Source organism: Flavobacterium sp. 1, assembly GCF_002797935.1.
Classification (GTDB): Bacteria; Bacteroidota; Bacteroidia; order Flavobacteriales; family Flavobacteriaceae; genus Flavobacterium.
Window position 1 is genome coordinate 3863980 of record NZ_PGER01000001.1, and the last position, 57671, is coordinate 3921650.

At 37.4% G+C, this 57671-nt stretch carries 26 protein-coding genes (2 of these 26 only partly in view); 18 read left to right on the forward strand and 8 right to left on the reverse strand.

Translation table 11 applies throughout. The features are described 5' to 3' along the window. The 14 genes from CLU83_RS15645 to CLU83_RS15710 form a co-directional block, all read left to right on the forward strand. Positions 1-908 carry the 3' portion of a TonB-dependent receptor gene (locus CLU83_RS15645; protein WP_157802114.1) on the forward strand. 2065 nt of this gene lie to the left of the window's left edge, so the window shows 908 of its 2973 coding nt (coding positions 2066-2973); its start codon lies beyond the left edge, outside the window; the stop codon is at positions 906-908. 29 nt (positions 909-937) lie between these two features. Next, positions 938-2515 (forward strand): RagB/SusD family nutrient uptake outer membrane protein, encoded by a 1578-nt coding sequence (locus CLU83_RS15650; protein WP_100432466.1) that lies wholly within the window; start codon positions 938-940, stop codon positions 2513-2515. A gap of 148 nt (positions 2516-2663) precedes the next feature. Continuing rightward, entirely contained in the window at positions 2664-3680 is a 1017-nt protein-coding gene (locus CLU83_RS15655; RefSeq protein ID WP_100432467.1) for an arabinan endo-1,5-alpha-L-arabinosidase, read from the forward strand. Positions 3681-3760: 80 nt separating this feature from the next. Further along, on the forward strand, positions 3761-5308 hold the full coding sequence (locus CLU83_RS15660) for an alpha-N-arabinofuranosidase (protein ID WP_100432468.1): 1548 nt from the start codon (positions 3761-3763) through the stop codon (positions 5306-5308). Between the two features lie 11 nt (positions 5309-5319). After that, positions 5320-6936, forward strand: coding sequence for an arabinan endo-1,5-alpha-L-arabinosidase (locus CLU83_RS15665; protein WP_100432469.1), 1617 nt, complete (start codon positions 5320-5322; stop codon positions 6934-6936). 85 nt (positions 6937-7021) lie between these two features. Next, positions 7022-8011, forward strand: coding sequence for a glycoside hydrolase family 43 protein (locus CLU83_RS15670; RefSeq protein WP_100432470.1), 990 nt, complete (start codon positions 7022-7024; stop codon positions 8009-8011). A gap of 121 nt (positions 8012-8132) precedes the next feature. Next, the gene (locus tag CLU83_RS15675; RefSeq protein ID WP_100433772.1) at positions 8133-9110 is read left to right on the forward strand and encodes an arabinan endo-1,5-alpha-L-arabinosidase; all 978 of its coding nucleotides are present in this window, start codon (positions 8133-8135) and stop codon (positions 9108-9110) included. Between the two features lie 224 nt (positions 9111-9334). Beyond that, positions 9335-11320 (forward strand): alpha-L-arabinofuranosidase C-terminal domain-containing protein, encoded by a 1986-nt coding sequence (locus CLU83_RS15680; protein ID WP_100432471.1) that lies wholly within the window; start codon positions 9335-9337, stop codon positions 11318-11320. Between the two features lie 164 nt (positions 11321-11484). After that, on the forward strand, positions 11485-13176 hold the full coding sequence (locus CLU83_RS15685) for a ribulokinase (protein ID WP_100432472.1): 1692 nt from the start codon (positions 11485-11487) through the stop codon (positions 13174-13176). Next, complete coding sequence (locus CLU83_RS15690) at positions 13160-13861, forward strand: L-ribulose-5-phosphate 4-epimerase (protein ID WP_100433773.1); 702 nt, start codon at positions 13160-13162, stop codon at positions 13859-13861. Before CLU83_RS15685 ends, CLU83_RS15690 begins: the two co-directional genes overlap by 17 nt. 179 nt (positions 13862-14040) lie before the next feature. Next, a complete protein-coding gene (araA, locus tag CLU83_RS15695) occupies positions 14041-15549 on the forward strand; it encodes an L-arabinose isomerase (RefSeq protein ID WP_100432473.1) in 1509 nt (502 codons plus the stop codon). A 529-nt stretch (positions 15550-16078) separates the two neighbouring features. Further along, positions 16079-17263 (forward strand): aldose epimerase family protein, encoded by a 1185-nt coding sequence (locus CLU83_RS15700; protein WP_100432474.1) that lies wholly within the window; start codon positions 16079-16081, stop codon positions 17261-17263. A 777-nt stretch (positions 17264-18040) separates the two neighbouring features. Then, positions 18041-19201, forward strand: coding sequence for a hypothetical protein (locus CLU83_RS15705; RefSeq protein WP_157802115.1), 1161 nt, complete (start codon positions 18041-18043; stop codon positions 19199-19201). Between the two features lie 2 nt (positions 19202-19203). After that, positions 19204-19785: a hypothetical protein gene (locus CLU83_RS15710; protein ID WP_100432476.1), complete on the forward strand. Its 582-nt coding sequence runs from the start codon at positions 19204-19206 to the stop codon at positions 19783-19785. Positions 19786-20206: 421 nt separating this feature from the next. On the opposite strand, the gene CLU83_RS15715 is transcribed toward CLU83_RS15710, so the two are convergent. Further along, positions 20207-22126, reverse strand: a complete 1920-nt coding sequence (locus CLU83_RS15715) for a glycoside hydrolase family 97 protein (RefSeq protein ID WP_100432477.1) — start codon at positions 22124-22126, stop codon at positions 20207-20209. Between the two features lie 129 nt (positions 22127-22255). Then, a complete protein-coding gene (locus tag CLU83_RS15720; protein WP_100432478.1) occupies positions 22256-24976 on the reverse strand; it encodes a reprolysin-like metallopeptidase in 2721 nt (906 codons plus the stop codon). A gap of 239 nt (positions 24977-25215) precedes the next feature. Here CLU83_RS15720 and CLU83_RS15725 point away from each other — a divergent pair, with 239 nt between their 5' ends. From CLU83_RS15725 to bioB, 3 genes are all read left to right on the forward strand, one after another. Continuing rightward, positions 25216-26160 carry a bifunctional riboflavin kinase/FAD synthetase gene (locus CLU83_RS15725; RefSeq protein WP_100432479.1) on the forward strand — a complete coding sequence of 315 codons (945 nt, stop codon included), beginning with the start codon at positions 25216-25218 and terminating at the stop codon, positions 26158-26160. Between the two features lie 511 nt (positions 26161-26671). After that, the gene (locus CLU83_RS15730; protein ID WP_369828777.1) at positions 26672-27040 is read left to right on the forward strand and encodes a hypothetical protein; all 369 of its coding nucleotides are present in this window, start codon (positions 26672-26674) and stop codon (positions 27038-27040) included. Positions 27041-27136: 96 nt separating this feature from the next. Continuing rightward, complete coding sequence (bioB, locus tag CLU83_RS15735; RefSeq protein WP_100432481.1) at positions 27137-28222, forward strand: biotin synthase BioB; 1086 nt, start codon at positions 27137-27139, stop codon at positions 28220-28222. Positions 28223-28422: 200 nt separating this feature from the next. On the opposite strand, the gene CLU83_RS15740 is transcribed toward bioB, so the two are convergent. The 5 genes from CLU83_RS15740 to CLU83_RS15760 all read right to left on the reverse strand — a co-directional run bounded on the left by CLU83_RS15740 (position 28423) and on the right by CLU83_RS15760 (position 56405). Beyond that, positions 28423-33294 (reverse strand): LamG-like jellyroll fold domain-containing protein, encoded by a 4872-nt coding sequence (locus CLU83_RS15740; RefSeq protein ID WP_100432482.1) that lies wholly within the window; start codon positions 33292-33294, stop codon positions 28423-28425. A 596-nt stretch (positions 33295-33890) separates the two neighbouring features. Beyond that, entirely contained in the window at positions 33891-38360 is a 4470-nt protein-coding gene (locus tag CLU83_RS15745; RefSeq protein WP_100432483.1) for a hypothetical protein, read from the reverse strand. A gap of 876 nt (positions 38361-39236) precedes the next feature. Beyond that, positions 39237-43733, reverse strand: a complete 4497-nt coding sequence (locus CLU83_RS15750; RefSeq protein WP_100432484.1) for an immunoglobulin domain-containing protein — start codon at positions 43731-43733, stop codon at positions 39237-39239. Positions 43734-44334: 601 nt separating this feature from the next. Further along, entirely contained in the window at positions 44335-54366 is a 10032-nt protein-coding gene (locus tag CLU83_RS15755; RefSeq protein ID WP_157802116.1) for a hypothetical protein, read from the reverse strand. Positions 54367-54971: 605 nt separating this feature from the next. Then, entirely contained in the window at positions 54972-56405 is a 1434-nt protein-coding gene (locus CLU83_RS15760; RefSeq protein WP_100432486.1) for a hypothetical protein, read from the reverse strand. 475 nt (positions 56406-56880) lie between these two features. Between CLU83_RS15760 and CLU83_RS15765 the strand changes: the two genes are divergently transcribed. Beyond that, positions 56881-57357 (forward strand): regulatory protein RecX, encoded by a 477-nt coding sequence (locus CLU83_RS15765; RefSeq protein WP_100432487.1) that lies wholly within the window; start codon positions 56881-56883, stop codon positions 57355-57357. Between the two features lie 114 nt (positions 57358-57471). Here CLU83_RS15765 and CLU83_RS15770 read toward each other — a convergent pair whose 3' ends face one another. Continuing rightward, positions 57472-57671 carry the 3' portion of a beta-ketoacyl synthase N-terminal-like domain-containing protein gene (locus CLU83_RS15770; RefSeq protein WP_100432488.1) on the reverse strand. The gene runs 955 nt beyond the window's last position, so only the last 200 of its 1155 coding nucleotides appear in the window; the start codon falls outside the window, past its right edge — the gene reads right to left on this strand; the stop codon is at positions 57472-57474.

The window sequence follows — 57671 nt, forward strand, 5'->3', positions numbered from 1 at the left end:
CTGACGATCTTTTAATTGGCGTTCCTTTACCATATTCTACAGGTGCATTTCCTGCCTCTATAACCACTAATGGAGGAGCTATGAACAACAGCGGTTTTGAATTTTCAGCAACATACAACAATTCACATCATGAGTTCAAATATGGTTTTTCGGCTAATATAGGTACTTTAAAGAATGAAGTTACAAAAATTGGTATTAATGAGAATAATCCAATTTATGGTCTTGTGGCAAAAACTGCAGTTGGAAGATCAGCAGGTGAAATTTATGCCTATCAAACAGACGGTATTTTCCAAAATGCAGCCGAAATCGCAGCGGCTCCAACACAAACAAATGCAGGTATTGGGGATATCCGTTTCAAAGATATTAACGGTGATGGAAAAATTAATGATCAAGACAGAACTTACCAAGGTTCGGCAATTCCAAAATATACTTATGGAACAAGTTTTAATGCAAGTTATAAAAACTTTGATTTCACAATGCTATGGGTAGGTTCCGGCGGTAATAAAATATTTGATGCAATGTACCAAAACTTAATGGCTGGACAATATGGCAATCACAGTACTGATGAACTTAATTATTGGACTCCAACAAATACTAATACAAATGTTCCTCGTCCAATCATTGGAGATCCAAATGGAAATAATAGAGAATCAAATCGTTTTATCGAAGATGGAGATTATTTCAGATTACAAACTCTAGAAATTGGATATCAAATACCAACTCCTAAAGACTTTTTTATCGAAAAAGCTAGGATTTATGTAAATGGCCAAAACTTATATACATTTACTCATTACAAAGGCTACGACGCTGATTTTAACAGCAATGACGGTTTGAGATCAAGAGGGTTTGACGCTGGTTCTTTCCCAAATCCTAGAACACTTTCGTTAGGACTTGACGTGAAATTTTAAATTTAGCTAACCAATTAAAACGAATTAAAATGAAACATAAAATATATAAATATGCGGCTGGTTTTTTCACGCTTGCATTAATAACAACTAGTTGTGTTAGCGATGATGCCTTAACTCAATTAGACCCAAATAATGATTCTGTAGATAAATTCTGGACAACAGATCTAGATGCTCTACAAGGAATTGATGCCTCATATTCAAGTTTATTAACCGATGGAACGTATATGAGAAGTACTCCATTACTATTAGACTTAAAAGCAGATGATACTCGAAGTAACAGTCCTTGGGGATCTATGTACAATGTAGGCCGTTTCAATTCTAATGTAACAGATGCTGCCATTTATGGATGGTGCTATGAAACATGCTATCAAGGTATATTTAGAGCCAATCAGGTTTTGACTAATGTACCAAAAATTAATTTTACTGACGCTGCTCTTAAAGACAGAATCCTCGGACAAGCTTATTTCTTAAGAGGATTGTATTTATTTCACATGGTAAACATGTTTAAAAACGTACCAGTACCTACAGAAATAGCAGTTTATTACCCTCAAAAAACACAAGAAGAAGGATGGAAACAAGTAATTTCTGACTTTAAAGCTGCAGCTGATTTATTGCCTACAACTTATGCAGGAATAAATGGCATCGACACTAAGGATACACAAGGACAAACAATAAAAGGACGCGCTACCAAAGGGGCAGCACTAGGATACTTAGGAAAAGCATACTTATTTACAAAAGATTTTGCGAGTGCAAAAACTACTTTCAAACAAGTAATTGATCTAGGAGTTTATTCATTAGTATCAAATTATCGTGATAACTTTACAGATACAAACGAGAACAATTCAGAATCTCTATTTGAGGTTCAGTTTAGTAGAGCAGCAGGCGGCGTTGGACTAGGATGGGGAGGAATTCCAGCATCAGACTGGGGTAAAACGTCAGCAAGAGCAATTACTTATGCTCCAAGAGCTTTTGGATGGACAGACGTACAGCCAACTTGGGCATTATATAATGAATTTCATGATGAGTTAACCACTTCTGGAGCTGTAGATCCGCGTTTGGACGCTACAATGTTCTACAACAAACCTGGAACTAAACTTTACGGACAAGATTTTGCTGCTTTTTATGCTGGTAATGCCGCAGATTTAAATGATTTATTCTGTAGAAAGTACGAGAATTCAGACGGAGGTTATGCAAACGAGTATGACTGGCGTTCAGGAATCAACGAGCGTTTATTACGTTATGCTGATATATTATTAATGTATGCTGAATGTTTGAATGAAACTGGAGATACTCCTGGAGCGTATACTTACATCCAAATGGTTAGATCCCGTGCAGGCTTACCAAATTTAAGCACTGCAAAACCAGGACTAAGCCAAGCAGCAATGAGAGAACAAATAGGACATGAAAGATTCTTAGAATTCCCTCTTGAAGGTCACCGTTTTGATGATATTCGTCGCTGGGGCTGGTTGGAAAACCCTACCAAACTAGCATGGCTAAAAGCAAGAGACGTAGAATTCAATTCGTATGCTGCTGGAAGAGAATATTTCCCAATACCGCAATTAGACATGGACAATAACCCAGGAATGACACAAAATCCAAGTTATTAATATAATTATTTGAGTTAGTTAAATTATTTGAGTTAGTTGAGTTTTAAAATCATGTGGTAGCCCCAAAAAAGGATACCATGTGATTTTATAACATAAAAACTAATCAAAAAAAACAAATTTTAATTAAAAAATACTAATAAAATATTTTATGAAAAACACAAAATCTATTGCTTATATTTTATTATTTGGAATGCTTATCGCAAGTTGTCAAAACGAAGAAGCCAGTACTCCTTCATCAGTTATCAGTGGTACACCTACTGGTACGGTAGCAAAAACTAAAAGCATTACTGCAAAGACAGTAACTGGAACTGTAGCATCGCATGATCCTAGTACAATTGTAAAAAGCGGAGTGAATTATTATGTATTTACCACTGGAGACAATATTCCAATGACATATTCGACCAATTTAATTAATTGGACTTGGGGAACATCTGTTTTCACTTCTACTCCAAGTTGGATAACCAATTATGTTCCTGGTTTCACAAAAACATATTGGGCTCCTGATGTGGCTTGGTTTAACAATCGTTGGAACATGTATTATTCGTGTTCTACATTTGGTTCGGCTACTTCTGCAATTGGTTTAGTAACAACACCTGCTATTTCGCAAAGTGCAGGAACAACCTGGACAGACAGAGGACGAGTAGTTTCATCCACCTCATCATCAGACGTAAATGCTATAGATCCTTCTATTTTGGTAGACGGTTCCAATGTCTATATGGCGTATGGCTCTTGGCACGCAGGAATAGGCGTGGTCCAAATTACTCCGTCAACTGGAATGCCAATAGGAACTAGAACAATTGTTGCTGGCGGAAACGCAGCCTCTTGGGAAGCGCCTTGTTTAATCAAAGAAGGAAGCTATTATTATATGTTTGTAAACCGTGGCAACTGTTGTCAAGGAGTTAACAGCACTTATTACATTGTTGTAGGCCGTTCTACTAGTCCGTTTGGCCCGTTTGTTGACAAAAATGGCGTAAACCTAACCGCTGGCGGAGGCACAACAGTATTAGCAACACAAGGAAACTATATTGGACCTGGACATTTATCAAGAATTACAGGTACTCAAAAAGGATCTGTACATTATTATGACGGTGCCGACAGTGGCAATCCAAAACTAGAAATTGTTTATTTTGCATGGTCAAACGGATGGCCAGCGCTTACATATTAAAATTATATCAATCCATTAAAATAAATATCATGGGGTTAACTCCACAAAAGAACCCCATGATTTTATAAATTAGAAACAACATGAAAAAGACATTCTTATTATTATTAGTTTTAGCTTTTTGCAATCAATCCAGTTTTGCTCAAAAAGAAACTACAGCACTTACTATTAAAAATACTGCAGATGCTCCAACAATCAACAAAAATATCTATGGTCATTTTGCAGAACATTTAGGAAGATGCATATATGGCGGCTTTTTTGTGGGTGATACTTCTAAAATACCAAATACTGCTGGTGTCCGCAATGATATTGTTAAGGCATTAAAAGAGTTAAAAATTCCAAATTTAAGATGGCCAGGCGGCTGTTTTGCAGACACCTATCACTGGAAAGACGGTATTGGACCAAAAGAACAAAGACCAACTATCGTAAATAAATGGTGGGGTGGCGTAACCGAAGACAATAGTTTTGGAACACATGATTTCCTAAATATGTGTGAACTTCTTGGAGCTGAACCATATTTGTCAGGAAACGTAGGAAGCGGAACGGTTCAGGAATTGGCTGATTGGGTTCAGTACACCAACTTTGGAGGCAAAAGCCCGATGAGTGATTTGCGTAAAAAAAATGGAAGAACAGAACCTTGGAAAGTTAAATTCTGGGGAATCGGAAATGAAGCTTGGGGTTGCGGAGGAAATATGACCGCAGATTATTATGTGGGTGAATATAGAAAATTTGCAACCTTCATGTCCGATTGGGAAAACACAGGAGGTTTAACCCGCATTGCTTCCGGATCAAATAGTTCCGATTATAATTGGACCGAAACCTTAATGAAAGATATTCCCCTAAATATGTTGGGAGGAGTTGGAGTACATCATTATGCTGTAATTAATTGGGATAAAAAAGGAGATGGAACAGATTTTTCTGAAGACGGATATTTCCATACGATGAAATCAGCTTTAAAAATGGAAGAGCTCGTGACTAAACACGCGGCTATCATGGACAAATACGATCCTAAGAAAAAAGTAGCGATGATTGTAGACGAATGGGGTGCATGGTATGAAGTGGAAAAAGGGACAAACCCTGGTTTCTTATACCAGCAAAACACCATGAGAGATGCTGTTCTGGCTGGAGCAACACTAAATATTTTCAACAACCATGCAGACAGAGTCCGTATGGCGAACTTGGCACAATGCGTAAACGTTTTACAAGCTGTAATCTTAACTGATAAAGCAAAAATGATTACAACTCCAACTTATTCTGTAATGAAAATGTACAGTGTACATCAGGATGCCCAATTATTGCCAGTAACTTTTCAATCGCCATTATACACTTTTAATGGAGAAACACTTCCTGCAATATCTGCATCAGCTTCAAAAGATAAAAATGGTGTAATTCACATCTCATTAGTAAATGTTGATGCACAAAAAACAAACAAAATAGAAATTGATATAAATGATCTTGGTGTTAAAAATTTCACTGGAACAATATTAACAGCAGCTAAATTGCAGGATTACAATTCATTCGAAAACCCAAACAAAATTATACCAACAGTTTTTAAAGGTTTCGAAAACAAAAAAGGAAAACTTGAAATCACTATTCCTCCTTTCTCAGTAGTTGTTTTAGAAGGAAAATAAAAACACACAAAATGAATAAGTCAAATTCAATTTTAAGGTTAATGTTAAATACTGCAATTCTATTGTTAGTATTTACTGTGGCTAGCTGTTCTAAAGGAGATGATCCGGCACCAGACCCAACTCCTACGCCAACTCCGACCCCTACTCCTACTCCAACATTTGCAGGACCTACCTATGCAGATAATTATTCATCGATAGCTTCTTGGAGTACTAATTCGCAATGGAATTTAGCCAATGTGCATGATCCATCAGTAGCCAAATGTGGAGATTATTATTATATGTACCAAACAGATGCTTCCTACGGAAATGCAACTGATGGTCACGGACATTTTTTCTACAGACGTTCCAAAGACCTTATTACTTGGGAATTTATGGGTTCCTCAATGACCTCTGCACCAGCTTGGGTAAAGGATTCTTTGAATAACAAGAGAGCCCGTATGAATCCGGCTCTGCCTGCCATCACAAGCCCTAATTATGGATATTGGGCTCCTTGTGTCCGTAAAGTGGGCAGTAAATACCGTATGTATTATAGCATTGTAGTCGATAATCCAATAATCGGCACCAGTTTTGACAACTCTTGGAGTGAAAGAGCCTTTATTGGTTTGGCAGAAACCGATGATTTAGCCACAAATGTTTGGACAGATAAAGGAATGGTCGTTTGTTCAGAACCAGATGGCGTAAAACCATATTCGTTTACCGGTACAAGAAACTGGGAAGATGCTTATTTTAAATTTAATGCAATTGACCCTAGTTTTATTGAAACTCCTGAAGGAGAGCAATACTTAATTTATGGTTCTTGGCATTCGGGCATCGCTGCCTTAAAACTGAATCCAACAACAGGAAAACCAGATCAATTGAAAACCCTTGCCGATTATGGGACTCGTATCGCAACACGCAGTGCGACCAGCCGTTGGCAAGCATCAGAAGGTCCAGAGATAATCTACAACTCCGATACTGGCTATTATTATTTATTTTTAGCCTATGATGGTTTGGATGTACCCTATAATACCAGGGTTTGCCGTTCCAAAAATATTATAGGACCTTTCATGGGAATCAACGGTGCAAATGTAACCACTGGTGCCGATTGCTGGCCAATGCTGACACATCCTTATGGCTTCAATAATCATACAGGCTGGGTAGGAATTTCGCATTGTGCTATTTTCCAAAATCCTGAAACAAAACAGTGGTTTTACTCTTCACAAGCACGTTTGCCAAAAGATGTGCCGGGAATTGCCGTATCAAATGCGATAATGATGGGACATGTTCGCGAAATCCAATGGACTGAGGACGGATGGCCAGTAATAGCACCTGAGCGTTATGCCGGTGTGCCAGCTACTACCATTACCGAAGCCTCTTTTATTGGAACATGGGAACAAATCACTATGAATTATCAATATGCAACCATTCAAAAATCGGCTACTATTTATTTAACTGCTGACAAAAAAGTGAGTGGAGGCGTTTCTGGAACATGGTCGTATGACAGTACTGCTAAAACATTGACCGTAAATGGTGTAAAATGCAAAGTAAATGATGCTTGGGACTGGGAAAGCGCTACGCGCAAAGTAACGCTTACTTATTCCGGACTTACTGGAGCCGGCATACCAGTGTGGGGCAAAAAAATAAATTAATCTTTTACTATCAAAACCCTTTTTTAAGCTTTAAAAAAGGGTTTTGAATTTCAACAAACCCCCGTTTTCATAAATTCTGTTTCTAATGAAAAATATTTTTATCCCAATCCTTTCTTTTGTTCTGATGACATCAGTCAAGACAACAGCACAAGATAAAACTTTGGCTTCCGCCAATGGACAAAAAAAAGCACCAGTCGCCAATAATCCGATTATAAAAGACAAATACACCGGAGATCCTGCAGCTTTAGTTTACAAAGACAAGGTGTATCTCTATGCAGGCCATGATGAAGCGCCAAATGATTTCAATTTTTATAAAATGAACGAATGGCTGGTGTATTCCAGTTCCGACATGGTGCATTGGCAAGAACATCCCGTTCCGCTGAAAGTGACTAATTTCGCTTGGGCAAAATCCGATGCATGGGCGGCTCAAGTCATTGAGCGCAATGGAAAATTTTACTGGTACGTTACTGTTGAACATGGAACTATTAATGGAAAAGCGATTGGAGTTGCAATTTCAGACAGTCCTACAGGGCCTTTCAAAGATGTACTGGAAAAAGCTCTTATTACCAATGACATGACAACCCAAACCAATATTAGCTGGGATGATATCGATCCAACAGTAATGATTGATGATAATGGCCAAGCTTATCTTTTCTGGGGAAATACCGTTTGCCATTATGTCAAATTGAAAGCAAACATGACCGAACTCGATGGTCCAATCCAAACCATTTCTTTACCAAATTATACTGAAGCGCCTTGGATTCACAAACACAACAACTGGTATTACTTGTCGTATGCTTATCAGTTTCCAGAAAAAATAGCCTACGCAATGAGTAAATCCATCAACGGCCCTTGGGAATACAAAGGAATCTTAAATGAACTCGCTGGGAACTCAAACACAAACCACCAAGCGATAATCGATTTCAAAGGAAAATCCTATTTCATTTACCACAATGGAAGTATCGAACCCAGTGGCGGGAGTTTTAGAAGATCTGTTTGTGTGGATAGTTTGTTTTATAATAAAGATGGAACTATAAAACGAGTGATTATGACAACTGAAGGGATAACGGAGTAGGCAGTACTCAGATTGCAGTTAGCAGTTTTCAATAAACTGAATTGTACTGAATATTAACAACCAAAAAAACATTAAAACTTATATTTTCTTAAATGACTATATGTTTAAAAAAGCAGCACAAATGAAACCACATAAACACATAACACTCCTATTCTTTTTAATTGCTTCAATTGGCACATCATCATTTGCCCAAGACGTTACCGTTCATGATCCCGTGATGATTAAGCAGAAAGACACTTACTACTTATATTGCACTGGAAAAGGCATCAGCGTTTTCAGTTCCAAAGATTTAAAAAACTGGAATAAAGAGCCTCAAATATTCGCAGAAAAACCTACTTGGGTGGATGCAGTGGTTTCTGGTTTTGACAATCATATCTGGGCACCAGACATTTCTTTTCACAACAATAAATATTATTTGTACTATTCCGTTTCCACTTTCGCAAAAAACACTTCGGCGATTGGCGTGACAACCAATACTACATTAGACCCAAAAGACCCTGCATACAAATGGGTAGATCAAGGAATTGTCATACAATCGATTCCGAATAGAGATCTTTGGAATGCCATCGATCCTAATTTGACATTCGACGAAAACAACACGCCTTGGCTGGCATTTGGTTCTTTTTGGGAAGGATTGAAAATGGTCAAATTGAATCCTGATTTAAAATCAATTGCACAACCGCAGGAATGGCATACAATCGCTAAACGCAAAAGAACATTCGAACTTGCTGATTCGGATCCAGGTGACGGTGCTCTTGAAGCTCCTTTCATTTTCAAAAAGAACGGTTATTATTATCAGTTCCTATCGTGGGATTTGTGTTGCCGAGGAGAAAAAAGCACTTATAAAGTAGTCGTAGGAAGATCCAAAACCATTACAGGCCCTTACGTGGACAAAGACGGAAAATTATTGACCGAAGGCGGTGGAACTTTATTAATTCAAGGGGACAAAGATTGGTTCGGAGCTGGACACAACAGCACCTACACTTTTGACGGGAAAGATTATATCATTTACCACGCCTATGATGCCAAACAAAATGGAAGGCCATTGCTACAAATAAAGGAATTGAAATGGGACGTAGATTTATGGCCAATGCTTTAAGAAAAGAAACTAAGTTGTTAAGATTCTAAGTTAGGAAAAAGTTTATTACCCTCTTAAAGTTACCTGCATAATCATAGAAACTTAGTGTCTTAGATTCTTAATAAGTATAAAATTATTTTAAAAATGTATTTTATACACTTATTTTATTTACCTTGCACGCTACAAAAAAATCATGTCTTAATTACATCAAAAAATATTAAACTAATTACATTAAAATTCGAATAATGAAACCAAATTTAATTACCAAAATAACCCTTTGCGGACTATTGCTAAATGGTATTTATGCCAATGCACAGCAAACAACTCTTGAAGTAAACACCAGCAAAACGATTACCAAAATTCAGCCAACGATGTATGGAATCTTTTTTGAGGACATCAACTTTGCAGCCGATGGAGGTTTGTATGCCGAAATGGTAAAAAACCGCTCATTTGAATTTGATGATCCTTTAATGGGGTGGAATCAGCCAAAAAGCGATAAACATAATTTAAATACCGAATCTGGAATCGCTGTTCCTGTTCAATTCTCAAAAAAGGGGAACAATCATAATTATTGCCGAATTACAGTAAAAGAGGCTAAAGGCTATGAAATCATCAATGAAGGTTTCAGAGGAATGGGAATTAAAAGCGGAGCAAAATACAATTTGACACTAAAAGCATCCAAAGAAGCAGGAAATATTTCGAAGATAATTATTCAATTCATTGGAAAAGACAATCAAGTTTTAGGCGAAACAAGCATTGTTCCTACTGCTTCAGATTGGAAAGAATACACTGCTCAGCTTACTCCAACAGCCACAGAAGCAAAAGCAAAATTGCGTTTTACTTTTGAAGGAACAGGAACTATTGATTTAGATATGATTTCATTATTCCCGGAAGACACTTGGAACAATAGAAAAAATGGTCTTCGCAAAGATTTAGTGCAATTACTATATGATATGAAGCCTGGCTTTTTACGTTTCCCAGGCGGCTGTATTGTTGAGGGAAGAACTCTGGCACAACGTTACCAATGGAAAAAAACAGTTGGAGAAGTTGACAATAGAGAAAGCTTAGTAAACCGTTGGAATACAGAGTTTTCACACAAACCAACACCTGATTATTTTCAGTCTTTTGGTTTAGGATTTTTTGAATATTTTCAATTATCCGAAGATATCGGAGCTAGTCCATTACCAATTTTAAGTTGTGGAATGGCTTGTCAGTTCAATACAGGCGAGTTAGTTCCTATGGATCAATTGGATCCTTATGTGCAAGATGCGATTGACTTAATTGAATTTGCCAACGGAAGTGTAGATACTCCATGGGGGAAAGTTCGTTCGGATATGGGACACCCAAAACCGTTTAATTTGAAATTTATTGGAGTCGGGAACGAACAATGGGGAACAGATTATATCGAGCGTTATAAAGTGTTTGAAAAAGCAATCAAAGCAAAGCATCCAGAAATTAAGATTGTTTCAGGAAGCGGACCATTTCCCGAAGGAGATTATTTTGAGTATGCACAATCAGAACTTAAAAAATTGAATGCCCAAATAGTAGATGAGCACTATTATAAAGATCCAAAATGGTTTAGAGAAAATGCAACCCGTTACGACAATTACGACCGTAAAGGGCCGAAAATTTTCGCAGGAGAATACGCGGCACAAACAGTAGCCATTGCAAGTCCTGATAACAAAAACAGCTGGGAATGTGCTTTTTCTGAAGCCGCTTTCATGACTGGGATGGAACGTAATGCTGAAGTAGTTCATCTTACTTCGTATGCTCCTTTATTTGCACACGAAGAAGGCTGGCAATGGACGCCGGATATGATTTGGTTTAATAATTTAGAGTCCTTTGGCACACCAAATTATTATGTTCAAAAATTATTCGCAAACAATAAAGGAACTGATTTATTAGCTATTACTAAAGACGGAAAGGCACTTATTGGCCAAAATGATTTATTCGCATCAGCAGTAAAAGATTTGAATACCAAAGAAGTAATCGTAAAAGTTGTCAATACATCTGCGAAAGCACAAGACTTAAGTATAGATTTAAAGGGCAGCAAGTTACAATCAAAAGGAATCGTCATTACGCTTACGAGTCCAAATACTAATGATGAAAATTCATTTGCTTCACCTAAAAAAATCAGCCCGACTGAACGTGAATATCAATTGAAAGGCGAAAAAGCAACTTTAAATGTTCCTGCCTATTCTGTGACTGTTTTAAAACTGAAAATTAAGTAGCACAATAGCATTAACAAGCATTCTGTTATTTTTTTTTAAACATGGCAAAAAATACTAACATTCTTAGGTTTTATCAATAATTGCAATGTCAAAAAAATTAAGTGTTTAATACACACTTATTAAATAATTATATATATATTTGTACCTATATAAAAAGAATCGTGATGAAAAATTATGTAATAGGATTAGATTATGGCTCAGATTCTGTTCGCGCAGTATTGATAGACACTGAGAATGGACAGGAATTAGCGTCAAGCGTTTGTGATTACAAGCGATGGAAAAACAAAGAATATTGTAATGCCTCAATAAATCAGTTTCGCCAGCATCCTTTAGATCATATCGAAGGGTTAGAAACCACTATAAAATATGTAGTCGAGAACAGTAAAATAGATTCTTCGCTTATTCGAAGCATTTGTATCGACACTACAGGATCTTCACCAGTACCGGTTGCCGAAGATGGAACACCATTAGCGTTGACCAAAGGTTTTGAACATAATCCAAATGCCATGATGGTTTTATGGAAAGATCACACCGCGATAAATGAAGCGAACGAAATAAATGAATTGGCAGCCAACTGGGGTGGAGAAAATTTCACAAAATATGAAGGAGGAATTTATTCATCAGAATGGTTTTGGGCAAAAATTTTACATGTTTCAAGAGAAGACGAAGCTGTAAAAAAAGCAACTTACACTTGGATGGAGCATTGCGATTTAATGACGTATTTATTAATCGAAAATAAAGATTTAAAAACCTTCAAAAGAAGTCGCTGCGCCGCAGGTCACAAAGCAATGTGGCACGAAGACTGGAACGGATTGCCGCCAGAAGAATTTTTAGGACAATTAGATCCATATCTAGCTACTCTTCGCGGAAAATTATATAATGAAACCTATACATCCGATTTAGTTGCAGGTAATTTAAGCCAAGAATGGGCAACACGATTAGGACTTTCTACTGATACCGTTATTGCAGTAGGAACTTTTGATGCACATTCAGGAGCTGTGGGAGCCAAAATAGACGAACACACTTTGGTTCGTGTAATGGGAACCTCAACTTGTGATATTATTGTTGACACTAAAGAATCTATCGGAACAAAAACTGTTCGCGGAATCTGCGGACAAGTTGATGGATCAGTAATTCCAGGTTATATCGGATTAGAAGCTGGACAATCTGCTTTTGGAGATTTATTGGCTTGGTACAAAGAATTATTATTGTGGCCAACAGATAATTTATTAGCTGCTTCAACCCTTTTGACTGATTCTCAAAAAGAACAGTTGAAAACTGAAATCAGCGACAAATTAATCGTGCAGTTAACCGCCGAAGCAGAGAAAATCCCGTTAACGGAAAGCATACCAGTTGCCTTAGACTGGATTAACGGGCGACGAACTCCAGATGCAAATCAGGAACTTAAAAGCGCTATTGCAAACTTATCATTAGGAACAAAAGCACCGCATGTATTCAAATCATTGGTAAATGCGATTTGTTTTGGTTCTAAAAAAATTGTAGATCGTTTTGAAGAAGAAGGCGTACGTATTGACACAGTAATCGGTATTGGCGGTGTGGCGCGTAAATCGCCATTTATCATGCAGACATTGGCCAATGTGTTGAACAAACCAATCAAAGTAGCTTTATCAGATCAAGCCCCTGCATTGGGAGCAGCCATTTATGCAGCCGTTGCCGCTGGAATTTATCCAAACGTAATTGAAGCGAGCCAAAAAATGGGAAGCCCTTTTGAAAGCGAATATACTCCACAACTTGATAAAGTAGCGGCTTACAACAAATTGCTTTTAGCATACGACCAATTAAGCGTTTATGCTGATCCATCTATTAAAAAAAGAAAAAATGAGTTCACAGTATAAAGATTTAAAACAAGAGTGTTACGAAGCAAACATGCAGCTGAATGCATTGAATTTAGTAGTTTATACTTTTGGCAACGTAAGTGCGGTTGACCGCGAAAAAGGTGTTTTTGCAATTAAGCCAAGCGGCGTGCCTTACGAAGACTTAAAACCTGAAGATATAGTGATTGTCGATTTTGACAACAACGTTATTGAAGGAAGCTTACGCCCTTCTTCGGACACCAAAACACATGCATATTTATACAAAAACTGGCCAAATATTGGCGGTGTTGCACATACTCATGCCACATATTCTGTAGCTTGGGCACAATCACAAAGAGACATTCCGATTTTTGGAACCACCCATGCCGATCACTTAACCTCTGATATCCCCTGTGCTGCCCCAATGAACGACAGCTTAATCGAAGGAAATTACGAGCATAATACGGGTATCCAAATTTTGGATTGTTTTAAAGAAAAAAACCTTTCGTACGAAGAAACAGAAATGGTTCTGATAGGAAACCACGGTCCTTTTGCCTGGGGGAAAAACGCAGCCAAAGCCGTTTACAACAGTAAAGTTCTGGAAGTAGTAGCCGAAATGGCTTATCTGACTTTGCAGATCAATCCTAATGCCCCACGATTGAAAGATTCTTTAATCAAAAAGCATTACCAACGCAAACATGGAAAAGATTCCTATTACGGACAGTAAACGAAGAAGGTTTAAATTGTTTAAAAGTTTAAAATTGTTTAATTGTGCAATCGTAAAATTTTGAATCGATTAGAAGCAAAACGATTAAACAAATAAACAGTTAAATGACAAACTTTTTAAATCTTAAAAGACTTAAACAATTTAAACCCTTAAACAATTAAATAATTAAACAAAATATAATGATAGATATATCTCAAAAAGAAGTTTGGTTTGTAGTAGGAAGCCAAGAATTATACGGACCAGAAACATTATTAAAAGTTGCAGAACATGCTGCAATTATGGCTAAAGGATTTGACGAAGCATCTCAAATTCCAGTAAAAGTGGTTTGCAAAGACACTTTGAAATCACCAAAACAAGTATTGGATTTATGCTTAGAAGCTAACTCAGCTAAAAACTGTATCGGAATCATCACTTGGATGCATACTTTTTCGCCAGCAAAAATGTGGATTGGCGGTTTAAGTATTTTGAATAAACCATTGTGCCACTTACATACACAATACAATGCCGAAATTCCATGGGCAACTATCGATATGGATTTCATGAACTTGAACCAATCGGCTCACGGAGACAGAGAATTTGGTTTTATGATGTCTAGAATGCGTAAAAAACGCAAAGTAATCGTAGGACACTGGCAAGAAGACAGCGTTTTGACAAAACTAGGAAACTGGACAAGAGTTGCACTTGGATGGAATGAACTGCAAAACTTAAAAGTAGCTCGTATTGGAGATAATATGCGTGAAGTTGCGGTTACAGAAGGAGATAAAGTAGAAGCTCAATTGCGTTTCGGAATGTCTGTAAATGGATATGATTCATCTGATGTGACTAAACATATTGAAAAAGTAACCGATAAACAATTGGCTGATTTATTAGCAGTTTATGAGGCTTCTTATAACTTGACTCCATCACTTTTAGAAGGCGGAGCGCAAAGACAATCTCTAGTTGACGCTGCAAAAATTGAATTAGGATTAAGAGCTTTCCTTGAAGAAGGAGGTTTTGGAGCATTTACTGATACTTTTGAAAACTTAGGAGTTTGGAAACAACTTCCTGGTATTGCAACACAGCGTTTAATGGCCGATGGATACGGTTTTGGAGGTGAAGGCGACTGGAAAACTGCAGCAATGGTTAGAGCATTAAAAGTTATGAATGTAGGTCTTGAAGGAGGAACTTCGTTCATGGAAGATTATACATATCACTTTACTCCTCAAAAATCATACGTCTTAGGATCGCACATGTTGGAAATCTGTCCATCTATCGCTGACGGAAAACCATCTTGTGAAGTGCATCCATTAGGAATTGGCGGAAAAGAAGATCCTGCTCGTTTGGTATTCAACTCGCCTGCTGGTGATGCAATCAACGTATCGTTAGTAGATATGGGAACCCGTTTTAGATTAATCGTAAACGAAGTAACTGCAGTGAAACCTATGGCTGAATTGCCAAAACTTCCAGTAGCACGCGTGTTATGGGATTGTAAACCAAACCTTGATATTGCTGCTACAGCTTGGATTCTTGCAGGTGGTGCACACCATACTGTTTACAGCCAAGCGGTAACTACTGAGTTTATGGAAGATTTTGCTGATATCGCTGGTATCGAATTATTAGTTATCGATGCAAATACGACTATCCGTAATTTCAAAGATACTATCAATGCAAATGAAGCTTATTTCCATTTGTTTCAGCATAAGCTTTAATGAATTGTGAGTGGTGAACTGTGGTAAATGGCAAAAAAATGCCTGTAAATATACCATGCTTCTCCATTGGAATGTCTATAAAATTTTATTTAGTTAAGTTAGTTAGCTAAACTCCAGCAGGTTTTAAAAATCCTGCTGGAGTAATTTTTAATTAGAGTTGAATTTACTTTCTCTCATTTTAAAATTGAATCTGTAGGTTAACCCGAGTTCGCGTGAGGGATTAAAGTGGAGCTCTTTTTTCTTTATCAATTGCCTCGGGTTTAAACCCGAGGCAATTGATAAAGAAAAAAAGCGGGAACGGAAAGCCCGACCTGTAGTCTCGTCTTTTTCGGACGAGACGGAGGGTCACGCCCAGATGCTTGAAGTTAAAATATTAAATAATTTAAGGATAATCTGTTAAAATTATCCCAATCTAAGTGTTGTTTTGCTTTGGTGTTTCTTATTTTTATGATATGGCAAAGCTTTATCGGACTGAGGAACAAAATTGATTGTTTTGCATAAAGTAGTAAACCAAAAAAAATAAAAATATATGAATCTAGTAAAACGTTGTGTTTATGGAATTTCCATTTTAAGTATAGTAAGTATGAATGTACAGTGCAAAGGAGAGAAAAAAGAAGAAGCATCTAATGCTTTAGAAGCTAAAGCTACAGATTCTGTATCTATAGCAAAAACGGTATATGGTAAAACCGAAAAAGGAGAACAAATAGATCGTTACACCTTGAAAAACCAAAAAGGAATGGAAGTAAACATCATTACGTATGGTGGTATTATTACGTCCTTAAAAGTACCTAATAAAGCAGGCAAATCAGAAGAGGTGGTGATTGGTTTCAATTCGTTGGAACAATACCAAAAAGCCAATCCGTATTTTGGTGCATTGATTGGAAGATTTGGCAACCGAATTGCAAAAGGTAAATTTACTTTGGATGGAAAAGAATATTCTTTAGCCATTAATAATGGCGTAAATGCTTTGCACGGAGGCCCAGAAGGTTTCCACAGGGTGGTTTGGACTGCCGAGGAAGCTAAAGGCGGTGATACTGCATCGTTAAAACTGAAGTATGTAGCCAAAGACATGGAAGAAGGATATCCTGGAAACTTAACTGTTTTTGTGACTTACACTTTGAACAAAGACAATGCATTAGACGTGCTTTATGAGGCGACTACTGATAAGAAAACGGTTGTAAATTTAACACAGCATTCGTATTTCAACTTATCATCTGATTTTACAAAACCAATTTTAGGTCATGAAATCACTATTGATGCAGATAAATTAGTTCCTGTAGATGCTACGCTTATTCCAACTGGTCAATTGACGGATGTTACTAATACTCCTTTTGATTTTAGAAAACCAAAAGCTGTTGGCAAAGAAATCAACGCTACAGACGATCAATTGAAAAAAGGATTGGGTTATGATCACTGCTGGGTTTTAAACAACCAAGGCAAAGGAGAGCGTTTTGCAGCTTCGGCTTATGAACCAACCAGCGGAAGATTATTGGAAGTTTATACTGACCAACCTGGAATCCAATTTTACTCTGGTAACTTCCTAGACGGAACTTTACCAATGAGAGATGGCGGAACGTATGCACACAGAACTGGTCTTTGTCTTGAAACACAGCATTATCCAGATTCACCAAATCAAAAAGACTTTCCTACGACTGTATTAAGTCCGGGAGAAAATTATAAAACAAAAACTACTTTTAAATTTTCGGTTAAGTAGTTTAAAATATACTAGTTATTATATAAAATTTGGTTATTAGTTAGATATCTAGTTTAGAAACTAATGAAAGTTAGTTTTAAAAATTCCTCGGGAGTGTATGCTTTCGAGGTTTTTTTATGGATACAATTAGCCTTAATAACCCCGATCTCAGAAGAGCTCCTTAAACTAGAAAGTAACAAAACTGTTGTTTTGTAGTTATACCAGAACAATTTGGATTAAAATATAATATCGTTTGGTATTATTTTCACTTCTATGTTTAAAGATACAATGTTTTTATTTGTAAGAAAAATATCAAATCTATAAGATGTTTACCGTAAAAGTCAGGAGACTTTTATTAGATTTACAGCTTTGAAAATCATTAGAAAAAGGCACAAAGTCAGGAGAATGCGGGGCGGGGGCTTTAGTTTTTCAAAGCACTTTTCAAAACATTGCACCGAAAACAGAAAAGGAACTAAAAACCCAACTTGCCGAAAATGAAAAATGAATAGAAACATTGCAAACACATCTTAATGGTTCAGAAAAAATCATAAAGCAGACTGATTTTTTAGAAAGCAAAATAAAAAGCCTATTTGATTATTTGTAATAAAAATATTATTTATACATTTGTTAAAAATACACTACAAGTAGCAAGTATATACAAGTTGCAAGAGATTTTACCGAACGAACCGTCAAACAATCCGTCTGTTTTGTGGTTTAAAAAGTAAGGATTAATTGCCATGAGTACTAACTTTTCAGCCCAGCATTATGCCAAATGAAAAACAAAAAAACAATTTAAGAATGATGAGAAGATTTAATTATTTAAAAAGAACATTCCTTTTTGCTTTAGCATTAACATTAACCAACTGCCAAGTTGATGAAACCCCAACAGAACAGCAAAGCAGGATTGAGACCGTAACTATCAATGAGGCAAAAACATTGCTAATTCAGCCCTCAACAGCAAAATTCTCTAAGCTTTCTAAAGAGGAATTATCAAATCTCGAATTTGACAAAATTTCCCAAGAGAAAATAAATGGCAGCGACCAGCTATTAACTATAATTCCTTATGCTACAAATAACAAAACTATAAACAAACGGATTCTTTTACTGAGGATAGACAAAGAAATTAAGAGTGTCGTTTTTAGTATGTATCCTGAAGAAAATTCTCAGAAAGATCATTTTTCTGGAAAAATATTTACTTATTCTTTAGATGGCGATTTCATTAATGGATTCAGAGCCAAGAATGGAATTATTGTAAGTCAGTTTGTTAAAAATAATAATGCTATAAAAACTAATACTGAGAATGGTAAAGCATCTAAATCAATGCATCGATCTGCAGTACAATTAAATGAAGTTATCATACAAAACAATTACCACACTGTAGATGCTTTAGATGTGTATGGATCCTCTAGTATATTTGGCAGTGGTCTTTTTGATGGTGACTTTGGTAACTACTATGGTGGAGGCGATACTTCTTATTCTTGGGATCCAGGTGCTGAGAGCGCAGATACAGCTACCATATCTCTTCCTCCAAGTTGTGAGAGTTTTAATTTCACATCAAAACCTGGTTCACAATGGCAAGAATCTGCCGTAATAAATATTCATTTCAACATTATTGTAATTACAACAGATGGTTATCATTTTAGTCAAATAATTGAATACCCAAATGCCATCTTATTTGGTGTTCCTACAAATTTATCAATTGGAAATACTACAATAGGTCCTGGTCTTGCAGCAACTTTGTCGGCAAAGGCAGTTGAAGTATCAATGAGTGAAACTGTTAGTATGTATGGAAACAAACCTGTTTCTGCTTTAACTGTCCGATTATATTTTGAGGAAAGACTAAAATACAATTACCCTTTATTTATTCCTGGAGGTAGAGTAAATTTCAATTCTTCTTCTTTCAGTGTAACACCTACACAATATAAAACGAATATGTTTGGGACAGGAAATTGCAATTAATTATGATAGAAAAAGTCTTAACAAATTTAGCATATTTATTCTATCCTACAAATATATGCTCTAGAACCCAAGAAAGTCAATATTTTAATTCTGAGGAATACAAACGGTTATTGAAAACAATTAAATATTTCCAAAACAATTCAAATATTTATATTAAATTAAAAGAGGAATTTAATAATGATAATGTTCTGGCAAATTTCAGAAATGCTTCACTATTAGATTGGCAAGATAGAACAATTAACTTTGAATTATCAGTTATAGAGAATGGAGAGTTATATACTTTATCTTTATTGTTAAGTGTTTTAGTCCCCTTCTATGTGATTATGGTAAAGAAAAACAAAATAGAACTTTTTTTTTCGACCTCAGAAATTACTCAAATGAAAGATAACAATCTAGAGTCAAGAACTATTAAAGATTTAATTATTGATATTACCATGATTGTTGAAAATAAATTTTTATATAAAAAATTCCCCGAACAACTCATGAATTTTATAATAGAAGATGTAAGTTTCCAAGAAATTCAAAAGAGTAATTTTACAATGTTTAACGCATTTTTTAATAATTTAGTAATAGATGAAAATTAAAACAAAAATATCATTGGTACTTGGCCTCATACTCTTGTATTTATACTTCGAAGATTTTTTTCTTACAATTAATATTTATGATACATATTACATGATAAACTACTTTTATATTGTTCTCATAATTATCATCATAATATGTTTTTTATTTTTATTAAAAAAAGTATTCAGAAAGAATACTTTTTAGAGAAATTAGTAATATCAAAAAGATAAAGATACAGTTTCCGCTTCGCAAATGTCTCTGCCTTTGCGTTTCTTTAAAAGTTCTTGAAAGATCGTAAACATGATAAAAGTCTCCCGACTTTTTCCGTGAATGTTTTTAGAACTGCATGTCTTCAAAAGTCATACAGTGAGAAACAATAAAAAAGCCAGCAGATAATATAATCTGCTGGCTTTTTTTAAACCAACTTAAAATCTCTTTCCTCTATATTTTCACCACAAACCCACCATTTGGTTTCATAGTTACTTTCAGTTTTGTCTTTTTTGATACTGGAAGCTGTTGAAAACCTTTCTCATTTTCCAAAATAACATAACCTGAATCATTGGTCACAAATGACAAATCGATTTCAATTTCTTTTGCAATATTTTGACCATTAACTCCAACAATATGCCAAACATTGTCTTTCTTTCTGGCCATAACAATATACTTTCCTGGATAACCGTCTATAAATTTGGAGTCATCCCAATTCGTTGGAATATCTTTTAGATAATCCACTACATATTTTGGCATTTTGGCCATACCAACAGGTGTTTCGGCAATGTGCTGAATACCGGAAAGGAACAAAACAGGCAAAGCCAGCTCAAATGCCGGCGTTGTTTTGCGTTTAATATTAGGAATAGCATCCAAAACCATCGGAGTAAAATCCATCGGGTCAAAAACGTTTCTGGCAAAAGGAAGCATAGTGCAATGGCTTGGCTGTAAATCGGCAGCTTCTTGCGAAAAGGTAATAAACTCTTCCCCTTTTATAGCTTCGGTGGTTAGTAAATTAGGATACGTACGCTGCCATCCTCTAGGCAAAGTAGCGCCGTGAAAATTGATTAACAATTGATGTGTTACGGCATCTTTCAATATTGCATGATAATATTCAATCATTGATTGACCATCTCCGCCAAAAAAATCTATTTTGACACCCGCAATACCCAATTCATTTAATCTTGTAAATTCTTTGTCTCTATCAGCGTGGGTTAGCAGTTTCCCTTTCGGATGGTATTCTGTACCGTTCCATGGTCCTGATGAATTGTACCAAACCAATAATTTTACATTTTTTTCTTTGGCATAATCTGCCAATTCTTTCATTTTAGCATCACCAATTCTTGTATCCCAATCGGCATCAATCAGGCAATACGGCCAATTCATGCTGGACGCATAATCAATAAACTGCAAAGTAGTCTCAAAATTAACCGAATCATCTTTCAATAAAACCCAGCTCCAAGATGACAATCCGCTTTTGATAAATGAAGTATCCATTGGAACTGCTGGATCAGCTAAATCAGTTCCTAAGGTACTTTCGGTAATTGTTTTCAAAGAACCGACAGTAATTACACGCCAAGGGGTGTACCATGGCAATTGCGATTCTGGATTAAGAGCTCCGTTTGGAAAAATCTCTTCCTTTTGGGGAAACGTAACCTGCAACGCTTTTTGAGTATCATTATATACCAGTCGGCTGCCACAGTAGTTATCCTGCAGACCAGTTTCGGTAATCAAAACCCAAGCATCATTAGCATTAAATAAAGCAGGATATACCCACCCTTCTCCAATTGCTGGTTTTGTATTTACTGGAATTCCCATCGCATAATGCTCTTCATAGGAAGGATTAGTTTCTTTCCAGCCAGTTTTGGCTTTAGACATAGGCTGAAGCCACGCTTTTGCGGAAGCATCAAAATTGTAAGTGGTTTTCTCTTCAACTATTTTCTTGATGTCACTGGACGTTTTAGGAAAATGATAACGCAGACCTATTCCATCGTGAGAAAGCTGAAAAATAATCTCCATCGCTTCTCCAGTACTGTTTTGCAGACTTACCGTATATTGATTGGCAGTATAGTCAATATTTTTTCGTTTTCCTTGAAGCATGCTGTACGAAGATTTCAACGGGAGTGCTTTAGACACTTTTAGAATCTTCATATTAGTATAAAAATTGGCATCTTCACGGATAATTCCAAGCTGTGAAGTATTGATAACCTGCTTATTTTTATAGAAAACTTTGTAATAGGGTATTTTTTTTGCGTCTAAATTAAAAGCAATGCTTATCGTTTTGTCTGAATTGACAAACGTATAATCGGTGCTTTTTTCTGCAAATGACAGAAATGAAGCTGCCAACAAAAGGCAACTAAAGATTTTTTTCATAAATTAATAAGTGTTTGTTTTACACTTACAAGTTTACAAAAAATAAAACCCCTAATTATCAATTTAGCTGAAAATATTTAATGAGTTCATAAAATAGTTAGATCTAATAAAGCAAAACATTAAATCAATCTATTTCACTATAATTTTCGAACTGCTTTTTCGCTCGCCGTCTACAAGGGTAACAATATAAGTTCCTTTTGCTGCATTTGGCAACTGAACAGCCTCACTGATACTGCCTGTGTTTTTAATTGTTTTCTGGTAAATTTTTCGTCCTGATAAATCCGTAACATATACCTGAAGATCAGCTGTATCAATACTTTTAAACTGAATAGTAAAACTTCCTTTATTAGGATTAGGGTACAGCACAAAATTACTAATTTCGTAATCAGGAAGAGCCAAAGGGACATAAGCACTGGAACAAATCTGAATAGACGCCGAATCTATTGTTCCCGAATCCCCAACCCCAGTATCTCTAAACCGTAATTTCCAAGTTCCTTGAGCACTCTCTCCATTAAAACTTGCCAAAACACCAGTAGGAACAACAATTTGACTGGTATTAACCCCACATCCTAATGCCCCTCCCAAATCGTCATAGGTTAAAATTAAACTAGTATTTGTCGCCCCACAAGATTTATCAAACAACTTCACAGTAGTTCCTTTTGGACTCACCACTTCAATTTGAACATCAGAAATATAGGTATGAGTAAAACTAACATTAAAATTAACATCGGTAATCTCTCCATCTGTCGCAGGAACTACAATTGTTCGCTCTGCATAAGTTTGTGACTCAGGAATAGAATAAGGCGCTGAAAAACTATAGGAATTACAAGTTGTTTCCACAGTATACCCTAACGTAAAAGGAGTACTGTTCACTGCATAAAAAACATTCCCAGTGGGCTCGATTAAAATTCTGCAGCTCTTAGCGGCAGTTGCAGGAGCTCTTATTACTTCAGAACCATCATTGGGTGTATTGGAAGCCAATATAATTGGAAAAGTCAGCCCTCCATCTGTAGACAATTTGATATTTACGTTAGTCGATCCTGGCAATGAATTAGTTCCATTCACATCCCAAGTAATGGTTTGGGACGAACCTAAAACCCAGCCGATACCAGCAGTATTCTGCGAAGTAACAGCAAACGGTCCTTTAGCAGCGTCAACAGTAACAACCATAGCATCTGAATTAGTCTGTGCTAAGCCCGACGATGCATTATCTCTCGCTGTGAATACAAAATTCAATGATCTTCCTATGTTGGAAACGGATTCCCAAGTCGTAGTCAATTGTCCAACCAATACTCTGCTGAAAGCAGGAAAATAACGATTAGTAACACTGACAGGCAAAAAAGATCGGAAAGTAGGACCTGTAGTTTTAGTGTCATAAGCAATGCTGTTTCCATTACTTTCTTTACTTGCCGCAGAGTCATTCTGTTCCCAGCAGTACGTCATAGTATCGCCATTAGGATCCGAAGCAGTACCATTCAAAACGAATGGTGTTCCTTTCGGAATGGTGTAATCCAATCCAGCATTTACTGTTGGCGTCTGATTGCTTATTGTTGTTTTGACAGGACATGTTTTTATAGCTAAATTATCTTGAATCTGCTTAATGCTGGCAAACCCAAAATAATCATCCGAAGAATTTTGAACATCATAATCCGTTATTCCGGCATATCCCATAATACTAGAACCGCTTCCAGGCTCTACGCTTACTCCTGTGCCTTCAACATCATACGAAAAAATGTGATTTGCCCCCAGTTGATGACCCATTTCATGAGCTACAAAATCGATATCGAAAAGGTCTCCTTCAGGCCTGCTGTTGGATGGAGAGGTATAACCGCTTCCTTTTCCAAGCGAATAAACTGGCGTCGAATTCGTATTCTGTAAAGCACTGCATACACAGCCAATACAGCCCGCATCTCCTCCACCTCCTGATGCGGCAAACAAATGACCAATATCATAATTTGCTTCGCCTATTTTTGATGTTAAAGTGCTTTGCAGTTCCTGATTCCAAGCAACGGGACAATCACCAGTGCAATCCTTAACTGGATCCATACCGATCGTAGCATCAGAATAAGGATCGGAAACGGCATTAGTATAGATAATATCAGATTCATTGGCAATAAGCAGTAATTTTACAGCAAGATCTCTATTAAAAATGCCATTCACTCTAGTCATTGTTGCATTCATTCCTGCTAACGCATCTGCTACAGTCCCACCAAAATATTCAGTATACTCAGCTGTACAGGACAAAGCCAGCCGCATGGTTTTAAACACCCCATTGCTGGATTTTAATGCACTTGCTTTCTGAGTCAAACCTTTATTCAAAGCAACATCTGCCGTTTTACAGGTTAACGGCAAGGGTCCTTTGCTTCTTGCTTTGGAAGTCGAAACTGCATAAATAGATTTATTATCAGTTAATGGATCAATAAATTCAGAACCACTTTCTCCTCTCAAAACCATCGACTGGACACCATTTGGAGCAATGCTAAAATTAATAGTAGCACCAGCGTCAGTAATTCCAATTCCGGAATAGGATCTGATATTAGGATATTTTGATTGCAGCTCAGGAACAAAATTAGAAGATTCTACCACTAAAAACTGTTCCATTTTTCCATCACTATTGGGAATTGCGACAGAAACACCTTTACCCAACCCATTTACATCAATAGCTTCAAGAGATTGCTTGAATTGGCTTAAATCTAAAGTAAATAACCGTTTTGCATTGATTATATTATCGTTTTGCTTTTGAGATGCCACTTTTTGAGTACTGCTAACTTCTTTCCATGAGGAATTAGTTTGTGAAAATACAGAAAAACTCATTGCAAGAATTCCTAAGCAAAAAAATAATCTATTCATATCCAGTTACTAGATTTAATAATAAAAACAAAAATGACAAACAAAATTAAATTATTTGCAATGGAATATACTATAAATGAGAACAATTTCAGAAAAAATTAATATTTCAAATACAATACAAAACATTATTTTGCAAATTAAATTGAGTTTAACGATTCAAATCATTTAAAAATAGAAACTTCTTCGTCTAGTTTTAAAATAGATACTATAAATTTGCAAAAAAATTTAAAACAGGTACTTTGAAAATTTTTCATTCAATAAACGATTTCCAAATTGCATCTGGGGAAAATGCAAAAAAAACAATTCTTACCCTTGGAACCTTTGACGGCGTTCATTTTGGTCATAAAAAAATACTTGAAAAAGTAACTCAAAATACCGAAAACAAAAAGTACGAAAGCTTAGTTCTTACTTTTTTTCCACATCCGCGAATGGTATTACAAGAGGATTCAGGTATAAAAATGCTCAATACTATCGATGAAAAAGTAGCATTACTGAAGCAAATTGGAATTCAAAATTTGGTAATTCACCCTTTTGATGAAAGTTTCTCAAGACTGACTGCCGAAGAATTTGTAAAAAACATACTTGTAGATAAATTCCACATACACAAAATAATTATCGGTCACGATCATCGCTTTGGCCGTAACCGGACAGCCAATATTGATGATCTAAAAAGGTTTGGAGAACAATATGGATTTGAAGTCGAAGAAATTTCGGCTCAGGAAATCAAAGAAGTATCAGTAAGTTCTACAAAAATAAGACATGCTCTGGACGAAGGCAATATGGCTTTGGCCAATGAATATCTGGGCTACAGCTATTCTTTAACAGGCATTGTCGCCAAGGGCAGACAGTTAGGCAGAACTATTGGATTTCCTACAGCTAATTTAAAAATAGAAGAAAACTTTAAGCTGATTCCTAAAAATGGCGTTTATATTGTTAAAAGCATTATTGGCTCTAAAACAGTTTTAGGGATGATGAATATTGGTTTTAACCCTACTGTCGATGGTAAAAATCAAACTATAGAAATTAATTATTTTGATTTTGAAGATGATTTATACGATCAAAAAATAACGGTTTCCATATTGAAAAGAATCAGGGATGAAGAAAAATTTGATTCAGTTGATCATTTAAAAGCGCAATTGGAAAAAGATAAAAATACGGCTTTGGCTTTTTTTGAAAAACAATAAAATATTCCTGCAATATTATTCTATTCGACAAAGATTTCCTTCAACATTGTGACAACACTTTTAAGTGAATAAACGTCATGATATCATATCTCTTACATAATTCCATTTTTACTTAGCATCTTTGATCTCGAGTAAGGGATTACTTCACTATACATTAATTTTTATCGGAGTTCAGTGAATTTCATTTGAAATAAGCTACCGAAGCAGCATGGACAGCCCGACGGCATCTCGATAAAAGAGTGTATAACGGTTGATCGTCAGCCCTTTTTACGGGATGACGGCACTCCCGCATGAAAGCAATTAATTTACATTCTTTCTGTAAACCCACAAAAAACTCTCTTCTGATTAATTACATCGATTTCGTTTATTTTTTGTAAATTTATATCAACCTACTTGATTACCAAAAAGATACTGAATTTCTAACTTTTAAAAAAACAATGACATGAAAGTAAAAAAAGAAATTAAAAATGGGTACTTTATTTTTATCTGCATAGGAACATATTTCCTATTAATGGAATTCTTAGGCTTGTCCAATCTTTTCTATTTAAGGCTATTGAATATCGTTTTCATTGTTTATGCCGTAAATGATACACTCCAATCGAGAATCGCCCACAATAAGAAAAAATTTGTCCCAAATGCTTTGGCTGCATTAATAACTTCGTTAGTTGGTGTAACTTTATCTATTCTTGGGCTGTTGATTTATAGCTATATGCGAGGTGGCGATAAATACATTAATAGCTTATCCGAAACTTTCCTATTCGGCGGTCACCCTTCTATTAACATGTATTGCTTGACTTTGTTTTTTGAAGGAATAGCCTCTTCGGTAGTTGTCACTATGTTACTCATGCTGTATTATAACGACAAATTTGTCGCCGATTAAACTATTTTAATCCATTCGCAATAAGTCTTTTTAAAGTCCGTTCGTTGGTTGTTTATAACAATTTGATTACTTTTGAACCATCAAAATAAAGGATCAATGAGTATCACAAAACACAACTGGACTAAAGAAGAAATAATTGCTATTTATAATAAACCTATGATGGATCTGCTTTTTGAAGCAGCTACTGTCCATAGAGAACACCATGACCCAAATGTAGTTCAAGTCTCTACTTTGGTTTCTATCAAAACAGGCGGCTGTTCTGAAGATTGCGGCTATTGTCCGCAAGCTGCCAGATATAACACTGGGGTTGAAGGAAACAATTTAATGTCTGTAAATCAGGTAAAAGAGCAGGCTATTCAAGCTAAATCTGGAGGTTCTTCACGCGTATGCATGGGAGCTGCCTGGAGAAATGTAAAAGATGGTCCCGAATTTGATCAGGTTTTGGAAATGGTCCGTACCATCAACAAAATGGACATGGAAGTATGCTGTACTTTGGGCATGATTACCGAAAATCAAGCGCAGCGATTGGCCGAAGCTGGACTTTATGCTTACAATCACAATTTAGACACTTCGGAGGATTATTACAAAGAAGTAATCTCTACCCGTGGATTTGAAGACCGTTTACAAACCATAGAGAACGTTCGTAAAACCAGCGTTACAGTATGCAGCGGCGGTATTATAGGAATGGGAGAAAGTATCGAAGACAGAGCTGGAATGCTAGTTGCTCTATCTACTTTGAACCCGCAGCCTGAATCAGTGCCAATCAATGCATTAGTTGCTGTAGAAGGTACTCCTATGCAGGACGAAAAACCGGTAGAAATTTGGGAAATGATCCGAATGGTTGCTACCACGAGAATTGTTATGCCAGAAACTCAGGTTCGTTTATCTGCTGGAAGAATGAATATGAGCCGCGAAGGTCAAGCAATGTGTTTCTTTGCTGGTGCCAATTCTATTTTTGCTGGTGATAAATTACTGACGACTCCTAATCCGGATGTAAACGAAGACATGAAAATGTTTGATTTTTTAGGGCTGAAACCTCAAAAACCATTTAAAAAAGCGGCGCAAAGACCAACTGTGGAAGCTGCTGATTCTCAATTTGAATCTCTTGGCGAAAAACCAAAATGGACTCGCCCAAATCATACTATTGAGAAAAATCTGGAAGTTTCTATCAAAGGAAAATAAACTTGGTTTTATATAAATTAAAAACCCAATTTCAAGTTGAAATTGGGTTTTTAATTTTATTACAGATACAGAATAAATTATACCTTTTAGAAATAAATATAAAACAGTTTTTTTGTTAAACCGAACCCTCTCCACACGAGCGACAGCAACTGGCGAAGGAAAGGGAAATAAAATTGGATTATTTTATATTTCTAATGGTATTAATCATGAAAAATTATTTTCTCACTCACTTTTTTTCCATTTTCCAATTGAGTCATGACAATTAATACTTGATCACTGGACACCAAATGATTTATAATAAATTCATTTTTATCCACTTTATTATTCTCATAAAGCAAACTTCCTTTCAAATCGTATACTTTTACCGAAGACATGATTTGGTCAAAAGAGTTAATTTTTATTTGGCTGTTATTTAGTGAAACGACAACTCCTTTTCCATTCGCATCAAAATCATCTGTACTTAATGATGTATTATTATAACGAAGCACAAAACGATTCTTAAACTCTCCAATTGCTGTTGTAAAGGAATAAGAGCCTTTGGTCAGATCATAAATAGTGTTGATTGTTTTATCTTCTAAATAAATAGCTCGATTAGTCAAAACACCATCAGCCTTCTCAATACTGATTTGAAATGTTCCTGCTAAAGTGGTTTTATAACCCAATGGCACTTCATCTGCCGCATCAAATGGCAGCCTGCGTCCCTGAATAGTATAATTTTTTGAATTATTTATACTAAAAAAATCTACATAGGCATTCCCGTTAAGAATTGCACCATCATACAAATTATCAAAATCATTTGTCGCCCCCGTTACATAACCAACCAATAATTGTTTGAAAGCCCCGCCGTCATTGGTTAAATTCAGCCAAATTCTATTTTTTTCAATTTTTGCTGTTTTATCAATACCCGCCTGTTTGAAAAATTGGCTGTTACCTCCAACAGTCGAAACCCTCATCGAATTAGTAAATGTAAAATCTCCTGCAATTTTGCTGACTACAAAAAAGGACTGACCCGCCGCAATGTTACCAGAAGGCAATACTCCATCTCCAATTCCATCTCCATTTACATCAGTGCTTTTGGCAGCCATGGCAGTAGCCACCCCTCCTGTAAAATTATAAGTAGCATAATCATCAGAAGTATATACAAATTTAGTTCCCGCATTATTTAATGTTCTAGAAGTGTTGTGGGTCCAGAAATACAAGGCTCCATTAATTACTGAAGCATTATCAGTAATAAATAAATCGGCGTTTATTGCAGAAGCATAAGGATTTCCTATCAAATTAGTTTTCAACTCTCCTTGAGCTGTTATAGAAATGGAACCGTTATATGGCACTCCGATAAATTCAGCGTTTTGAAGAGGCGTATATCGCGGCACCCGAGCAATATAACCCTTTCCTTTAGTCATTATACTGCTTGAAGTTTCTGCAACCCAAGCTCCATCAGCATAACTCCAATATCTATCGCTGGAAGGCGACAAAAGTCCCAGTGTTTGATCTGCTACAGGCGAACTCCAATACACATAATCAAAATCTTTTACAGCAGAAGTAGTGCGTTTATAAATAATATTTCCTGAATTGACAGCCGTATCGCTGCCCTGAACTAAACTCGCATTATTCTCAAATGTAAAACTAGTAGAAGAATCTATATCAAGAGCCCCGTCTATAAACAATACAACTCCTGAATTAACAATAACTGAACCTGAGTGAATTTGGCATGAACACATATTCGTATCTGCTGAAACTGTAAATAATGTTCCTCCATTAAAAATAACTCTTTGTGAAAGAGATGGCAAACCATTTGACCAAGTACTGCCATCCCAAGAGGTCTCCGAAATTGGAGATGATGCAATCGAAATATTTGCAGAATTAGCAGAAAAACACCTGCCTTCTGAAACGGTTACGGTATAATCTCCTGTTGCCAACCCCGGAATAGTCACGGTTGTGCCGCTACCGGAATACGTATCGCCTGAACTAAAATTTAAAATCCAATCCCCAGTCGGTAATCCGCTTAACGCAGCACTTCCAGCAGGCCTGCTACAGCTAATTTGCTGTACTGATCCAACCACTGGCGCAGTTGGTGCTGAATCAATATCAACCTGAATTACATTAGACGGTGTTGCTACTGTACCGCAGACAACGTTTGAAGACCGCACTCTGTAATAATAACTAAACCCAGAAGCTAGTGATATCACCGAAACAGATGTAACATTCCCTACATATAAATCATTATAACCCGACACGAAAGTACTAAATGCCGGATCTGTAGAAACATCTAAATAATAAGCAGTAGCATCAGAGACTGCATTCCAATTGGCATTGAAACCGCTGCACAATACATTCGTTGCACCAATAGCTGTTGGAGAATTTATTTGCTTCGTGTCATAGGTAATTACATTCGAACTGGTACTCACCCCACAATTGCTGTTTTTTCGAACCCTATAGTAAATATTCCCAGGCGGTACTCCTGTCACTGCATAGCTCGTTACATTACCTACATTTAAATTATTAAACCCCGAAACAAAATTAGTGAAACCACTATCTGTTGCAGCATCCAGCAAATAACTTACCGCACCCGCAGATGCTACCCAATTTGCCGTAAAATTACTACTGCAGTCTACTCCCGTTCCAGCCGATGCCGTCACAACACTGGCAGATCCAACCGAAAAAGTAACTGCATTAGGACTGCTCACGCCAATTAATGAAACGGTCACTCTATAATCACCCGGTGATAAACCAGTTAAATTCTTTGTAGTTGCTGAAAAACCAGCGTTTCCTATTTCTTGCCAATAATAAGTATAGGGATCTATCCATTCTGGAGTGTTTTGGAACGTTCCATTGTTGCCGGCTGGATAAGAATAGATTGTAGTTCCAGAACCTACAGCAATATTATACCCTGCAATGATTCCTGATTCATAACCGGAATAAGTAGTTAGTCCAATTGCCAGAGCAACAATGCCACTTGCTGAAAGTGCTGTACTATACAATCCTAACTTTGCTATTTGTCCTGTAAATGAATCTCCTGTTGCATTATAGACACCGCTTCCAATCTTAGTATTATAAGAGGAACTGCCGTAGTTTGAAGTAGTGACTACTCCGCCAGTAACGGCAACACTAACTCCGTTTAAATATATCTTGACAGTAGAACCATTTCCTACGGCCGCTATATGATGCCAAGAACCATCGCCAAGAGAAGCTGGGAGAGTGGCAGTAACTGCTCCTGTTGCAGGTGTAGACAACTCAATAGTTGATGAATTTGCAAACCCAAACTCTATAGCATCATTCTGCCCAAACAAACTCATCCTGCCCGTAACATCGGCAATATTAAATTTTATCCAGCCCTCAATAGTGAAAGCGCTTTTATTGGAAAGCAAAGGACTTCCTAAATCAATGTAGTCATTATCGGCACTGATAAATTTTATAGCATTGTTCATGTTAGTTATCGTAATCGCGCCATCAGTGCCTGCCGCACACGAAGCCTCTGTCACAGTGGCCGTAGGAACAGGCAGCAGAGGAAAAATAGTCATTACTGCCGATGCATTAGAACAGCCAGCCACAGTATAAGCTATAGTAAACGTTCCTCCAGCACTTGCAGCTAAATTGACTTCACCCGTCGAAGCGTTCAAACTCAGACCCGGCGGCGTAGCCGAATATGTTCCACCTGAAGCCCCCGTTTGCGTAACTGCTACTTTACCAATAGCAATATAAGCATTACCCGGATAGGATATTGTAGGCGGCGGTTTAAATTGATACACTTGTCCTGATGCAGGTCTGGACGCTATAGTGGTGGTAAATGTTCCAGATTGTGCCGTTGGACTTGCTCCTGAATCGCTTAAGGTTAAATAATTCCCATTTGCATCATAAATCCCAATAGTAGCCGAGGGCGATTTTACGGCAATTGCTTCTTGGTTATAATAATACTCTATTAAATTAGTGCCCTCATACAGCCATATTTGAAAAGATATTACATCTCCATTGGCTGTATGATCCCATTTTTGATGGTACCATTCTATTTTAAATATCCTATTAGGAGCAGCATCAGTCGTAATATATCTGATTTTCTCTGTGCATTTCAAATCATCCCAAAGGGGCATCAAAGCAGGTTTTATTAATGCAGCATTTGTCGCGCTGTTTGCCGCATTCTGAGCATTTGTAATCGTTGGTGATCCAAAAGTAAGCCAGCCGTTTGGTGAAACTATTACATTTGTATAAGTAGTACCCGCAAACGTAAATGGAAAGTTTAGCGGAATGGGATTTGTAATACCGTCATCATCTACTGCACCAATCCCTCCAACCGGCGAAGTTCCAGTCAGGATCCCATAAGTGGCTGCCGATGCAGTAAAACAATATTTACTGGCTATAAGACCCGCTGTTGATGGCGGCGTAAATCTATAAATTTGTCCTGATGCTGGCTTTGTACTAATGTTATCAGTAAAAACAGTATAATCAGCCGATGGACTTGCTCCAGAATTTGTAAGTGCTAAATAATTTCCATTTGCATCGCACATTCCAATTGATGCACCACCCGAACTATTGGAAACCGCTGTGGCACCTTGACTATATAAATATTCAATTACATTGGTAGTTTCAAAAAACCAAACCTGAAACGAAACCGTATCTCCCGAAGATTGAGCATCCCATTTTTGCTGACTCCATTCCACTTTAAACCGTCTGTGCGGATAAATGCCGGTTGTTATATATCTTGGTTTTACTGTACACTTTAAATCATCCCATAAAGGAAACAAAACAGGTTTTACAACAGCTGCATTTGCTAGTGAATTGGTACTGTTTTGAGCATCTGTTACTGTAGGCGTCCCAAAACTAAGCCAGCCATTGGGCGAAACCTGTATTGAAGAATAAACTGTACCTGCAAAAGTAACAGCAAACGGCAAAGTAATACTCGTAGAAACACCCGTGTCTGCTGTCGCAGTCAGTGATGTATCAACAACTCCAGCAACTCCTGTAAGCGAAATGTAACTCCCTTGTATGGCCGTAAAAGTATAACTGCTTACAGTCTGGCCAAAAGAAAATTGAAACATTGATAACAATGCAGCAATTAAAAACAATATTTTTTTCATTTCTAAGAGGGATTAGAATAATACTCACTACAAAACAGCCAACTATTAACTATTCGAAAATTATCAGCTAATTGCAATACATTTTTAAATAACAAACTTCATATTCAGTAACCAAAAAATGATTAATACCTAATCTATACTGTCATAATAATAGCTATAACATAAATTGTTTATTTTCAAAGGTTTAAATATTTCACTTGATTATATAAATTTAATGAACGAAATCAAATAAATCGTATAAAAGCACTTTTTATCGATTAAATACATGTTTATGTGTTATTTTGCATATATTAACTTATAAAAATGTGTTTTTTAATAAAAATAAAATATCAACGAACTAATCCTACAATATGCGGGGTTACTTCTTCATCAGCATGAAGTTTGCGACTGTTAAACGTCATTGACGGCTAAACCGCACTCCATTAGGGTATATAGGTTCATTAAACCCAGAATCCGCATTAGAAATCTAATGCATCTGAAGTCTAATGCGGATTCTGGATTTAATATTATGCACCGTGTATATCCAATAACTATAAACAAAAAATCCCATTCTGAATAAACAGAATGGGATTCTAAAATTTTAAAATAATTATTGGTTAATCGTGAAAAATAATTTCTTCACTTATCCATTTGCCGTCTTCCAGCTGCACCATGACAATCATAAACTGATTACTGGCATTTAAAGTGTCAATAATAAATTCATTTTTGTCTACTTTGTTTTTTTCATACAGCAAGCTTCCTTTTAAATCATATACTTTTACAGAACTCATAGTCTGGTCAAAAGAATTGATCTTTATCTCACGATTTCTTACAGATACAAAAACTCCTTTTCCTTTGGTTTCAACATCACCTGTTCCCAATTTAGAAGTATTATTCATATAACGCAGTACAAAACGGTCATTAAATACCCCAATTTCGGTTGCAAAAGAATATGATCCAGCCTTTAAATCATGAATAGTATTAGTCTGTTTATCTTCCAGATAAATAGCCTGATTCACCATACTGCCATCAACATTATCAATACCAATCTGGAATGTTCCTGCTATTGTACTTTTATACCCCAATGGCACTTCATCGGCTTTATCAAAAGGCAAACCGCGGCCCTGGATAGTATAATTCTTGGAATTATTAACACTATAAAAATCTACATAAGCATTCCCATTGCGGGTTACGCCATCATATAATTTATCAAAATCATTGGTCGCTCCTGTAATGTAGCCCACCAATAATTGCTTGAAAGCACCTTCATCATTGTTCAAATTCAGCCAAATCCTATCTTTCTCAATCTTTGCCCTTTTCTTAGTGCTCGATGGCTTGAAAAATTGACTGTTATTGTTGACATCGCCATTTTCATAATCAAATCGCATCGAATTATTAAAGGTAAAGTCACCGTCATTATCATTAATTACAAAAAAGGATTGCCCAGCGGCTATTTTACCTGAAGGAATTATTGTAGCCGAAGGGGGTATTGTGCCATTATTAATAGCATTTTGGATGCTAGGTGCTGTGCCAATTGATCCTGTCAAACTAAATGCAGCGTAATCATCAGCATCATACTTATATGTAGTTCCATCTAATCTTCTAGCACTGAAGTGCGTCCAAAAATACAAGGCTCCAGTAATTATTGAATTAGCAGGATCAAGTATAAACGCTTCAGCATCTATGGCAGAAGGATATGGATTCCCAATTAAATTGCTTCTATTAGCCCCTTGTGCAGTTATTGTTCTAATTCCGTTATTTGGCACTCCATTAAACTCAACACTTTGTTTTGAAGGCACAGCTGTACGATAACGAATAATATATCCTCTGCCGATATCCATTGTAGTACCACTAGTTTGTGCTACCCAAGCCCCATTAGTATATCTGAAGTATCTGTCACTCGTGTACAAAGCACCCAGCGTTTGACCCGCAACCGGTGAACTCCAGTACTCATAATCTAAATCTTGCAATAAAGGAGTGCTGCGTTTGTAAGTGATTGATCCGATATTTACTGCATTATCATTAGTCTGTATCAAACTCGCATTGTTCTCGAATATCAAAGTTCCTCCTGTTTCCACAGTCAAACCTTCCACAATATTTAAAACTCCTCCTACATCAATTTTAACTGAGGCACCATTCTTTACAGTACAGGAACAAGCATCTATTGCGGCTGAAGTAACATAAGATCCAGCAGCAAATTCAACATTCTCATCTGATGTTGGAGCCACACTCGCAACAGAGTCTTTAAACCATCCCGACCCATTCCATGTCTTTGTAACAATATCAACATTAACTATAGCTGATGAAACAGAAGTTCCAAATGCATCGGTAACTGTAAAAGTATAATTACCGCCTGTCAAATTTGAGAGCGTGAATATATTTCCTGAACCAGAAATGGTACTGCCCACCCCGTCTTTTGTTACATTAAGAGTCCAGCTGCCAGCCGGCAGATTATTAAATGATATACTTCCTTTAGTATTACACTTAACTGGGATTACAAGATCGGGAGTTGGAGCCGGAGGCGCTATTGAAGTTAAAGTAACACCCAAAGAACTTGGACAAAACATATTATTAGCAGTAACAGTAACGTTACCGCTTTGGAATTCAGTACCTGTCGTAACTGTTATTTGATTAGTTCCACCACCAGCTGTAATACTCCAGCCTCCTGGAACAAACCAAGTATAGCTAGTAGCACCAGGTATAGCAACAATACTAAAAGTGGCCGAAGTCTTTTCAGAAAAAGTAGTAGTACCGCCAGATGCAATAGCGGTTCCGCCATTAAGCGAAATACCTCCTGAATCTGGCTTAACATTCAATATTACATCTATAGCAAAACTCTTAGGACAGCTCGGGGAAGCACTTGTAGTAGTTATTCCTGTTATCTGCAATGTTTTACCATTATCAGTACTTGATAAAATTCTTGTATCAAAAGTAGCTTCTCCAGCTACTTCGGTTAAACCTGTAATTGGAGTTTGTGCAACGCCGTTTATAGTGTAGTCAACTCTTGAAGTACTGCCTGATAATAAACCTGTCAGTTTTATTGTCGCTGGCGAATTATCACACGAAAAAATTATTTGGGATGCTGATGTTAATGTTGGAGCAGGGTTTATTAGAATTGCTCCCGAAACTGAACTTGTAACCAGCGGTGCACATGTTCCACTAACAACACAATAATAATAAGTTGTTCCAGCTGTTGTAGTAGGCGGTGTATAACTGGACAATGTTGCTGACCCAATAGATGTACCACCAGAATTACTTGCTGTTGCATTACTATACCACTGATAACCTAGACCAGCTCCTGTAGCCATTACCAACATGGCGGTGGCCGTTCCGTTTAAGCAAATTGTTTGTGCTGGTGTTACCTGACTGCTTATTGCAGGCAAGCCATTAATTAGAATTGCTCCAGAAACTGCACTTATCGCCGAAGAACCACACCCTCCAGTTACGACACAATAATAATATTTTGTACCAGCAGCAGTAGTTAGTGGCGTATAACTTGATGATGTTGCTCCACTTATAAGTGTTCCTCCAGAATTACTTGCCGTTGAATTACTATACCATTGATAAGTAAGACTAGCTCCTGTAGCCGTTACAGAAATAGCGCTCGCTGTTCCATTCAAACAAATTGTTTGTGTTGCTGTTGAAGGCTGTGCAGTTATTGATGTCGGTGTTGATGACGAATATATAGTAAGAGTAACTGGATATGTTGTTGAGCTTGAACACACAGGATAGTCTTTTATAACCGTTAGCACTCCATTATAAGTACCTGGAGCAATACCCCAAGCATATTGAATAGTTATTGTTCCTGAACCAGATGACACAGCAGAATAATTTATGTCCTGTACGCCAGCTGTGTTTGCGGCCGCATCAAAATCAATTTTAACTGCACTGGCATTTCCAGTGGTGGCTGTATAAGAAAGTGTACTATTACTTGCATTTTGACAAGCTGGTGAATTGGTACTTACTAATGAAATTGTCAATTCTGGATTAACAATTACAGAAGCTGTAGGATTTGAATAAACCACTGGACAAGCTCCGCTACCCATAACTACCTGATAAGTCCAAGTACCTGCCGCCGAAGGATTTTCAGAAAAAGATGTCAATCCGGCAGTACCTGGAATGGCACTATACGTACCATTATCTAACTTTTTTTCCCATCTTACTACAGTTCCTACACCACTAGTAGTCAAATTTGGTGTCGAAGAATTAAAACATATTGGACCACCGCCATAAACTCCATAATTTGTTGGAGTTGGATTTATTACAACATCTGTTGTTACTGTTGAAACAATACCGTCATTTCTTTTAATATCAACGCTGTACATGCCACCATGGTTGTAAACGTCTACATTATTAATAGTATAAGCAGCACTGCTGCTGAAAGCAGGATTATAGATTCCACTACCAGACCATTTATATGTATATGTGTAAGAACCAGATGTTGCAACTGGCGCGGTAGCAGTAAGTATTAGCTGGCTTCCAGTACATACGGGTGTATTAGAAGTAGCACTTCCTGTTCCACCTCTAGCATTAAATGTATTAAAATCAGAGAGAGCTCCTCCACCGGATCCATTACACGCAGAAATCTTATCTGTTCCTATAAAAAGAGCAGTATTGTTACTGCAAGAACCACTTTCAGACATTAATTTTCCAGATCCATTAACTACAAATGAAGTATTCGCCGGAAAAGTTATTGATTTATTACCAATAAATGACATAATACCATTTGAATTGATTATAACGCTTTTAGTGTTAACCGTAAAATCACCAGATACAATTAATTTTCCACTTGCCCCATTTCCAATTACCAAAGAGGTAAAACTATTACTTATGCTAGTGTTTAATGTGATGTTATATGTGTCACGAATTGTAACAGTTCCTGTTCCTGTATTCTGACCTGGGTAACTTGTTGCCACAACCCATCCAGTGCCGTTATAATATTCCCAACTCGAAAGAGTCGTCCAGTTTCCAGTTGCAATAGAACGATAATCTCCTGTAGTTTGTCCGAAAACTGTGTTTCCATATAAAAAGACAACAAAAAACAAAAAGACTGCTAAATTCTTAGATTTAGGTAAAATTATTTTCATATAATTTGAGGCTTTTGTGGTATTATTATTGTAAAAATAAGAAAAAACTCTCTTTTGTGTTAAATATAATTCTCTAGAACAAAACACGTATTTTTACGTGCCAAAAATAAACAATAAAAGTTATCTTTTACAAAAAATTATTCAATTTGACTGATTAACAGATAAGTAACGACAAAAACAGCAACTTTGTAAACCTATATGTACAAAAAAAAACAATTACAACATTAATACGCTATCCACTATAATCTTGAACTGTCTTTTTTCTCACTGTAAAACAAACGCTGTTTTTAACAGGATATTCACTTATAGATCTTTAAAGATATGCAATATTTTCAAAATAAAAAACAGCTTAAGCAGATTTTAATTCAATATAACAAATTGTAAGCAAAAACATACTAATACAAACGAGGTTCACGAACTCCCATGAAAATAAAAGTATAGTGAAGTAGTCGGGGATCAAAAAATAAACATTTTGCCATTCTGCCATTATTCAAAAAAAAACTATGGTTAACGGTTTCAACAGTTGGAAATAATAATAACCCGCTCGTATAATTCTGTTTAAATAAAAATGAACCACATACATAGATTTAAAAACAAATCATTAAGGAATGAATAGAAACAGCACTATTTTTCATATAGACTGGCTGCTTGAAAAGCAAACCATCTATCAAGCTCTTTTTAAACACTATAAATTCTATGTATGCGTTAAAAAATAATTGCGCCGAACGTGTGACTATTTTATAAAAGTTAGTAAGTATGACTTATTGAAAAATGGTATTCTCTCCCTCAAATACAACTATATTCAAACTCAGTGCATAAAAAAACCCATTCCGAACAAACAGAATGGGTTTTTATTAAAAGAAACAGTACTATTAGTTAATCATGAAAAATAATTTCTTCACTTATCCATTTGCCGTCTTCCAGCTGCACCATGACAATCATAAACTGATTACTGGCGTTTAAAGTATCAATAATGAATTCATTTTTGTCTACTTTGTTTTTTTCATACAACAAGCTTCCTTTTAGATCATATACTTTTACTGATGTCAAAGTCTGGTCAAAAGAATTGATCTTTATCTCACGATTTCTTACCGATACAAAAACTCCTTTTCCTTTGGCTTCAACATCACCTGTACCCAATTTGGAAGTATTAGCATATCGAAGCACAAAGCGATCATTGAATGTCCCGATTGCTGTTGTAAAGGAATACGATCCAGACTTTAAATCATAAATGCTGCCAGTCATTTTATCTTCCAAATAAATCGCCTGATTCACCATACCGCCATCAACATTATTAATGCCAATCTGGAATGTTCCTGCTATTGTCGTTTTATACCCCAATGGCACTTCATCAGTTTTATCAAAAGGTAATCCGCGTCCCTGAACAGTATAATTCTTCGAATTGTTAACACTGTAAAAATCAACAAAAGCATTTCCATTGCGGGTTACGCCATCATACAGCCTATCAAAATCATTAGTCGCTCCTGTAATATAGCCTACTAATAACTGCTTGAAAGCACCTCCATCATTGGTTAAATTCAGCCAAACCCTATCTTTCTCAATCTTTGCCGCTTTCTTAGTCCCCGATGGCTTGAAAAATTGACTGTTATTTATAATATTTCCATTACTATCCAATCGCAATGAATTATCAAATTTAAAATAATCATCCAGATCACTAACTACAAAAAAGGCTTGTCCTGCCGCTATTTCACCCGTAGGAACCACACCTGTACCATTGGTACTTGGAGCAGCGCCGGTTCCTCCTGTCAGATTAAACAAAGCATAATCATCTGCAGTATAAATATAGGCAGTCCCAGCAGTATTCAATTGTCTGGCAGTGTAGTGTGTCCAAAAATACAATGTCCCTCCAATTACCGCTTCATTATTCATTATAAATGCTTCTCCATCTATGGCAGAAGGATATGGATTCCCTATTAAATTGCTTTTATTAACCCCTTGAGATCTTATTGATTGGAGACCATTGTTGGGTACTCCTTTAAACTCAACACTTTGATAAAAAGGCGGACTGCTTGTACGGACACGAATAATATATCCCCGGGCCGCATCCATTATGACATTACCTCCCTGTGCTTCCCAATTCCCATTAGTATATCTGTAATATCTGTCACTAACCCACAAATCACTCAGCTTTTGAGATGCTACTGGTGAGCTCCAGTACTCATAATCAAAATCTTTTAATCCTGGGGTAGTGCGTTTGTAAGTGATTGTTCCTTGATTTACTGCATTATCATTTGTCTGTACCAAACTCGCATTGTTCTCGAATATCAATCCGCCCTGCACATTCAAACCGTTTGTAATGTTTAAAGCCAATCCGGAAGCTATCGTAACAGTCGCACCAGAATTAATTACACAGGAACAAGAATTTACTGTAACTGGCAGGTTATAATCGGCATTAAAAACAACAAAATCATTCAAAGACGGCGCACCAGCAGGTGACCAGGAGCCATTCCAAGTTTTTGTAGCCAATGGCTGTATTGTAGCAGATGCACTTGCCGAAACACATGCTGCACCTGTTTGAGACGTTACTGCATAATCTCCTGCAGCAAGCCCTGAAAAGCTTCCTATAGCATTTGTAACTGCCGCCACCACTGGATTAGTCCCTGTTAAAGTATATACAGTTCCTGGTGCTGGTGAACTAACTGCTATTTTTCCTGTAGGAACTGAACAAGTAGGTGCTGTTACTGAAACTCCAGGTGCTGCTGGCGGAGTATTACTTAATGCAACCCATATATAACTAGGACAAATCAAATTATTTGCTATTATCGAAACTGTTCCGCTTTGTGCATTACTGCCTGTTGTTATTGTCAAAGTAGTCGTTCCCAGCCCGCTTATGGGTGTCCAGCCTGATGGATATCCCCAAGTATAGCTTACAGCCCCAGCAACCGGCGCTATACTAAAAACGGCTGTTGTCGAAGGACAATAGACTGCGCTTCCATTTGAAGCATAAGCTGCACCATTCAAAGAAATATTTCCTAAATCAGTATTTACATTTAGCGTTACTGCATTTGAAGTCACCGATGGCGTACAGCTGCCACTTACCACACAGCGATACTGATAGGTATTCATAGCAGTAGTTGCTACTGTGATATTCATTGTAGCAGTTGTCACATTTGAATAGGGTGCGCTATTGGAAAGGTTATTAAAAATTGTCCCTCCATTGGTACTTAACTGCCATTGGTATGCTACTCCTGATCCAGAAGCGGCTACCGTAAATGAAGCGTTATCTGCAGCGCAAACAATACTGCTTGATGGCTGCCCAGTTATTGTTGGAACGGGGTTAACCGTTACAGTTGCCGTTCCTGTGATCGCAGTGCTGCAAGTCGGAGAGCCTTGATAAGCAACGCTAACCAAATTGTAAGCAAAAGTACCTGCCGCAGTTGTTGGTGCCGATACTGCCGCAGTTGTGCTTGCTCCCACATTAACAGTCGCACTAGCACCTCCATTAATATTGTATGTAATGGTGACTGCTGCTGTCTGTGGATTTGTAAAAGTAATATTAAGAGCAGTGCCTCCTTGACAAACACTGGCTGTTCCGCTGATACCTGCTGAAGGAATAGCATTAACCGTAATTGTAGCACTACCCGTCATGTCTGCTGCACTAGCTGTACATTTCGAATCACTTAATGCTGTTACGGTATATGTTTTAGTCGATGATGGCGTAACATTAAAAGTATATGGGCTTGAAGCTATACTACTTACTGAAACTGGAGTCGTTCCATCAGTATAAGTTAAACTCCATGGACCAGTGCCGGTCAAGTCAATTGATATGGTTTTAAATGTACCATTACATGTTGTTGCTGTTCCGCTGACAATAGAGGTTGGCTTTATATTAACCGTAATTGTTGCCGGAGCAGAATCCTCAGGACAGCCACCAGAATTTGCTAACACAATCGCTCTAAACTTAGTTGTCAAACTTAAATCAGTTATAGTTAAAGTTGTAGCTGTATTTGCAATCACGGTGCTTGTTATAAAATCATCTACTGAGCTTTCCCATCTTATTACACTAGCTTTCCCTGCTCCATTACCAATAGGCAGAGAAGTACCAGACAATGTTAATGTTGTATTATTTGTAAAAGAACAATAACTGGCGCTTCCTGCTACAGTTCCAGCTGTCACTGTGGTAGCAACAACTGTTACAGCAAGGCTTTTAGCCGCACTTGTTCCGCAGCCGTTACTAGCTGTAACGGTGATATTTCCATTGTTCCCAACTAATCCTGTTGTTACAAAAATTGATGTTGTGCCATTTCCAGAATTTATAGTCCAGCCTGATGGCACTGTCCAAGTATATGATGTAGCTCCAGACACAGCTGTGATTGTATATATTTGCCCTGAATTTGAAGGGCATTGCGGAGTGGTTCCCGTAATGCTGCCTGGAGTTGATGGAGCAACTGAAGTTATAGTCAACGTTCCATAATCCCCATTTTTAGTACATCCGCCAGAAGTAATTTTGGCTCTATATTTATTCCCGCTTAATCCAGTACCAGAAATTGTTACCGTAAGAGTATTTGTTGTAACTCCTGAATACGGAGCTGCATTTGTCAAATCAGTCCAGCCAGAACCCGCATTTACCTGCCATTGATATGTAGGTGAACTGCCACTAGTAACGACTGTAAAAGAAGCTGTAGGCGTACTTGTGCAAACGATAGCATTTAAAGTACCGCTAACTGTATAGGGGCATATTCCATATAAAACAGTGTTTACTAAATCAACTAAAACTTGAGTTTCAGGAGGAGTATTGACAGTTGTTCCCGGCGCCACATTATTATCTATGGAAACCGGTGTTATTGTTACTGTTGCATTAGGATTTACAGCATAAATTTGACCAGTGCCATTTCCTCCTGTCAGATCAAAATCACCTATAATATTACCACCCACCACTACATTTCCTTGTTTTTGTAATTCAGAAGTAGCGGGACTTAACAAATCGCCTACAATAATAACGGTGCTTTTCCAAAAATCGGTAGTGCCATTATTAATATAATTTCCATAAACAATTACTGTTGACAATCCGGAACCATTTGCTGTGCTAAAATTTCCTCCAGAATTTACCGTGAAGTTCCCTGAAGTCGTACTGCTTCCAACTGTAAACACAACGCCATCATTGGCCATTAAAGTTCCTGAAACACTTATACTTTTTGCGGCAGCATCTGCAGTAATTGTTACAGTGCCTCCTGATGCTATTACAACATCATCTGCTGCAGTTGGAACAATTCCTCCAACCCAAGAACTGCCTGAATTCCAATTCCCTCCAGTGCCAGTACTTGTTATAGTTGCTCCAAACGCTGTTATCTGCATAAATAAAGAAAACAAAAAAGCTGCTAAAATCTGAGATTTAGGTAGAATTATTTTCATGTGACTTGGTGATTTTGTGGTATTTTTTATTCTAAAAACGAGAAAAATAAAAAGACTCAAACCGCTTTTTATTTCTTAGAAACAACAATGTTCTGTTTTCATGTAAAATAGACGCACACAAACACAAAACACGTACTTTTGCCTATTAAAATTAAATATTAAAAGCTTACAAACCACCACAAAGCCAATATTATACTTGATTATCAGATAACTAGCATAAAAGCAATTATTTTGTAAATTTATATACACAAAAAAATGTACCATTTACAACCTTCAACCACTGTTTTTTCTCTGCTATTTTGACAAACCAATTTCCTAGCTGTAAATAATTCTCTTTGGCTGTTAAAGACCATTTTTAATACTGCTCCTTCCTTGTTTGGAAATTCGATTCAAATTACTTTGGCAGACTAAGAGCCTGCAAGATTAGATTCTAAAAAAGAGCCATCTGTGTGCCATTTTTATATGTGTCCACGCTGCAGGTGTCAGGTATATAGAAAGATGGTATTCCCCTCTCAAATATAACTGCATTCAAATTCAGGCAATAAAAAAATCCCATTCTGAATAAACAGAATGGGATCAAAATTTTAAAAAAAATTATCATTTATTCATGAAAAATAATTTCTTCGCTTATCCATTTGCCATCTTCCAGCTGCATCATGACAACCATAAACTGATCAGCGGCATTTAAAGTGTCAATAATGAATTCATTTTTGTTCACTTTATCTTTATCATACAACAAGCTTCCTTTTAGATCATATACTTTTACAGATGCCAAAGTCTGGTCAAAAGAATTGATTTTTATCTGATGGTTTCTTACAGACACAAAAACTCCTTTTCCTTTGGTTTCAACATCTCCTGTACCCAGTTTAGAAGTATTAGTATAACGCAGCACAAAGCGGTCATTGAATACCCCTACTTCTGTTGTAAAAGAATACGATCCAGTCTTTAAATCATGAATGCTGCCAGTGATTTTATCTTCCAAATAAATTGCCTGATTTACCATACCGCCATCAGCATTATCAATACCAATCTGGAATGTTCCCGCTATAGTGCTTTTGTAACCCAATGGCACTTCATCGGTTTTATCAAATGGCAATCCGCGTCCTTGAATAGTATAATTCTTCGAATTGTTAATGCTATAGAAATCTACATAGGCATTTCCATTGCGGGTTACCCCATCATATAATTTATCAAAATCATTGGTCGCTCCTGTAACGTAGCCCACTAATAACTGCTTGAAAGCACCGCCTTCATTCGTTAAATTCAGCCAAACTCTATCCTTCTCAATCTTTGCAGTTTTCTTAGTACCCGCCTGTTTGAAAAATTGACTGTTACCTATAGTTTCATCATCATCATCCAAAGTAGAATCATTATTGTCAAAGCGCAGTGAGTTATCAAAGGTAAAAACACCATCTTTATCACTAACCACAAAAAAAGCCTGTCCTGCCGCTATTTCACCTGAAGGAATTACTCCAGGTTCGCCAGCCTTAACAGTACTTGGTGCAGGCGTAGGCACAGTGCCGCTTCCTCCGGTCAAATTAAACACAGCATAATCATCCGCGTCATAAATAAATTTATTACCAACTAATTTCCTCGCAGTGAAATGCGTCCAAAAATACAAGCCTCCCACAACTGCATCATTTTTAACCATAAATTTTCGGGCGCTTATTGCAGAAGGATATGGATTCCCTATTAAATTGCTTCTGTTACTCCCTTGTGTAGCTATTGTTTTTATTCCGTTATTTGGCTCTCCTTTAAACACAACTTCTTGTTTGAAAGGATTATTTGTTCGTACACGAATAATATATCCTCTGCCGATATCCATAGTGGTATTACCTCCTTGTGCTTCCCAATTCCCTAGAGTATACCTGAAATACCTGTCGCTAACCCACAAATCACTCAGCTTTTGAGCTGCCACAGGTGAACTCCAGTATTCATAATCTAAATCTCTCAATAAAGGAGTAGTACGATTGTAAGTGATTGATCCGTGATTGACAGCATCATTTTTTAACTGTACCAAACTGGCATCATTCTCAAATATCAATTCCCCTTGCACATCCAAACCGTTTATAATGTTTAAAACATATCCAGAACGAATAGTAACCTTTTTGGTAGAATTGATCACACAAGAACAAGAATTTACTGTAAATGGCAGGTTATAATTGGCATCAAAAACAACATAATCGTTTATTGTTGGAACTCCGGCAGGAGACCAAGAGCCATTCCATGTTTTTGTAGCCAGCGGCACTATGGATACAGAATTGCTTCTGTCTGAATAACATCCTGAATTTATCTGGTAAGTCACTACATAATCGCCGCCCGAGAGGTTGCTAAATTTTCCATCACCATTTGTTCCAACTGTAGTCTCTGGACTGTCACTTGCTCTAATAAGAGTATAAGTCAATGTTCCGGCTACATTAGGCGGCGTAGCTGTTACAGTCCCTGTAGGAACAGCACAAACTGGGTCTGTTTTTGAAATGGCTAATGCCGATGGCGCTGTATTGGTCAATGTAACCCATATATAACTAGGGCAAAGCATATTAGAGGCAGTAACTGCAACGTTACCGTTATCTGTACTACTGCCAGTAATCACTTTTAATTCAGGAATAGCAGTAATAATTGGTCCCGTAATTGCAACACCTCCTTCCGTTTTCCAGCCAGCTGGAACAAGCCAAGTATAGGTTGTCGCTAGTGGCACAGGCGTTATACTAAAGGTTGCTGTAGTTGATGGGCAATACAATACAAAACTATTGGATGCCAAAGGTGTACCTCCATTTAATGAAATGCCGCCTATATCAAAATTCACACTCAAAGTAGCTGCACTAGAAGTGACAGCTGGCGTACAGCTGCCGCTTACCACACAACGATACTGATAGTTATTCATAGCTATAGTCGCTGCTGTGATGTTCATCGTAGCCGTTGTTACATTTGTGTATACGCCAGTATTAGAAAGGTCACTAAAACTTGACCCATTATTAGTACTCAACTGCCACTGATAGGTTAATCCAGATCCAGAAGCAGCAACCGTAAATGAAGTGTTACCTGTTTCACATACAGAATGACTAGTCGGTGGTGTTGTTATTGCTGGAGCAGTGTTAACCGTTACAGTTGCGCTTTGTCCAGTAATAGCATTAGAACAAGTGGGATTATCTTTATATACAGCACTTACTAAATTATACACAAAACTACCGCCAGTGGCTGTTGAAACTGCTATGCTTGAAGTGGTACTCGGCGAAATATCTATCGTTTGATCCGCACCACCATTGATTTTATAAGTTACAGTTACAGAAACCGTTCTAGGGTTTGTAAAAACAATATTAGATGACGTAGCACCAACACACACAGTTGTTGTGCCGGCAATGGTCGCTGTAGCCATAGGACGAACAATCAAATTAGCACCAGAATCTAAGAAAGAGGTTGAATTAGTACAACCATTCCCATTAGTGATTGAAAGCAATGTATAACCTGTATTTACAGTTGGACTGCCACCTGCAGGAAAAGTAGTTAAAGATGAAGATGTGATGGATTCTGTATATTGTGTTGAAGTAGTATCATTTTTATATGTTATACTATAACCACTTGCCGTAAAAGTCGAGTCCTCCGCATCAAAAGTTAATTGCGGAGTTCCTCCTGCACACATGGTTATTGCTGAGAAACCATTAGATACGTTGTTGGGTAAAGGGTTAACTGTTACTACTTGCGAAGCACAAGCTGTTGTATTACAAGCTCCATTACTATAACGAACGAAATATGTCGTGGTAGACGTTGGTGAAACCGTTATACTATTTCCTGTCCCTGCAGCTGTGCCTCCACAGGAAGCTGTAAACCATTCAACAGTAGCTCCAGTTCCCAAAACACCACCAGCTACAGTAAGCGTAGTAGAACCGCCATCACAAATTGCAGCCGTCCCTGTTATCCCTGTTGGAGCTGTAGATGTACCTACATTTATCACTACTGGATCACTAGTTACAGAACAACCAGAACTAGCTGATGTTGCACCTTTTACTACTCTTCTATAATAAGTGGTTATGGTTGGCGATACAGTATAATCTTCTGTAGTAACTCCTGTATTTGTCCATGGACCGGTACTATTTGGCGCGGACTCCCATTGAAAAGTTAAAGATGTATTAGTCGCTCCATTAACAAGGTAAGAAGATCCATTTAAAGCGACAGCAGTACCACTGCAAATTGTTGATGCAGCAGAAGACGTAATAGTATTGGTTGACAAATCAAATGGGGTAATTGTAAAACCAAGGTCATTTCCACCTGCATTTTCATAATAATCTAATACAAAATCATCATTCCCATCTAAACTAACTAAAACATTATTATAATTTGTAGATGATTGTTCTTGCCATTTATCAAGAATAATTGTTCCATTTAAAGAAAGTCTTACTCCATCATCCCCTCTAACGTTAACCAAATAACAACCATTTCTGGTGGTATTCATTTTATAACGAACAGCAAAACCTTCTGTGTAAACACTTGCCCTTTGTGTACCATTAGAATAAACTGCAAAACAATTCGCATTCCCTCCAAAACCTTCATTAATTGTTTCTGTAGGAACATTATAATAACCAGCATAATTAGCAGTGCTAAATGGAACAGGTGTAGCTCCTCCAGCATTATAAATATGACCTACCCAAGTATTATTATTCCCAACTTCGTTTTGAGTTTCTTGTGTATTACCAAGTGCTGTCTGAGTTACCGTTATTCCTGAAGTTCCAGCTGTTCCGTTTGTATTACAGCCAACCGCTGATAAAACAACTTTTATCTGACCAGAAAGCGAAGAAACCCAATTGGTTATGGTAACACCACTTGCACTTGTTGCAGAAGTTGCGGGCGAGACACTAGTATCTGTTGCCGCATCTAAAATGGTTATGTTTTCGTTGTAACCAGCAAAAGCATTTCCAACAGAAAATGTATAGGCAAAGCCTTTAATCACATTCACTAAAACATACTGACCACCTGTAGTATTACCGCTAGTATAAGTCGTTCCATTATCAATACAAAAAGTTTGAGTCGTTCCTACCTGTGTTGTTGCTGTAATAGGCGTCGAACTAGTAGTTACACTTTGTCCCGATGCTGCGTTTGTACTGGTACTGCTTGAACAAGCATTATAAGCCCTTACACGATAATAATAGGTTGTTCCGCTAATCCCTGATACATTATATGAAGTAACCAGACCAACATCCAAACCATTATAACCCGCAACAAAACTAGCAAAATTACTTACTGTTGAAACATCTAATTTATAATTTACGGCTGTATTTACTGAAGTCCAATTGGCCGTAAAACCAGTGCAGCTAACATTTGTAGCTGCCACTAATACTGGAGCTGGTATCGTTATACTTGGACTCGTCGTTATGGTAACCTCATTACTGACCGTTGCTGCACACGTTCCAGAAACTGGTGTAGCAGTTCTTCTATATTGAGTTACTATATTATTTGTAGTAGCCGTAAGAGCTGGTGGTGTATAATCTAAACCTATTTCACCTGCAACGGTAACCCATCCTGCTCCATCAGTATTACTTTCCCACGAAAAAGTAAAAGAAGGGTTGGAGTTTGTGTTGTTAGGATTTCCATCATAGTCATAGGATCCTTTAATAGTTGTAGTAGCACCGCTGCAAAGTTGAGTAGCTGCAGGTGTTATCACATTGCTTGCCTGATCATAAGGAACTATACTAAAATAAGCTTCACTTAGACCTCCATTTTCATAATAATCAAAAACCAAATCAGTACTATTAGTTGGAAAATTTACAAGCACACTCGCATAAGTTGTTGTCCCATGATCTCCCCAGTTATTTTGATTAGCAACTACTGTGTTACTGCCAACATATAACTTAGTACCATCATCACCTTTAATTGTTACTAAATAGCAGCCAGCTGGTTTAGTAGATTTCATTCGATAACGCACTGCAAAACCTTGTGTATCTATGTTTGTATAAGTATTCCCATTTGAAAGTATTGGCCAACTATATTGGCTCCCTCCGCCAAATTGCTGCAACCCAAAACTTTCCGATTCTGTATAATAACCCGCATAACCTGTAAGCCCGCTAGGTGCAAACATAGCCGCATTATAGGCTCCTGTTGCAGGCGATGCAGCTAAAGGAATGTTATAAACATGACCAATCCATGAATCTGTACCTGCCACTAGTTGATTATCCAGGGTATTGTTTACTCCTGTTAATGTAATCGCTATTCCCGAGCTTCCAATTGTACCATTGGCGGCACAATTTCCTTCTGTTAAAACAACTTTTATTTGTCCCGATAGAGAAGAAACCCAATTAGTAATTGTGCATCCTGTTGAACCTGCTGCAGTAGCTGCAGGCGATACATTAGCATTTGAGGCATCCAAAATAGTTAAAACTTCACTTGAACCCGCAAAAGCATCTCCTACCGAAAATGTATACGTAAATCCCTTAACAACGTTAAGTAAAGCATATTGGCCTCCATTAGCATTAGGTGTCGTATAAGTATTTGGATTATCGATAGTAAAAGTATAGGGAGCAGTTCCTACTGCCGCTGCAGGAGTAATAACCGGCGTACTGACAGATAACGCAACAGCATTGCTAGTGGTATTACCACATCCATTAGTTGCCGAATAACGGATATTCTTACCATTATCTGTAGAAGCAACTATGTAAGGAAGTGTTAGTGGCGAATAACTGCTTCCCCCAGATGCTGTAGATATCTCCCAGCCTTGTGAACTTACAGCTGAACCATTCGCTGTTACTGTAGGTGTTGCTGGATTGAAAGAGTTTCCTGGACATAATGCCACGGGAACTGCTATACCAGCAATTGTTGGTTTATCATTTATCGTTACTGACTTTTGCATAGCTGCGGCCGAACAACCAGTCGCTGTTATCGTTTGTGTAACATCAACTGTGCCTGTACCTGCCGCTCCCCATGTTACGGTAATGGAATTTGTACCAGCGCCTGCCGTTACCGTCCCTCCAATTACTGTCCATGAATAGGTATTGCCGGAAACACTCGCCACGCTGTAAACAGAACCTGTAACTCCTGAACAAACTGGTGAAGTACCCGCTATTACTGGCGTAGGCAATGCATTTATCGTTACTGACTTTTGCGTCGCTGCCACTGAACAGCCCGTCGCTGTTATCGTTTGTGTCACATCAACTGTGCCTGTGCCAGATGCTCCCCATGTTACGGTAATGGAATTTGTACCAGCGCCTGCCGTTACCGTTCCTCCAACTACTGTCCATGAATAGGTATTGCCGGAAACACTCGCCACGCTGTAAACAGAACCTGTAATTCCTGAACAAACTGGTGAAGTACCCGCTATTACTGGCGTAGGCAATGCATTTATAGTTACTGACTTTTGCGTCGCTGCCGCTGAACAGCCTGTCGCTGTTATCGTTTGTGTCACATCAACTGTGCCTGTGCCAGATGCTCCCCATGTTACGGTAATGGAATTTGTACCAGCGCCTGCCGTTACCGTCCCTCCAACTACTGTCCATGAATACGTGTGACCCGAAACATTCGCAACACTGTAAACTGGACCTGTAACTCCTGAACAAACTGGTGAAGTACCCGCTATTACAGGTGTAGGCAATGCATCTATAGTTACTGACTTTTGCGTCGCTGCTGCTGAACAGCCCGTCGCTGTTATCGTTTGTGTAACATTAACTGTGCCTGTGCCAGATGCTCCCCATGTTACGGTAATGGAATTTGTACCAGCGCCTGCCGTTACCGTCCCTCCAACTACTGTCCATGAATACGTGTGTCCTGAAACATTCGCCACGCTGTAAACAGAACCTGTAACTCCTGAACAAACCGGAGATGTGCCTGTTATTGTTGGTGTTGGAGTAGCATTAATCACATAATTAACCGCTGTTCTACAGCTTGGAGCTGAAGGACATGCAGCATAATAAGTCTTTGTGCCTGCAATACTAGTATCGACCAAACCTGAACCGGTAACACCAACCGGGTTAAAAGGAGATCCTGTACCAATTACTGTTCCTCCTGAGGATGTTGTGTACCACTGAATATCATCCTGTATATAATATACCGTCATTTGAACATCATCAACATTTGCTGTTACAGTACCGCTATTTCTAAAGAAATATGCAGACAAACCAACACCAAAATTAGCATTATTGATATCTGCTGGGGTCCAGGTACCTGTAGTTGTACCCTCCCATAAATCGGTGTTTCCTCCATAAGTTAAAACATCAGAGTTTGTCGTCGACCACCTAGGACCCAGACTTTTATTATCACCGTCAGCAGCCGAACCTGTATAGGTAATCACTCCATTCTTTATTAAACTTACTGTAACATCAATAACATTATTAGTTGAAGTACTAACCGAAGCATATCGATTAATTGAAACTTCTATACCAGTAATGGTAGCATCAGTTGGCACAGAAAACCCAAAATTCTTCGCTTGCAAATAGTTCGTACGTCCAAAACTACCGCTATTGATTGAGACAGAAGCACGACTATTATCATTGGCTGTAATACGACCCGGATTTAACCATGCCTCTGAACCGACACCTGTTACATTTGTTCCAGATGATGGGAGTTTAGCACCCGTATTTGATGTTAATGTTGTACAAATAGTTGCAGAAGTCAAAGATCCAGAGCCATTCTGACAAATAGTTACCCCAGTTGCTGTAGGCCCTGATGATGCCATGGTAATAGCATTCGATGTTGCGGGACTTCCCGTTAAACAGGGCGTAGCACTTGCGGTCATAATACAAGTAACTACATCACCACTCATTAAAGTTGCATTGGTATAAGTTGTTGCACTTGTACCAACATTTGCTCCATTCAATTGCCATTGATAAGTTGGGGTTCCACCATTAGTTGGAGTGGCTGTAAACGTTACGGAAGTTCCTGCACAAATTGCTCCAACTGGCAAAGCCGCAATACTTACCGAAGCTGTTAAATTTGCATTTACAGTCACCGTTACCGGCGAAATTGCAAAACAGCCTGTCGCAGCAGTAGTACCTTTTATATAGTAAGTTCCAGCTGTTGCGGCACTAGGGGTGCTATATGAAGTTGTAGCTCCAGAATTAGTCCAATATGTATAAGTTAGACCTGAGGTTGAACCTGTTGTAACCGCTGAAGCAGTTAAATTGACAGTACTTGGCGAACATACTACCGATGGATTGGTTATGCTTACCGTCGGGGTAGTATTTACAGTCAAGGTTATTGCTTTTGTAGCACTACATCCATTTGCATTAGTTATTGTCATTGTACCTGTATAAGTACCTGCTGCTGTACCCGTTGGAACCGAAATTCCAGTTACATTACCACTACCGGCTACAAAAGTAATTGCTGTAGAGCCTTGATCTGCTAAGGTATCCCAATCAATACTATAACTATTTGGAGTATTTGTGGTAGCCGTATAAGCCATTGTCGTGGTCTGAACACCTGCACTTTGGCAAACTGCCGTAACCACTGCTGGAGTTGCTGTCGTTGTTATTGTCGGCAATGCATTTACGGTAAGTGTAATTGTTTTTGTAATCGTACAGCCTCCATTTGTAATTGACATTGTTCCTGTATATGTTCCAGAAGCTGTACCCGCTGGAACTGAAATCCCAGTTACGCTTCCTGCTCCTGCTGTAAATGCAAATGCAGTAGAACCCTGATCAGTCAGCGTTGCCCAATCAATACTATAACTCGTTGGGCTATTAGTAGTAGCCGTATAAGCCATTGTCGTGGTCTGAACACTCGCGCTTTGGCAAACTGCGGTAACCACTGCAGGAGTTGCTGCTGTGGTTATTGTCGGCATAGAATATATCACGAAACTCCCAGTCATAACTTTACAATTCTGACCTCCAACTATAGCAACTACTGTATAAGTACCCGCTGTTGATTGAGTTCCAAAACTGATAGCCGCTCCTGTTCCAGAAACTAGAGTACCAGCTATGTTTGTTCCATTACGCTGTAATTGATAATCAACTCCTGTTTGAGAGTTATTAAGCCCCATTGCGGTGTTAGTTCCTGCACAGCCATTTGAGCCAGTCATCACATAATCTGTTGGATCACTTGCAACAACCGAAATATTATCAAGAATCCAGTCATCACCTCCACTTGTAGTAGCACACGCTCCAGTTCCTACAGCAGTATTCGAAGTAGTCGCTAGAAACTCAAGATTTGCTGTTGTTCCCGACACCCACGGAATTGAAAATGTTATTGTTCCTTGTGTAAGTGGGTCTACTGAACTTATAGAGAATGTTGGTTGTGAGAATATAGCACCATTAGAAGTAGCAATATTAGCTGCAGTTATATTAGTGTTATTTGCTGGGTTAGTAATTGTCATATAAAGCACACCACCAATTCTTACCTTTAATGTAGCAGTTGTATTACAAGCTGTTCTATTTGCATTTTGCCCTTTAATATTAAAAGAAACAGTTAACGTATTACCAAACAATCCTGTAATACTTTGTGATAATGGTTCATCAACTACATTATCAGCATCAATGTAAATCTCATTTAGAGCCCAAGGAGAATAATACCAACCTGAGGCATCTCCTTTTAATGTCCAGCCTGAGGCATTGCCTGTGAAATCTCCTCCTTTAACGACATTACAACCTGACTGCCCAAACCCACTTGTTTGCAGCAATATCAATAATAAAAATGTGAATAGTAATTTTAGTTTCATATAATTGGGGGAATTATTTTTTATATAATAGGGGCTTGATTCCTTAGGCAAAAATTATTCATAACTCGAAATCCGTACGGATTCAAGCAAGAATACTAGCTATACTTTTAGAAAAAAAAGGAAATAAATAAGGCTAGCGCAGATACAAAAGATTTACTGAATCTTGTCTTGTGCTATCCTGTTTGATTAAGTGATCAAACACAACCATTATTATCAATTTTGAAAAAATAGAATAATAATTTTTTAGCTTTTTTATCTGGGGAGATAAATAAGCAGCTACAGTAGGTAAAGTTTTATTCATACAATTTAGGCATTGGGGGTGAGGCTATTCTATTATTTTACAAATCTATAAGACTGTTTACATATTTTTTACATACAAAAGCAGTCCTCATTTGTATTTTGTTTTATCTATTCTAAACAAAACACACTTAATATGCTACAAATCTAAACATTAAAAAAATAACAACAATCATGTTTTTTTAAAATCGTATGAAAATTTCAGCAAAAATAGTAAAAGCCATCAGATTCAAAAAATTGTGACGGCATAAAAAAGCCTCATCTTGTAACTACAAAATGAGGCTAATAGAGATTTAAAAAAAAACAGCTTATAAAATAACTTTACTGGTTGTCCATTTACCGTTTTTAAGCTGGGTTTTGATAATTAATACTTGCTTAGCAACACCTAAGTCATTAATCACATATTCATTGGTATTGATATTTCTTTTTTCAAACAGCTGTTTTTGGCCCATACTGTATATAAAAATTTCATTTATGGAAGCCTCTGCTGAATTAATCGTTATTTCATTATTCTCAACAGAAACAATCAATGGGTTTCCCTTGCCACTATAAAGTCTTTTAAGAGTATTAACTGCAATTGGAACCAAATCTTCTGGAACTGTTGCAATTGGCTCAGTTACGACTGGAGCAGGAACTTCTGGAACTATTGTAACAGGTTCAGTTACGGCTGGAGTTGGAACTTCTGGAATTGTTACTGTTGGTTCGGTTACGGCTGGAGCTGGAACAACTGGAACTGTTATCACTGGTTCGGTTACGGTTGGAACAGGAACAACTGGAACTGTTACAACCGGTTCGGTTACTGCTGGAACAGGAACAACTGGAACTGTTACAACTGGTTCGGTTACGGCTGGAGCTGGAACAACTGGAACTGTTACCACCGGTTCAGTTACGGCTGGAGCTGGAACGACTGGAACTGTTACAACCGGTTCAGTTACGGCTGGGACAGGAACGACTGGAACTGTTACAACTGGTTCGGTTACGGCTGGAACAGGAACAACTGGAACTGTTGCCACCGGTTCGGTTACGGTTGGAGCTGGAACGACTGGAACTGTTACAACCGGTTCGGTTACGGCTGGAACAGGAACAACTGGTTCAGTTACGGTTGGAGTTGGAACTTCTGGAACTGTTACAGTTGGCTCTATAGGAGGTGCTGCTGGTGGTACTACAGGAGTACTATTAACATAAAGTAACACAAAACGATCATCAAATCTCCCTGCTAATGTTGTAAAACTGTAAGTGCCGTTTTTTAAATTATGAGTAACGCCGGTAACTAAATCTTTAAGAAAAACATCTTGATTAACAAACAAACCATCTACATGGTCTATAGTAATATTAAATGTGCCAACTATAGTCGTTTTGTAACCCAATGGTACTTCATCAGTTGTCAAAAATGGCAGACCTCTTCCTTGAATGGTTAGTCTTTTACCTCCATTAATACTATAAAAATCAACGTATGGATTCGAATCTAAAGTAACAGCATCATACAATTTATCCCAGCCATTGGTTGCTCCGGTAATATAACCCACCAAGAGCTGTTTAAAAGCTCCTTCTGCATTGGAAAAATTCAGCCAAACTCTATTTCTTTCTATAAGAGTCTTTTTTGAGACACTTGAGTTCTTAAAAGCACTACGCTCTAACTTAATTTCATTATTACCTGCCGAAGCTTTTGTATTCATCTCTTTTCCGAAAGAAACTTGTGAAATCAAGAAAAGACCACACATTAAAAGTAAAATTGTTTTCATAAGAATAGCCTGTTAAATTTATGTTCAGTATTCAATTAATCATCTAAATAGGTAACTTATTATTTTGGGATTTAAAGCATACTCGAATTTAATGAATAAATTTAAAAAAATAGAAGAAAAGCACGTTTAATCGATTAAAAACATATTTTTTAATTTACAGTAATAATTAACTTACATAATAATCGAGATTTAACCCGCTGGGTATAATTATTTTTAAACACATAGAAAAATAGATTTTATAGTACATAAGAAGAACTTGATAGACGTTTACTTTTCTCATAACCAATCTGCGCAAAAAATAGTAGTCTTTCAATTCATCCCTTGATAATTTAATATTAAATCTATGTTTCTTTATGGCTCCTATTTAAACAGAATTAGACCCAGCTTGTTGAAACAATAAAAATGAAGCACATTCTATTTCTTCGTTCGAAAAAAATTACTTTTGCGTCAAGACAACTAAAACATAGCATTGTTCATGAAAGAAGTCTATTCGACCAAAGAAGCCATTCAAAAAATAGAACATTTTTGTGCTTATCAAGAACGCTGCCATCAGGAAGTGGTGTCCAAGCTATGGAGCATGAAATTGGATGCGTCAGAAATTGATGAAGTTATAGTGCATCTTATTGAACACAATTTTCTTAATGAATCACGGTTTGCCTGCAGTTTTGCCCGTGGAAAACACCGCATCAAGCATTGGGGAAAAATCCGAATTACCAATGAACTAAAAATGCGGAATATCAATCAGACACTGATCAATATTGCCCTGAAAGAAATTGAACCCGAAGAATACATCACCACATTTGAAGAATTAGCCGAAAGGAATTGGAACTCCATCACAGAAAAAAATGTCCTAAAAAAAAGAAAGAAATTTTGTGATTATATGCTCCGCCGAGGATTTGAAAGTAATTTAATTTATGATAAAGTAAAAGAATTAGAAAGCAGTGAGCAGTAAACAGTTTATTAGTAACAAAGTCATAATAAATAGATCAATAAAACTGATTTATTTTGAAAGCATCTGTGAAATCGGTATAATCCGTACAAATCTGCGGCTAAAAAAAATGTACATTTAAATACTCAAAAGCACACTCACAGCATTCCCTCCAAAACCAACCGCATTGACCAATACCTTACGAATAGGTTTTGTCTGTCTTTGCGCTTCCGCAAAAGGAACTCCGATGAACTGATTGTGCTGCATCATCAAAATAGCCATTTCCATACTCAAAATTCCTGATGCGCCAAAAGTATGTCCAATTTTCCATTTGTTGG

Bases quoted from the DNA above. Each gene is read 5' to 3' on its own strand.
- CLU83_RS15715 (WP_100432477.1), bottom strand. From the start codon at position 22,126: ATGAAAAAAATCTTTAGTTGCCTTTTGTTGGCAGCTTCATTTCTGTCA.
- CLU83_RS15680 (WP_100432471.1), top strand. From the start codon at position 9,335: ATGAAACCAAATTTAATTACCAAAATAACCCTTTGCGGACTATTGCTA.
- CLU83_RS15650 (WP_100432466.1), top strand. From the start codon at position 938: ATGAAACATAAAATATATAAATATGCGGCTGGTTTTTTCACGCTTGCA.
- CLU83_RS15665 (WP_100432469.1), top strand. From the start codon at position 5,320: ATGAATAAGTCAAATTCAATTTTAAGGTTAATGTTAAATACTGCAATT.
- CLU83_RS15730 (WP_369828777.1), top strand. From the start codon at position 26,672: ATGGAATTCTTAGGCTTGTCCAATCTTTTCTATTTAAGGCTATTGAAT.
- CLU83_RS15710 (WP_100432476.1), top strand. From the start codon at position 19,204: ATGATAGAAAAAGTCTTAACAAATTTAGCATATTTATTCTATCCTACA.
- CLU83_RS15720 (WP_100432478.1), bottom strand. From the start codon at position 24,976: ATGAATAGATTATTTTTTTGCTTAGGAATTCTTGCAATGAGTTTTTCT.
- CLU83_RS15685 (WP_100432472.1), top strand. From the start codon at position 11,485: ATGAAAAATTATGTAATAGGATTAGATTATGGCTCAGATTCTGTTCGC.
- CLU83_RS15675 (WP_100433772.1), top strand. From the start codon at position 8,133: ATGAAACCACATAAACACATAACACTCCTATTCTTTTTAATTGCTTCA.
- CLU83_RS15690 (WP_100433773.1), top strand. From the start codon at position 13,160: ATGAGTTCACAGTATAAAGATTTAAAACAAGAGTGTTACGAAGCAAAC.
- CLU83_RS15760 (WP_100432486.1), bottom strand. From the start codon at position 56,405: ATGAAAACAATTTTACTTTTAATGTGTGGTCTTTTCTTGATTTCACAA.
- CLU83_RS15755 (WP_157802116.1), bottom strand. From the start codon at position 54,366: ATGAAACTAAAATTACTATTCACATTTTTATTATTGATATTGCTGCAA.
- CLU83_RS15655 (WP_100432467.1), top strand. From the start codon at position 2,664: ATGAAAAACACAAAATCTATTGCTTATATTTTATTATTTGGAATGCTT.
- CLU83_RS15765 (WP_100432487.1), top strand. From the start codon at position 56,881: ATGAAAGAAGTCTATTCGACCAAAGAAGCCATTCAAAAAATAGAACAT.
- CLU83_RS15740 (WP_100432482.1), bottom strand. From the start codon at position 33,294: ATGAAAAAAATATTGTTTTTAATTGCTGCATTGTTATCAATGTTTCAA.
- CLU83_RS15745 (WP_100432483.1), bottom strand. From the start codon at position 38,360: ATGAAAATAATTTTACCTAAATCTAAGAATTTAGCAGTCTTTTTGTTT.
- bioB (WP_100432481.1), top strand. From the start codon at position 27,137: ATGAGTATCACAAAACACAACTGGACTAAAGAAGAAATAATTGCTATT.
- CLU83_RS15660 (WP_100432468.1), top strand. From the start codon at position 3,761: ATGAAAAAGACATTCTTATTATTATTAGTTTTAGCTTTTTGCAATCAA.
- CLU83_RS15670 (WP_100432470.1), top strand. From the start codon at position 7,022: ATGAAAAATATTTTTATCCCAATCCTTTCTTTTGTTCTGATGACATCA.
- CLU83_RS15705 (WP_157802115.1), top strand. From the start codon at position 18,041: ATGATGAGAAGATTTAATTATTTAAAAAGAACATTCCTTTTTGCTTTA.
- CLU83_RS15750 (WP_100432484.1), bottom strand. From the start codon at position 43,733: ATGAAAATAATTCTACCTAAATCTCAGATTTTAGCAGCTTTTTTGTTT.
- CLU83_RS15700 (WP_100432474.1), top strand. From the start codon at position 16,079: ATGAATCTAGTAAAACGTTGTGTTTATGGAATTTCCATTTTAAGTATA.
- araA (WP_100432473.1), top strand. From the start codon at position 14,041: ATGATAGATATATCTCAAAAAGAAGTTTGGTTTGTAGTAGGAAGCCAA.